This is a genomic window from Pseudomonas sp. B37(2017), assembly GCF_002112885.1.
In the GTDB taxonomy this organism is placed as follows: domain Bacteria; phylum Pseudomonadota; class Gammaproteobacteria; order Pseudomonadales; family Pseudomonadaceae; genus Aquipseudomonas; species Aquipseudomonas paraglycinae.
In genome coordinates this window covers 113,025-168,562 of the sequence record NZ_NEIX01000011.1, presented here as the reverse complement: position 1 = coordinate 168,562, position 55,538 = coordinate 113,025, and the positions used below count along the sequence as shown (strand labels likewise).

General features: G+C 61.2%; 55 protein-coding genes (2 of these 55 cut by a window edge). 32 read left to right on the top strand and 23 right to left on the bottom strand.

Annotated elements, in window-relative coordinates:
• Positions 1–881, top strand: partial view of a DUF6515 family protein gene (locus CAF90_RS24240; RefSeq protein WP_085608749.1) — the 3' portion only. Its footprint begins 169 nt before the window's first position; 881 of the gene's 1,050 nt are visible here — the last part of the coding sequence; its start codon lies off the left edge, out of view; the stop codon is at positions 879–881.
• Here CAF90_RS24240 and CAF90_RS24235 read toward each other — a convergent pair.
• Together CAF90_RS24235 and CAF90_RS24230 are read right to left on the bottom strand one after the other, a co-directional pair.
• A complete protein-coding gene (locus CAF90_RS24235) occupies positions 875–1,771 on the bottom strand; it encodes a cation diffusion facilitator family transporter (protein ID WP_085608748.1) in 897 nt (298 codons plus the stop codon). The genes CAF90_RS24240 and CAF90_RS24235 overlap by 7 nt on opposite strands.
• A gap of 15 nt (positions 1,772–1,786) precedes the next feature.
• Positions 1,787–2,206: a hypothetical protein gene (locus tag CAF90_RS24230; RefSeq protein WP_007958714.1), complete on the bottom strand. Its 420-nt coding sequence runs from the start codon at positions 2,204–2,206 to the stop codon at positions 1,787–1,789.
• Positions 2,207–2,314: 108 nt separating this feature from the next.
• On the opposite strand from CAF90_RS24230, the gene hrpB reads away from it, so the two are divergent.
• Entirely contained in the window at positions 2,315–4,834 is a 2,520-nt protein-coding gene (hrpB, locus tag CAF90_RS24225) for an ATP-dependent helicase HrpB (RefSeq protein WP_085608747.1), read from the top strand.
• Between the two features lie 362 nt (positions 4,835–5,196).
• Positions 5,197–6,075, top strand: a complete 879-nt coding sequence (locus tag CAF90_RS24220) for a hypothetical protein (protein WP_256578512.1) — start codon at positions 5,197–5,199, stop codon at positions 6,073–6,075.
• A gap of 91 nt (positions 6,076–6,166) precedes the next feature.
• On the opposite strand, the gene CAF90_RS24215 is transcribed toward CAF90_RS24220, so the two are convergent.
• Complete coding sequence (locus tag CAF90_RS24215) at positions 6,167–7,081, bottom strand: LysR family transcriptional regulator (protein ID WP_007958716.1); 915 nt, start codon at positions 7,079–7,081, stop codon at positions 6,167–6,169.
• Between the two features lie 238 nt (positions 7,082–7,319).
• On the opposite strand from CAF90_RS24215, the gene CAF90_RS24210 reads away from it, so the two are divergent.
• From CAF90_RS24210 to CAF90_RS24190, 5 genes are all read left to right on the top strand, one after another.
• Complete coding sequence (locus CAF90_RS24210; RefSeq protein WP_085608745.1) at positions 7,320–8,813, top strand: aldehyde dehydrogenase; 1,494 nt, start codon at positions 7,320–7,322, stop codon at positions 8,811–8,813.
• Positions 8,814–8,845: 32 nt separating this feature from the next.
• Complete coding sequence (locus CAF90_RS24205; RefSeq protein ID WP_085608744.1) at positions 8,846–10,216, top strand: aspartate aminotransferase family protein; 1,371 nt, start codon at positions 8,846–8,848, stop codon at positions 10,214–10,216.
• 389 nt (positions 10,217–10,605) lie between these two features.
• Entirely contained in the window at positions 10,606–11,583 is a 978-nt protein-coding gene (locus tag CAF90_RS24200; protein WP_085608743.1) for an ABC transporter substrate-binding protein, read from the top strand.
• A gap of 10 nt (positions 11,584–11,593) precedes the next feature.
• Positions 11,594–12,397, top strand: a complete 804-nt coding sequence (locus CAF90_RS24195; RefSeq protein ID WP_007958721.1) for an ABC transporter permease — start codon at positions 11,594–11,596, stop codon at positions 12,395–12,397.
• The gene (locus tag CAF90_RS24190; protein ID WP_085608742.1) at positions 12,385–13,221 is read left to right on the top strand and encodes an ABC transporter ATP-binding protein; all 837 of its coding nucleotides are present in this window, start codon (positions 12,385–12,387) and stop codon (positions 13,219–13,221) included. Before CAF90_RS24195 ends, CAF90_RS24190 begins: the two co-directional genes overlap by 13 nt.
• Before the next feature lie 2 nt (positions 13,222–13,223).
• Here CAF90_RS24190 and CAF90_RS24185 read toward each other — a convergent pair whose 3' ends face one another.
• Positions 13,224–14,300 carry an endonuclease/exonuclease/phosphatase family protein gene (locus CAF90_RS24185; protein WP_085608741.1) on the bottom strand — a complete coding sequence of 359 codons (1,077 nt, stop codon included), beginning with the start codon at positions 14,298–14,300 and terminating at the stop codon, positions 13,224–13,226.
• 74 nt (positions 14,301–14,374) lie between these two features.
• Entirely contained in the window at positions 14,375–15,049 is a 675-nt protein-coding gene (locus CAF90_RS24180) for a YciC family protein (protein WP_007958726.1), read from the bottom strand.
• A gap of 178 nt (positions 15,050–15,227) precedes the next feature.
• Between CAF90_RS24180 and CAF90_RS24175 the strand changes: the two genes are divergently transcribed.
• The 3 genes from CAF90_RS24175 to CAF90_RS24165 all read left to right on the top strand — a co-directional run bounded on the left by CAF90_RS24175 (position 15,228) and on the right by CAF90_RS24165 (position 17,249).
• The gene (locus CAF90_RS24175; RefSeq protein WP_085608740.1) at positions 15,228–15,986 is read left to right on the top strand and encodes a DUF2076 domain-containing protein; all 759 of its coding nucleotides are present in this window, start codon (positions 15,228–15,230) and stop codon (positions 15,984–15,986) included.
• Between the two features lie 137 nt (positions 15,987–16,123).
• Positions 16,124–16,603 (top strand): NYN domain-containing protein, encoded by a 480-nt coding sequence (locus CAF90_RS24170; RefSeq protein WP_007958730.1) that lies wholly within the window; start codon positions 16,124–16,126, stop codon positions 16,601–16,603.
• Positions 16,604–16,643: 40 nt separating this feature from the next.
• On the top strand, positions 16,644–17,249 hold the full coding sequence (locus tag CAF90_RS24165) for a PolC-type DNA polymerase III (protein WP_007958732.1): 606 nt from the start codon (positions 16,644–16,646) through the stop codon (positions 17,247–17,249).
• 88 nt (positions 17,250–17,337) lie between these two features.
• Here CAF90_RS24165 and CAF90_RS24160 read toward each other — a convergent pair whose 3' ends face one another.
• Entirely contained in the window at positions 17,338–18,342 is a 1,005-nt protein-coding gene (locus tag CAF90_RS24160) for a hypothetical protein (RefSeq protein WP_085608739.1), read from the bottom strand.
• A gap of 457 nt (positions 18,343–18,799) precedes the next feature.
• Between CAF90_RS24160 and CAF90_RS24155 the strand changes: the two genes are divergently transcribed.
• A complete protein-coding gene (locus CAF90_RS24155) occupies positions 18,800–19,318 on the top strand; it encodes a Bro-N domain-containing protein (RefSeq protein ID WP_007958735.1) in 519 nt (172 codons plus the stop codon).
• 56 nt (positions 19,319–19,374) lie between these two features.
• Here the strand turns inward: CAF90_RS24155 and CAF90_RS24150 are convergent, their stop codons facing one another.
• On the bottom strand, positions 19,375–19,827 hold the full coding sequence (locus CAF90_RS24150) for an Lrp/AsnC family transcriptional regulator (RefSeq protein WP_007958738.1): 453 nt from the start codon (positions 19,825–19,827) through the stop codon (positions 19,375–19,377).
• Positions 19,828–19,990: 163 nt separating this feature from the next.
• On the opposite strand from CAF90_RS24150, the gene yedA reads away from it, so the two are divergent.
• On the top strand, positions 19,991–20,929 hold the full coding sequence (gene yedA / locus CAF90_RS24145) for a drug/metabolite exporter YedA (protein WP_085608738.1): 939 nt from the start codon (positions 19,991–19,993) through the stop codon (positions 20,927–20,929).
• Positions 20,930–20,995: 66 nt separating this feature from the next.
• A complete protein-coding gene (locus CAF90_RS24140; RefSeq protein ID WP_085608737.1) occupies positions 20,996–22,348 on the top strand; it encodes a DEAD/DEAH box helicase in 1,353 nt (450 codons plus the stop codon).
• Between the two features lie 38 nt (positions 22,349–22,386).
• Here CAF90_RS24140 and CAF90_RS24135 read toward each other — a convergent pair whose 3' ends face one another.
• Together CAF90_RS24135 and CAF90_RS24130 are read right to left on the bottom strand one after the other, a co-directional pair.
• Complete coding sequence (locus CAF90_RS24135; RefSeq protein WP_085608736.1) at positions 22,387–23,628, bottom strand: TIGR03862 family flavoprotein; 1,242 nt, start codon at positions 23,626–23,628, stop codon at positions 22,387–22,389.
• A 294-nt stretch (positions 23,629–23,922) separates the two neighbouring features.
• Entirely contained in the window at positions 23,923–24,843 is a 921-nt protein-coding gene (locus CAF90_RS24130; protein WP_085608735.1) for a histone deacetylase, read from the bottom strand.
• Between the two features lie 82 nt (positions 24,844–24,925).
• Here CAF90_RS24130 and CAF90_RS24125 point away from each other — a divergent pair, with 82 nt between their 5' ends.
• From CAF90_RS24125 to CAF90_RS24115, 3 genes are all read left to right on the top strand, one after another.
• The gene (locus CAF90_RS24125; RefSeq protein ID WP_085608734.1) at positions 24,926–25,495 is read left to right on the top strand and encodes a GNAT family N-acetyltransferase; all 570 of its coding nucleotides are present in this window, start codon (positions 24,926–24,928) and stop codon (positions 25,493–25,495) included.
• Positions 25,496–25,604: 109 nt separating this feature from the next.
• Positions 25,605–26,474: an acyl-CoA thioesterase II gene (tesB, locus tag CAF90_RS24120; protein WP_085608733.1), complete on the top strand. Its 870-nt coding sequence runs from the start codon at positions 25,605–25,607 to the stop codon at positions 26,472–26,474.
• Entirely contained in the window at positions 26,471–27,064 is a 594-nt protein-coding gene (locus tag CAF90_RS24115; protein WP_085608732.1) for an HAD family hydrolase, read from the top strand. Before tesB ends, CAF90_RS24115 begins: the two co-directional genes overlap by 4 nt.
• Positions 27,065–27,194: 130 nt before the next feature.
• Here CAF90_RS24115 and CAF90_RS24110 read toward each other — a convergent pair whose 3' ends face one another.
• From CAF90_RS24110 to CAF90_RS24095, 4 genes are all read right to left on the bottom strand, one after another.
• Positions 27,195–28,148: an alpha/beta fold hydrolase gene (locus CAF90_RS24110; RefSeq protein ID WP_085608731.1), complete on the bottom strand. Its 954-nt coding sequence runs from the start codon at positions 28,146–28,148 to the stop codon at positions 27,195–27,197.
• A complete protein-coding gene (locus CAF90_RS24105) occupies positions 28,149–29,036 on the bottom strand; it encodes a neutral zinc metallopeptidase (protein ID WP_039771788.1) in 888 nt (295 codons plus the stop codon). It abuts the gene before it with no gap.
• Between the two features lie 190 nt (positions 29,037–29,226).
• Positions 29,227–30,060 (bottom strand): aldo/keto reductase, encoded by an 834-nt coding sequence (locus CAF90_RS24100; protein ID WP_085608730.1) that lies wholly within the window; start codon positions 30,058–30,060, stop codon positions 29,227–29,229.
• Entirely contained in the window at positions 30,044–31,780 is a 1,737-nt protein-coding gene (locus CAF90_RS24095) for an FAD-dependent oxidoreductase (protein ID WP_085608729.1), read from the bottom strand. Before CAF90_RS24095 ends, CAF90_RS24100 begins: the two co-directional genes overlap by 17 nt.
• A gap of 177 nt (positions 31,781–31,957) precedes the next feature.
• On the opposite strand from CAF90_RS24095, the gene CAF90_RS24090 reads away from it, so the two are divergent.
• The 4 genes from CAF90_RS24090 to CAF90_RS24075 all read left to right on the top strand — a co-directional run bounded on the left by CAF90_RS24090 (position 31,958) and on the right by CAF90_RS24075 (position 35,675).
• Positions 31,958–32,734, top strand: a complete 777-nt coding sequence (locus CAF90_RS24090; RefSeq protein ID WP_011336050.1) for an IclR family transcriptional regulator — start codon at positions 31,958–31,960, stop codon at positions 32,732–32,734.
• Between the two features lie 116 nt (positions 32,735–32,850).
• Positions 32,851–33,912, top strand: coding sequence for a Gfo/Idh/MocA family protein (locus CAF90_RS24085; RefSeq protein WP_085608728.1), 1,062 nt, complete (start codon positions 32,851–32,853; stop codon positions 33,910–33,912).
• A gap of 2 nt (positions 33,913–33,914) precedes the next feature.
• Entirely contained in the window at positions 33,915–34,730 is an 816-nt protein-coding gene (locus CAF90_RS24080) for a sugar phosphate isomerase/epimerase (RefSeq protein WP_085608727.1), read from the top strand.
• A gap of 66 nt (positions 34,731–34,796) precedes the next feature.
• The gene (locus CAF90_RS24075) at positions 34,797–35,675 is read left to right on the top strand and encodes a DMT family transporter (protein ID WP_085608726.1); all 879 of its coding nucleotides are present in this window, start codon (positions 34,797–34,799) and stop codon (positions 35,673–35,675) included.
• 109 nt (positions 35,676–35,784) lie between these two features.
• Here the strand turns inward: CAF90_RS24075 and CAF90_RS24070 are convergent, their stop codons facing one another.
• Positions 35,785–37,122 carry an MFS transporter gene (locus tag CAF90_RS24070; RefSeq protein WP_007958787.1) on the bottom strand — a complete coding sequence of 446 codons (1,338 nt, stop codon included), beginning with the start codon at positions 37,120–37,122 and terminating at the stop codon, positions 35,785–35,787.
• A gap of 273 nt (positions 37,123–37,395) precedes the next feature.
• Between CAF90_RS24070 and quiC the strand changes: the two genes are divergently transcribed.
• Together quiC and CAF90_RS24060 are read left to right on the top strand one after the other, a co-directional pair.
• Positions 37,396–39,297, top strand: coding sequence for a 3-dehydroshikimate dehydratase QuiC (gene quiC, locus CAF90_RS24065; protein ID WP_085608725.1), 1,902 nt, complete (start codon positions 37,396–37,398; stop codon positions 39,295–39,297).
• Positions 39,298–39,399: 102 nt separating this feature from the next.
• Entirely contained in the window at positions 39,400–40,077 is a 678-nt protein-coding gene (locus tag CAF90_RS24060) for a TetR/AcrR family transcriptional regulator (protein WP_085608724.1), read from the top strand.
• Positions 40,078–40,110: 33 nt separating this feature from the next.
• Here CAF90_RS24060 and CAF90_RS24055 read toward each other — a convergent pair whose 3' ends face one another.
• From CAF90_RS24055 to CAF90_RS24045, 3 genes are all read right to left on the bottom strand, one after another.
• Entirely contained in the window at positions 40,111–40,965 is an 855-nt protein-coding gene (locus CAF90_RS24055) for a shikimate dehydrogenase (protein ID WP_085608723.1), read from the bottom strand.
• A gap of 5 nt (positions 40,966–40,970) precedes the next feature.
• Positions 40,971–41,411, bottom strand: a complete 441-nt coding sequence (gene aroQ / locus CAF90_RS24050) for a type II 3-dehydroquinate dehydratase (RefSeq protein WP_011336043.1) — start codon at positions 41,409–41,411, stop codon at positions 40,971–40,973.
• 141 nt (positions 41,412–41,552) lie between these two features.
• A complete protein-coding gene (locus CAF90_RS24045) occupies positions 41,553–42,464 on the bottom strand; it encodes a LysR family transcriptional regulator (protein ID WP_085608722.1) in 912 nt (303 codons plus the stop codon).
• A 203-nt stretch (positions 42,465–42,667) separates the two neighbouring features.
• Here CAF90_RS24045 and CAF90_RS24040 point away from each other — a divergent pair, with 203 nt between their 5' ends.
• On the top strand, positions 42,668–43,096 hold the full coding sequence (locus CAF90_RS24040) for a DUF4160 domain-containing protein (protein ID WP_085608721.1): 429 nt from the start codon (positions 42,668–42,670) through the stop codon (positions 43,094–43,096).
• Complete coding sequence (locus CAF90_RS24035) at positions 43,093–43,539, top strand: hypothetical protein (RefSeq protein WP_007951001.1); 447 nt, start codon at positions 43,093–43,095, stop codon at positions 43,537–43,539. Before CAF90_RS24040 ends, CAF90_RS24035 begins: the two co-directional genes overlap by 4 nt.
• 55 nt (positions 43,540–43,594) lie before the next feature.
• Here CAF90_RS24035 and trmA read toward each other — a convergent pair whose 3' ends face one another.
• Together trmA and CAF90_RS24025 are read right to left on the bottom strand one after the other, a co-directional pair.
• A complete protein-coding gene (trmA, locus tag CAF90_RS24030; RefSeq protein WP_085608720.1) occupies positions 43,595–44,674 on the bottom strand; it encodes a tRNA (uridine(54)-C5)-methyltransferase TrmA in 1,080 nt (359 codons plus the stop codon).
• The gene (locus CAF90_RS24025; protein WP_085608719.1) at positions 44,671–45,966 is read right to left on the bottom strand and encodes an NCS2 family permease; all 1,296 of its coding nucleotides are present in this window, start codon (positions 45,964–45,966) and stop codon (positions 44,671–44,673) included. Before CAF90_RS24025 ends, trmA begins: the two co-directional genes overlap by 4 nt.
• Positions 45,967–46,186: 220 nt before the next feature.
• Between CAF90_RS24025 and CAF90_RS24020 the strand changes: the two genes are divergently transcribed.
• Both CAF90_RS24020 and CAF90_RS24015 read left to right on the top strand, forming a co-directional pair.
• On the top strand, positions 46,187–46,636 hold the full coding sequence (locus CAF90_RS24020; RefSeq protein WP_085608718.1) for a DUF4879 domain-containing protein: 450 nt from the start codon (positions 46,187–46,189) through the stop codon (positions 46,634–46,636).
• A gap of 67 nt (positions 46,637–46,703) precedes the next feature.
• On the top strand, positions 46,704–47,255 hold the full coding sequence (locus tag CAF90_RS24015; RefSeq protein WP_085608790.1) for a DJ-1 family glyoxalase III: 552 nt from the start codon (positions 46,704–46,706) through the stop codon (positions 47,253–47,255).
• A gap of 5 nt (positions 47,256–47,260) precedes the next feature.
• Here the strand turns inward: CAF90_RS24015 and CAF90_RS24010 are convergent, their stop codons facing one another.
• Positions 47,261–48,499, bottom strand: a complete 1,239-nt coding sequence (locus CAF90_RS24010) for an MFS transporter (protein ID WP_045121629.1) — start codon at positions 48,497–48,499, stop codon at positions 47,261–47,263.
• Between the two features lie 400 nt (positions 48,500–48,899).
• Here CAF90_RS24010 and CAF90_RS24005 point away from each other — a divergent pair, with 400 nt between their 5' ends.
• The 3 genes from CAF90_RS24005 to CAF90_RS23995 all read left to right on the top strand — a co-directional run bounded on the left by CAF90_RS24005 (position 48,900) and on the right by CAF90_RS23995 (position 51,592).
• Positions 48,900–50,336: a cytochrome ubiquinol oxidase subunit I gene (locus tag CAF90_RS24005; protein ID WP_085608717.1), complete on the top strand. Its 1,437-nt coding sequence runs from the start codon at positions 48,900–48,902 to the stop codon at positions 50,334–50,336.
• Positions 50,337–50,339: 3 nt separating this feature from the next.
• A complete protein-coding gene (gene cydB, locus CAF90_RS24000) occupies positions 50,340–51,347 on the top strand; it encodes a cytochrome d ubiquinol oxidase subunit II (protein WP_085608716.1) in 1,008 nt (335 codons plus the stop codon).
• Between the two features lie 77 nt (positions 51,348–51,424).
• Positions 51,425–51,592, top strand: a complete 168-nt coding sequence (locus tag CAF90_RS23995; RefSeq protein WP_007950992.1) for a DUF2474 domain-containing protein — start codon at positions 51,425–51,427, stop codon at positions 51,590–51,592.
• A 69-nt stretch (positions 51,593–51,661) separates the two neighbouring features.
• Here CAF90_RS23995 and CAF90_RS23990 read toward each other — a convergent pair whose 3' ends face one another.
• Together CAF90_RS23990 and CAF90_RS23985 are read right to left on the bottom strand one after the other, a co-directional pair.
• On the bottom strand, positions 51,662–52,786 hold the full coding sequence (locus CAF90_RS23990; RefSeq protein ID WP_085608715.1) for a class I SAM-dependent methyltransferase: 1,125 nt from the start codon (positions 52,784–52,786) through the stop codon (positions 51,662–51,664).
• A gap of 175 nt (positions 52,787–52,961) precedes the next feature.
• Positions 52,962–53,669 carry an autoinducer binding domain-containing protein gene (locus CAF90_RS23985; RefSeq protein ID WP_085608714.1) on the bottom strand — a complete coding sequence of 236 codons (708 nt, stop codon included), beginning with the start codon at positions 53,667–53,669 and terminating at the stop codon, positions 52,962–52,964.
• 296 nt (positions 53,670–53,965) lie between these two features.
• Here CAF90_RS23985 and CAF90_RS23980 point away from each other — a divergent pair, with 296 nt between their 5' ends.
• Positions 53,966–54,742 (top strand): ferredoxin--NADP reductase, encoded by a 777-nt coding sequence (locus CAF90_RS23980; RefSeq protein ID WP_085608713.1) that lies wholly within the window; start codon positions 53,966–53,968, stop codon positions 54,740–54,742.
• Positions 54,743–54,774: 32 nt separating this feature from the next.
• On the opposite strand, the gene mscL is transcribed toward CAF90_RS23980, so the two are convergent.
• The gene (gene mscL / locus CAF90_RS23975; protein WP_085608712.1) at positions 54,775–55,188 is read right to left on the bottom strand and encodes a large-conductance mechanosensitive channel protein MscL; all 414 of its coding nucleotides are present in this window, start codon (positions 55,186–55,188) and stop codon (positions 54,775–54,777) included.
• Between the two features lie 285 nt (positions 55,189–55,473).
• Here mscL and katB point away from each other — a divergent pair, with 285 nt between their 5' ends.
• Positions 55,474–55,538, top strand: the 5' end (the start) of a protein-coding gene (katB, locus tag CAF90_RS23970; protein ID WP_085608711.1) for a catalase KatB. The gene runs 1,474 nt beyond the window's last position; 65 of the gene's 1,539 nt are visible here — the first part of the coding sequence; its start codon is at positions 55,474–55,476; its stop codon lies beyond the right edge, outside the window.

Below are 55,538 nucleotides of genomic sequence, written 5' to 3'. Positions count from 1 at the left end.
AAGACAATCCGCAGCGGCAGAACAACGACATCATCCGTGGCGACAACAGCCGCCAGTTCGAGCACAACGGCCAGCAGAACCACGGCCAACCGAACAATGGCCAGTGGCAGAACCAGAACCAGCCACGTCCGGCGTACAACCCCAACCCGGTGCGCCAGCCGCCACCGCCGCCGCAACTGCCGGCCAATGATCTGCCGATCCAGCCGCGTCCCGACACCGTTCGCCAGACCCAGGAACCCCGTCAGGGATACTACCGCGACGAACGCCCGCAAAACGGCTACCACCAGAACTGGCAGACCGGTAACCGTCCCAACGATAACCGCTGGCCGGGTCGTCCGGACGGGCATGGCAACGGCTGGGGCCCTGGCCCGCAATACCGGCCGGGTCATGTGATCGACCGTTTCCCGGATCGTGATTACCGTGTGCCGTATCGCGGCCAGGATTATTTCTACTCCGGCGGCTACTGGTATCGCCCGCAAGGTCCGCGCTACATCGTGGTTCAGCCGCCGCGCGGGATCCGCATCCAGTACCTGCCGGATTACGCTCGGGAAGTGTGGATCGGCGGTTCGTTGCTGTTCCTCGCTGCTGGCTCGTACTACGCGTATCAGGAAGCGACCCAGGATTACGTGGTGGTCGAGCCGCCGGCGCAGCAGCCACCGCAGCCGACCGGCAATGGCTATGACGTGGAAGCCTATCCGGCCAACGGTCAGTCACCGGAGCAGGTTCAGCGCGACGGCTACGAGTGCTATCAGTACGCGGTGCAGCAAAGCGGCTTCAATCCGCGCACCGCGACTTATCAACCGGCGCCCGAAGTGGTGCAGGCCTACCGCCAGGCCCAGGGCAATTGCCTGAGCAGTCGCGGTTATCAGGTCAACTATTGAGCCCGAGCGGCTTTGACCACTTCCTGCGGGTCGGCGTGCACCAGCACTTCGGCCCGTGGGTAGGCTTTGTGAATCGCATCCGCCGCCTGATCGCTGATGCCGTGAGCGACTGACAGCGTCAGCTCCCCCGGCAATTCCAGGTGCAATTGCACGAACCAGTGATTGCCGGAAATCCGCGTGCGCAAATCATGCGCGCCCAACACGCCCGGCACGCCGCACGCCAGTTCGAGCATGTGCTGACTGACATCCGTCGGCAGCTCTTCATCCATCAGCACCGAAAAACTTTCCCGGGCGATCTGGATTGCGCTCCACAGAATGTACGCCGCGATCCCCAGACCAAACCACGCATCCAGCTGATCGAAACCCAATCCGGCCAATACCAGCGCAATCAGAATGCTGCCGTTTAACAACAGGTCCGAACGGTAATGCAGCGAATCCGCCCGCACCGCGTTGGAGCCGGTCTGCTTGATCACCCGATGCTGCAGCATCAACAGCGCCGCCGTCAGCAACAGGGAAAACACGATCACCCCGATGCTCAGCCAAGGCGCGCCGAGCGGTTCAGGATTGTTCATACGCTCATAAGCCTGAAACGCGATCAGCACCGCACTGCCACCAATGAACAGCGCCTGCGCCATGCCCGCCAGGGATTCGGCCTTGCCGTGGCCATAACGATGATCGTCATCCGCCGGGCGCAGCGCGTAATGCACCGCCAGCAGATTGAGCAACGAAGTGACGCCATCTAGGGCCGAGTCGGTGAGGCCGGCGAGCATACTCACCGAACCGCTCAGCCACCAGGCGATGGCTTTGGCGATGATCAGCGTACAGGCCACCGCCACCGAGGCGCGGGTCGCCAGCCGCAGCAGGCGGGCGTGTTCGGGGCTGGAGGTCATGGGTGCATGGATTCCTTATGCGGCAGGTTGCAGGCCGAACATCGCCAGTTGCTGGGTGCTGCCTTTGTGCTGGATCAGGCGCGGGTCATCCAGAGGCAGGTTGCGGCCCAGCTCCGTTTCGAGAATAGCCTGCAACTTCAAGTTATCGACCTGGCCGTCCGGGCCGATGGCTTGCTTGAGTTTGGCCGGATCGACCTGCGCCGTGTGGCCCGGTTCGAAGTAGATCGCGCCGGTGGCGAAGTCCACGGCAAACGCGATCAGGCCGGGCACGATGTAGAACAGCAGGCCCACGGCATCGAGTACGGCAATCGCCGGGTCGATCTTGCCGTCGATCTGGCCGCGCCGGTCGGGATAGAAAATCGAACCGCACGCAGTGATCTGAGTGAGCAGGGTGGCAACCAGTACACCGCCGATCAGGCGAAAAGGTAAGCGCATGGGAATCTCCTGAGTCATCTGTTAACGAAGCGTCATCGTGTGAAGTTAAGACCCTGACGAACGCTCAGCAGTTCGCCGTTATACTCGCCGCTCTGTTTGGGAGCCAGCATGATTTCTTTGCCGATCGATGACGTTTTACCCGCCCTGCGTGAAGCCCTCGCGACACGCCACGAAGCCGTGCTCGAAGCACCGCCCGGCGCCGGTAAAACCACCCGCGTGCCCTTGGCCCTGCTCAATGAAGCGTGGCTGAACGGTCAGACCATTCTCATGCTCGAACCGCGTCGACTGGCCGCGCGCGCAGCGGCGGAACGGCTGGCCAGCGAGCTGGGCGAGAAGGTCGGTGAAACCGTCGGTTATCGCATTCGCCTCGACAGCAAGGTCGGTCCCAATACCCGCATCGAAGTGGTCACCGAAGGCATCCTCACCCGGCGTCTGCAGGACGACCCGGCGCTGGACGGCGTGGGTCTGCTGATCTTCGACGAATTTCACGAACGCAGTCTCGACGCCGATCTGGCGCTGGCCCTCAGTCTGAACGGTCGCGAGCTGTTTCGAGCTGAACAACCGCTGAAGATTCTGCTGATGTCCGCCACCCTTGAAGGCGAACGTCTGGCCGGCTTGCTCGACGACGCACCGATCCTGCGCAGCGAGGGCCGGATGTTCCCGGTGACGATGCGCTGGGGCCGGCCATTCCAGCCCGGCGAATACATCGATCAACGCGTCACGCAAACGGTGCTCGAAGCGCTGCACGATGAAACCGGCAGCCTGTTGGTGTTTCTGCCGGGGCAGGCGGAAATCCGGCGTGTCCATCAGCAATTGGCGGACGCCATCGGCGAGCGCAGCGACGTCTTGCTCTGCCCGCTGCACGGCGAACTCGACCTGAATGCCCAACGCGCCGCCATCGACCCGGCTCCGGCCGGCCAGCGCAAAGTGGTGCTGGCCACCAACATCGCCGAGACCAGCCTGACCATCAACGGTGTGCACGTGGTAATCGACGCCGGGCTGGCGCGTGTGCCGCGTTTCGACCCGGGCAGCGGCATGACTCGCCTCGACACTCAACGTATCTCCAAAGCCAGTGCCACCCAGCGAGCGGGCCGGGCAGGGCGTCTGGAACCGGGCGTGTGTTATCGCCTTTGGTCGCAGGATCAGCACGAACAACTCGCGGCTTATGGCAGTGCGGAAATTCTCTCGGCTGATCTCGCCGGGTTGGCCTTGCAGCTCGGACGCTGGGGCGTGGCGCCGAGTGATCTGATCTGGCTGGATGTGCCGCCGGTAGCCGCTTATGCACAGGCTCAGGATCTGTTGCAGCGCCTCGGTGCGCTGGACGGTGAAACCCTCAATCGCCACGGTCAAGCCATGGCCGAATTGCCGGCCCATCCGCGCATCGCTCATTTGCTGTTGCGCGGTCAGGCGCTGGGGCTGGCGAGCATGGCGTGCGACGTCGCCGCGTTGCTCGGTGAGCGCGATATTTTGCGCGGCGCCGGGGCGGATCTGCACAGCCGTCTGGTGCTGCTGTCCGGCGAAGAACGCGCGGCGCGGGGTGCCCAGGGCGGCGTGCAGCGCGCCCGGCAACTGGCGCGGCAATATCGCGGTTACCTGCGCGGCAAGGCGAGCGAGCCGGTCGCCGACCCGGATCACCCGCGCTGGCTCGGCGCCTTGCTGGCACTGGCCTACCCGGATCGCGTGGCCCAGCAGCGGCGGGCTGGTGGTGCCGAATATCGATTGGCCAACGGCCGTGCGGCGCTGTTCGCCGAAGCCGACAGCCTGATGAAGGAACCGTGGATCGTCATCGCCGACCTCGGCAGCCGTCAGGGGCAACGCGAAGAGCGGATTTATCTGGCGGCGGATTTCGATCCGGCGCTGTTCGATTCGGTGCTGGCCGAACAAGTGCACAACGTCGATCAACTGGACTGGGATGAACGCGAAGGCGTGCTGCGCGCCGAGCGTCAACGCAAGGTCGGCGAACTGATCCTCAGCCGCGAGCCGCTGACCGGTCTCGACGAAAACGCCCGCAGTCAGGCACTGGTCAATCTGGTGCGGCGCAAAGGTCTGGAGCTACTGCCGTGGACTCCGGAGCTGCGCCAGTGGCAGGCGCGAGTCGCCTTGCTGCGCCAGCTCGACCTGGACGCCAAGGGCGACAGCCAATGGCCGGACGTCAGCGACGCCACGCTGCTGAAAACCCTCGAAGACTGGCTGATGCCGTATCTGGGCAAAGTCTCGCGGCTCAGCCATTTCGCCAACCTCGACCTGTCGAGCATCGTGCGCAACCTGCTGCCATGGCCACTGCCGCAACAGCTCGATGAACAGGCACCGCATCACCTGAGCGTGCCGTCAGGCTCGTCGATTCGCCTCGACTACAGCGAGCAACCACCGATTCTCGCCGTGCGCTTGCAGGAGCTGTTCGGCCTCGCCGACACACCACGCATCGCCGGCGGCCGGCAAGTGGTCAAGCTGCACCTGCTCTCGCCCGCACGGCGGCCGGTGCAGGTGACGCAGGATCTGGCCAACTTCTGGCGCAGCACGTATGCCGAAGTGAAGAAAGATCTGAAGGGACGGTATCCGAAGCATTATTGGCCGGATGACCCGCTGGTGGCTGAAGCTACCGCACGAGCCAAACCGCGCGGTACGTGACAGACGGCATTCAGGTACGAATCCCATCTTTCTCGATTATGCGTAATTATTTTTTTATTCATAAATTATGAATTTTGACATAAAGGCTCATAAAGTCCCCGGAAACCAAGGACTCGCTGCTCTTCCCTCGCACCCATCTGGCTGGGGGAATCCTGGTCACTTTCGAGTCACGCCTGCAAAACGCCGCGACGATATTCGCGCCTCGGCGCAAGGGCAAAACCACCTTTCTGATCAACGACCTGATCCCGATTGCCAAGGCACACGGCTTTATTGTTGCAACAGCAGACCTGTGGTTTGACAAGGCTCATCCTGAGCGGGTGATCGCGGGTGCGTTGTATGAGGCCATCCACGGCGCAGGGCTCTTGCGACGCAACTGGCTGAAGCTCATGCGACCGGGTTCTCTGGTTCAGTCGGTGGAGGCCGGCGCCAGTACCGACGGCGTAACAGTGAAGGCCGAGCTGGCGAAGGAAGGCGGACTGAACCTGATCGAGCTCTTCGAGCGCTTCCGGATACTCGGTAACGGCAAGGCGCTGCTGATCATCGACGAGGTCCAGCATCTGGCGAGCCGGAAGGAATTCGAAGACTTGACTGCTACGCTCCGTTCGCTACTGCAGCATGCGCACGGTGAAGTCTTTGCAGTGTTTACAGGGTCCTCCAAGGATGGCCTGCATCGAATGTTTCGTCGTACCAAAGCACCGTTCTATCAGTTCAGCCACGAGATCCAGTTTCCTAATCTTGGCCTGGAATTTGTCCAGCATCTGGGTCAGCGGTTTCAGGAAATCACCGGAAGGGAGTGGGAGGTAAACGCCGCTTTCGAGCGTTTTGCTGCCCGGGGATACATGCCCAAGTACATTCGCGATGTATTTCTGCTGTGTCTGACTGAGGGGCTCAGCGTGCGAGATGCAGACCATCGAGCCTGGAGCACCAGGACGGACGAAGGCAACTTCGAGAACCTGATTCTGGAGATGGCTCCTCTGGATTTCACCGTACTTATCGGGCTGGTGAGGGGCCTTCCCATTTTTTCTACCGAAGGACGCGAGTGGATTGGCAGCGAGATGCCCGGTGGCCACGTGCCCAGCGCGGCGACGGTTCAGACTGCCTTGAAGCGCCTGCAACGCCGGGACCTGGTCGGCAACCTCGGGCATGGTGAGTGGGCGATTGAAGACATTGCCATGGAAGGTTACTTGCGTCGGAACTTCGTTGAAATTGACCCTCAACTCGGCACGGATAACGATCAATAGGTTTTTTGGGGACTGGCATCGGCTTTCCGGCGAAAGCCTGAGGTTTATAAATCTGGGTATCAAAAGATCGCAGCCTGCGATCTTTTGATTTTCATCGGCTGGCCTTGGCCGTCAACTGCTCCCGGCAATAATCGGCAAACAACTGCGCCGGTTTGGTCAGTTGTCCGCGTTTGAGCCACGCGGCCACCAGGCCTGAGCCGGTGACGTCTTCGACGATGTCCACGCACACGACTTTCTTGCCGTCGTAGGTGCATTCCGAATGCGGGCGGGTGACCAGGATCGAGAAGCCGAAACCCTGGCCGACCATGCCGCGCACCATTTCGATCGACGGCGAGCTGAACTCGATGCGTGGCGACAGGCCGAGTTCTTCGAACAGGCTGACGAAGTAGGTGCGGCTCGGTTGTACGTCGAGCAGGATCATCGGTTCCAGGCACAAGTCTCGAAGCGAAACCTGCTTGAGCTGGGCGAAGCGGTGATCCGCCGGCAGCAGGGCGTAAGGCCGTTGGGCCGGCATCAGCGGTTCGGTTTCGATGGTGGCGTCGAGGTCGTGCTTGTAAAGGATCGCCAGGTCGAAGGTGCCCGAAGTCAGGCCTTGCACCAGTTCCTGTTGTTCGCCGTCGCGGATGCGGATCTTCACCCCGGGATACAGCGCCGAGAAGCCGGCAATCAACTGCGGCAGGTACAGCGGTGCCACCGTTTCAAAACAGCCGATATCGATCTGCCCGGCCACCACGTCGTTGTCGGCGAGGGCGTTCTGTTCGAACTCCTTGGCCATGCGCAGCAGTTCCTGGGCCTTGCGGAAGAACCGCGCGCCACTCGGTGTCAGGGACACGCCCTGAGCGTGATGGCGGATCAGCAGTTGCACGCCGAAGCTGTCTTCCAGCCCCTTGATCGCCGTGGAAATTGCCGGTTGCGCGATGTACAGCTTGCGCGACGCTTCGGCGACGCTGCCGCATTCGACGGTGGTGATGAAGTATTTCAACTGACGCAGGTTGTAAGCGGCCACGGTGAACCTCAAAGCGAACGGATTTCACATCCAAGCAATTTGTAAGCCGCCGGCCTCCGTTCTGTCGGCGGTTTTTTTGTCCCTGAACAATAGCCCCATACGCGCGCGAAGGGGCCATCGGCTGGTTACCTTTTTTATTGTCTGCGAAGACATTTTTACTGGTTTTAGCCCGCACGGGCCTGAGCGACTATCTCTGCGCACTGTTCTCAAAAGAATAAAAGTCCAAGGAGCAACCACCGTGTTCGAGCTTGCAGACTGGCAGCGCAAGGCCGCTGAATTGAGCTATCCGTACCAGGCCGTGATCGACGGCAAACTGCGTGCGGCGCAGTCGGGGCAGACCTTTGCCGCGATCAACCCGGCCACCGGCCAGTTGCTGGCAAACGTCGCTGCGTGTGGTGAAGAAGACGTCGATGCGGCGGTGAAAAATTCGCGGCAAGTGTTCGAGGCCGGCACCTGGGCCGGGCGTTCACCGACCGAACGCAAGCAAGTGCTGCTGCGGCTGGCGGATCTGATTCTGGCCAATCGCGAAGAACTGGCGCTGCTCGATTCGCTGAACATGGGCAAACCGGTGATGGACGCTTACAACATCGACGTGCCGGGCGCCGCCGGGGTGTTCCGCTGGTACGCCGAAAGCCTCGACAAGCTCTACGATCAGGTCGCGCCAAGCGCCTCGAACGTGCTGGCGACCATCACCCGCGAAGCGCTGGGCGTGGTCGCTGCGGTGGTGCCTTGGAATTTCCCGTTGGACATGGCCGCGTGGAAACTCGCGCCGGCGCTGGCGGCGGGCAACTCGGTCATTCTCAAACCCGCCGAACAATCGCCGTTCTCCGCGTTGCGTCTGGCTGAGCTGGCGCTGGAAGCCGGGCTGCCGGCCGGTGTGCTGAACGTGCTGCCGGGGCTCGGCGAACAGGCCGGCAAAGCCTTGGGCTTGCACCCGGATGTCGATTGCCTGGTGTTCACCGGCTCGACCCAGGTCGGCAAATATTTCATGCAGTATTCCGCGCAGTCGAACCTCAAGCAGGTGTGGCTGGAGTGTGGCGGCAAGAGCGCCAACCTGGTGTTCGCCGACTGCAAGGATCTGGATCTGGCGGCGCAGAAAGCCGCGTTCGGGATCTTCTTCAATCAGGGCGAAGTCTGCTCGGCCAATTCGCGATTGCTGGTGGAGCGCTCGATTCACGATGAGTTCGTCGAGCGGCTGAAGGCTCAAGCCGAACACTGGCAGCCGGGCGATCCGCTGGATCCGGTAAGCGCCGCCGGGGCGATTGTAGACACCCGTCAGACCGAAAGCATTCTGCGCTTCATCAACCAGGCCGAACGCGAAGGCGCGACCCGCGTCTGTGGCGGCCATCAATTGAGTTTCAACGGCTCGGACAACTTCATTCAGCCAACGATTTTCACCGACGTGCAGCCGCACATGACCCTGTTTCGCGAAGAAGTCTTCGGCCCGGTGCTGGCGGTGATTCCGTTCGATGACGAGGCCCACGCCTTGCAACTGGCCAACGACAGCGTCTACGGTCTGGCGGCCTCGCTGTGGACCGATGATCTGCACCGCGCGCATCGGGTGGCGCGGCAATTGCGAGCCGGTACGGTGTCGGTCAACAGCGTCGATGCGCTGGACGTGACCGTGCCGTTCGGCGGTGGCAAGCAATCCGGTTTCGGCCGCGATCTGTCGCTGCACTCGTTCGACAAATACACCCAGTTGAAAACCACCTGGTTTCAACTGCGCTCATGACAGCCGCTCACAACAAGAAAGGAGATCCGGCGATGACCACCTCACGTGAAACCCGCGACTACCAGGCCGCCGATGCAGCGCACCACATTCATGCGTTCGTCGACCAGAAGGCCCTCAACGACGAAGGCCCACGGGTGATGGTGCGCGGTGACCGCCTGCACCTGTGGGACAACGACGGTCGACGCTACCTCGACGGCATGTCCGGGCTGTGGTGCACCAACCTCGGTTACGGGCGCAAGGATCTGAACGCCGCGGCGAGCCGGCAACTGGAGCAGTTGCCGTACTACAACATGTTTTTCCACACCACCCACCCGCAGGTGATCGAGCTCTCCGAGCTGCTGTTCAACCTGCTGCCGGGGCACTACAGCCACGCGATCTACACCAACTCCGGTTCCGAGGCCAACGAGGTGCTGATCCGTACCGTGCGCCGTTACTGGCAGGTGCTGGGCAAACCCGAGAAGAAAATCATGATCGGCCGCTGGAACGGTTATCACGGTTCGACCCTCGCGGCGACGGCCCTCGGCGGCATGAAATTCATGCACGAAATGGGCGGGATGATTCCCGACATCGCGCACATCGACGAGCCGTACTTCTTCGCCCACGAAGGCAACCTGACCCCGGCTGAATTCGGCCTGCGGGCGGCGCAGCAACTGGAAGCGAAGATCCTCGAACTGGGCGCCGACAAGGTCGCCGGGTTCATCGCCGAACCTTTCCAGGGCGCGGGCGGGATGATCTTTCCGCCGGAAAGCTACTGGCCGGAAATCCAGCGCATCTGCCGCAAATACGACGTGCTGTTGTGTGCCGATGAAGTGATCGGCGGCTTCGGTCGCACCGGCGAATGGTTCGCTCACGAATACTTCGGTTTCGAGCCGGACACCCTGTCCATCGCCAAAGGCCTGACCTCTGGATACATCCCGATGGGCGGCCTGATCCTGTCGAAGAAAATGGCCGACGTGCTAGTGGAGCAGGGCGGTGTGTTCGCCCACGGCCTGACCTATTCCGGGCACCCGGTGGCGGCAGCGGTGGCGATTGCCAACCTCAAGGCATTGCGCGATGAAGGCGTGGTGACGCGGGTCAAGGATGACATCGGCCCGTACCTGCAACAGTGCCTGCGCGAGGTGTTTGGCAATCACCCGCTGGTGGGCGATATCCAGGGCACGGGCATGGTTGCGGCGTTGCAACTGGCCGAGGACAAGGCTACGCGCAAGCGCTTTGCCAATGAGAACGACATTGCCTGGCGCTGCCGTACGATTGGTTTTGAAGAGGGGGTGATCATTCGCTCGACACTAGGGCGAATGATCATGGCGCCGGCGTTGATTGCCAGTCGTGAAGAGATTGACGAGCTGGTGGGCAAGACGTTGAAAGCGCTGGATCGTACGGCGCAGGAGTACGGCCGGCTCTGAGATATTCGTAAGGCTCAAGGGCCCCTTCGCGAGCAGGCTCGCTCCCACAGTGGACCAGCGTCGTACACAAAATTTGTGAGCGATACCGTCCCCGTGGGAGCGAGCCTGCTCGCGATTGCGTCAGTCGATTCACCACTGTTTTTGCTGTCTTGCACCCACCTCGGGCACCCCCGCCCGACACGCTCTTTCGCGGTGCGCACTACCCAGTTTTTTCATCGTTCGCGTCTAACTATTTCCTCGTTTTCCTGACGCCAAGCCTGGGTCAACATCGATTTCGCCAGCCAAGGCATTGCCCGCCAGAGTCCAGCAGAGACCGCAGCGTGCAATCGCGTCACCACGGTTGGCCGTACTGCCCATGACAACTAAATCAACAGCGTTGGGAGTGCTCCATGAACAAGTCCTTGTTTTCCCGTCTTGCATGTCCTCTGGCGATTTCCGCCCTTTCCGTCACCGCCGCTCAGGCCGGCACCTTGTCGATCGGCCACACCACGTGGGTCGGTTACGGCACCCTGTATCTGGCCCAGGATCTGGGCTACTTCAAGGAAAACGGCCTGACCGTCGAATTGCCGGTGGTCGAAGAAGCGTCGATGTACATGGCCGCCCAGGCGTCCGGGCAATTGTCGGGCTCGGCCTCGACCATCGACGAAGTGCTGAAGTACCGCCCGCAGTTCTGCTTCAAGGCCGTGGCCGCGCTGGATGACAGCCATGGCGGCGACGGCGTGCTGGTCGGTAAAAACGTGAAGAGCCTGCAAGAACTCAAGGGCCAGGCCGTGGCCGTCAACGAAGGGTCGACCTCGCAGTTCTGGCTGTCGTACCTGCTGAAAAAGAACGGCATGAGCATGAGCGACATCACCGTGCAGAACATGACTGCCGACGACGCCGCCACCGCGTTCATCGCCGGTCGCGTGCCGGCCGCCGTGACCTGGGAGCCGCATCTGTCGATGGTGCGCGACAAGCAGCAGGGCAAGGTGCTGATCGATAGCAGCAGTACGCCGGGGGTGATCGTCGATGTGGTGGCGCTCAACTGCACGGTGATCGAGAAGCAGCCGGAGGACGTCAAGGCGCTGGTCGCCGGTCTCTACAAAGCCGTGCAGTTCACCAAGGACCATCCACAGAAAGCCTACGAAATCATGGCCAAGGGTGTCGGCGGTTACCTGTCCGATCCGAAGGAACTGGCCGCCGCCGCGCAAGGCGTGCGCTTCTACGATCAGGCCATGAGCGAAAAACTCCTTGGCTCGCCGGGCAAGCCGGGTGACAGCGCACCGCTGATCAAACTGGCCAACGAAACCGCCAGCGAATTGCAGGGCAAGCCCTACAACGTCAGCAACGACGATCTGGTGGATAACCGTTTCGTCAGCCCGCTCTAGGAGACTGGTCATGTTCAAGCGCAATTCATGGCTGAGCCGCTGTATCACGCCGAAGACCGGGTTGCCGGTGCCGGTGGTGTGGAGCGCCAGCGGTCTGGCCTGGGTGTTGCTGGTCGGCCTGTGGGCCGGGTTGTCCTACGGCGGCATCGTGCCGGGGATGTTCCTGCCGACGCCCGGCGCGGTGGTCGAAGCCGCCGTGCGCCTGAGCCGCGACGGCACCCTCGGCCAGCATGTCTGGGCCAGTGTTGAAGTGGTGATGGTCGGTTTCATTGTGTCGTCGCTGGTGGCGGTGCCGCTGGGCTTGCTGATGGGCAGCTTCCGCATCGTCCAGGCGTTCCTCGAACCGCTGGTGAATTTCATCCGCTACCTGCCGGTGACCTCGTTCGTGCCGCTGTTCATCCTGTGGATCGGTATCGGTCTGGAGCAACGTGTCTCGGTGATCATTTTCGGCGTGTTCTTCCAGCAACTGGTGATGATCGCCGACGTTTCCAAAGGCATTTCCAAGGACCTAATCAACGCCTCCTACACCCTCGGCTCCAACCGGCGTGACGCGGTGCTGCATGTGATCGCCCCGGCGTCGTTGCCCGGCGTGCTCGACACCTTGCGGGTGACCATGGGCTGGGCCTGGACCTATCTGGTGGTCGCCGAACTGGTCGCCGCTTCGAGTGGCCTCGGTTACTTGAGCCTCAAGGCCATGCGCGGCTTTCAGGTCGATGTGATTTTTCTCGCCATCGCGATCATCGGCCTGCTCGGCCTGGTCACCGATCAACTGTTCCGCTTCTTGCGTTTGAGGATTGCCGCATGGGCTCAGTAACCGCTGCCAACTGTCGTTTCATCGAGCCGGTCGCCGCACCGGTACACGCCGCGCCTAGGTTGCAGGTGGACAAGGTCAGCCTGCGTTACAGCAAACCCGGCGGCGGAACATTCACTGCGCTTGAAGAAGTGTCGTTCGAAGTGCCGGATCAGCAATTCGCGGTGCTGGTCGGGCCGTCGGGCTGCGGCAAGTCGAGCCTGCTGTACCTCACCGCCGGCCTGGCCGAGCCGACCTCCGGCGAAATCTACGTCGGTGGCCAGCAAGTGCAGGGCCCCGGCGCGGATCGCGGAATGGTGTTCCAGAGCTACACGCTGTTTCCGTGGCTGACCGTGCGGCAAAACGTTGAATTCGGCCTCAAGCGTCGGGGCATGCCGGCGGCGCGGCGCAAGGAAATCGTCGATCACTATGTCCACGAAGTCGGCCTGTCCGGGTTTGCCGACAACTACGCCAAACAGTTGTCCGGCGGGATGATGCAGCGGGTGGCGATTGCCCGGGCATTGGCCAACGACCCGCAGATCCTGCTGATGGACGAACCTTTCGGCGCCCTCGACAGCCAGACCCGCCTGCAAATGCAGCAGCTGTTGTTACGGGTGTGGGGCAACAGCAAGAAGACCGTGTTGTTCGTCACCCACGATATCGACGAAGCGATCCTGCTCGGCGACCGGGTGTATGTGATGGGCGCCAGGCCTGGGCGGATCAAGCAGATTCTCGACGTGCCGATCGAGCGCCCACGCACGCTGGACATGGTGATGGAGCGCTCGTTCATCGACATGAAGCGGCAGATCTTCGGGCTGCTGCACGACGATCTCGAAGAAGCTCATTGAGGTCAGTTGGGCGGCAGGAGGAACCGCGCAATCACCGGCAGATGATCGGAGATGCGCAACGTATCGTCCTGTCGCACCGTGGCGTCGACCCGTTTGATCTTCGGGCTGTAGAACAGGTAATCGACCGTGCGGTCCGGGCCGTTGAGGCCGGGATCGTTGGGGTAGTGGGTAAGCCACTTGGCGCGGTCGATGCCACTGGCTTCGTTGTTGGTCGGGATCATCGGGTACTTGTCCCACAGCACATGCAGCGCACTGTCGGCGGAGTACGGCGTGCGCTGCTCGGTGGGCAGGCGCCGGTACTGGCCGAGCGGCAACAGGTTGAAGTCACCACCGATCAGCCACGGCGTGCCGTGGCTTTCGTGTTTGTCGAGGACCTTGGCCACCGCTGTCACCTGTGCCTGCAAGGTGTCGTCCGGCTGGGTGGCGCGATCCAGATGGGTGTTGAGCACCACCAGTTGCCCGCCATCGCTGAGCGGAAGGGTGGTGGCGAGCAGGGCGTTTTTCGGCTGGAACTGACGGCTGATGATGTTCGACGGCTGCACCGGCAATTGCAGGCGCTCGGCGTGTTCGATGCGGTAGCGGCTGAGGGTGGCGAGTTGCCGGCCGACGCTGCCGAAGATGTGCGGATCCGGGACGAAATCGGCCTTCCAGTCAAAGGCGTGGGCGCTGCACGGGTAGAGGTCGGTCAGGCGTTCCTGCAACAGCTTGAGCTGGTTCTGATAGTCGCTGGCCTTGGCGCCGTCATCCAGTTCCTGCAACAGCACCACGTCGGGCTGTTCGTCGCGAATCACCCGCGCCACTTCATCGAGGCTGAACGCCATGTCTTCCGGGGTCGGGGCTTCGTCATCGCCTTGCGCCAGGTCATTCCAGAACACGTAGCGCTTGCCGGCCAGGTATTGCACGTTCCAGGTCATGACCTTCAAGGCCTGGCCGGGGACCAGCGTCGGCGGTTGCCCGGTGCAACTGACGGGCAGGGTTTCCCGGGCGTCGGGGCGCCAGGTCAGGCTGTAGATCAGCGTGCCGATCAGGGCGAGGGCGAGCAGCACGGGCAACAGGATGTAGCGCAGTAGACGGGTCATGGCTCGGCTTATAGCGATACGGAAGTGGTCCCGAGCATACCCGAGACCCATCCATCAGCCCAAGCGCGGCGCAGTCAGACTATTCCGTCACGTTTGTCGGGCAATTCGCTGATCAGCATGAACAAGCGGAACAGCACCACGCTGGTGAACAGTTGCAGGAAGCTGTGGCCACTGTCGATCAGCACTGCGATCAGCGGATTCTGCGGATCGGGATAGACCTGCAGGGTCAGGCCCTTGAGCAGCCACAACGGCCCCATCACACACAGGATGCACACCAGAATCCGCAAAAAATGCCCACGGCTCAGGCGCAGGCTTTCCTTCATCGCCTGCAACGGGCCGTAACCGCGCAGCACCAGCAGGTATTCACCGAAGGCCAGAGTGACCATCAGCCACAGGCCCGGCAGGAAATACAGCGAAAGCCCGAGCAGAATCAGCAACGTGTTCAGCGCAGTCAGAAGGGCAAACCGCGGCCACAGGCGAGCGGCCATCGCCAGCAGATCGCGGGTTTGCGGAGATTCGCCGCGGGTGCGGGCATCGAGAAACAGAATCAGCGCGGCGGTGTACAGCGGATAGACCAGCAAACCGACGATGACGCTGATGGCCGAGTAACCGTCCGGGTCGCTGGCATGGTCGACCACCTGTTGCAGCACGGCTTCGAAAATCACCAGCGGCAGGCACAACTGGACGATCCGGCCCAGATTGCGTTTGAAGAAATACAGGGAGTCGCGCAGCACATCGAAGGCATTCATCAGTCGGTATCGCAGGTCAAAAACAGTGGCCCACTTTAACCGATGATCCGTTTCGCTGCGCAAACGTAAACGTTCGGTAAAGGTCATTGAAACATTCTGTTGCTGCCTCCATTACAGAGGTGCGCCTCATCCGACGTGGAGGAGGGCAACGTTATCCCCGGCAATCTACGAGGTCGCCATGAACAGCGAAGAACAAACCCTGATCGATGGACTGTTTTCCCGGCTGCAACAGGCCGAAACGGAGGCAGCCCCGCGCGACGCACTGGCTGAAGCGCGGATCAAGGAACACCTGACGCGCCAGCCGGCCGCAGGTTATTTCATGACCCAGGCGATTCTGGTGCAGGAGGCTGCCCTCAAGAGCCTCGACGAACAGAACAAACAACTGACTCAACAGGTCAAGCAATTGCAGGCCGAACTGCAATCGGCCAAGGCCCAGAGCGCGCCGCCGGCCTCCAGCGGTGGTGGCTTCCTGTCGAGCATCTTCGGTGGCAGCAGCTCGCGCCCGGCACCGACCCAGAGCGCCCCGGCCTCCACCGGCGGCTGGCGTGAGCCGGCACCGCAGCAGAACTTCGGTGCGCCTGCGCCGCAACAGAACTTCGGCGCGCCACCACCGGGTTATGGCCAGCAACAAGCGGCCCCGGCGGCGGGCAGCAGCTTCCTCGGCGGCGCCCTGAAAACCGCGGCCGGTGTGGCCGGTGGCGTGATGCTGGCGCAAGGCATCAGCAGCCTGTTCCATCACAACCAGCAGCCGGAAGAAATCGTCGAAGTCATCAAGGAAGAGCCGGCCCAGGTCAACGACCAGAGCAACAACGGCTGGGGCGATGACCAGCGCATGGCCAACAACGACTCCTACGGTAATGATCAGGGTGGCTTCACCGACACCGACTACAGCGATGACAACTCGTCGTTCTTCGATGACGACGATTCCTTCGTCTGACTCACCATTCGTCCGGGGCGCCTGATCGCCCCGGGCCGATTATTCGCGGAACCTTCCTTCGGGCTGGCATACTGAGCGCCTTTTTCGGGCCTGGTGCCTGATCCGGCTCATGCGCGTCAGCGCTCACAGGAACTCCGGTGAAAAAAATCGCAGTGTTCGCCGATGTGCAGAACCTCTACTACACCGTGCGTCAGGCCTATGGTTGCCACTTCAACTACGCGGCGCTGTGGGCGGATGTCAGCCAGCACGGGCAGATCGTCGAGGCCTACGCCTATGCGATCGACCGGGGCGACAGCAAACAGCAGCAGTTCCAGCAGATCCTGCGCAACCTCGGTTTCACCGTGAAACTCAAACCCTACATCCAGCGCAGCGACGGCTCGGCCAAGGGCGACTGGGACGTGGGCATCACCCTCGACATCATGGACGCCGCCGACCACGTCGACGAAATCGTCCTGGCCTCCGGTGATGGTGATTTCGACATGCTGCTCGAACGCATCATCAACAAACACGGCGTGCAAGCGGTGGCCTACGGCGTTCCCGGCCTGACCGCCAACTCGCTGATCCGCGCCGCCAGCCGTTATGTGCCGATCGAAGGCGCACTGCTGTTGAAAAACTGAGCGTTGCTCAAGAATTGATTTGTACGGAGTTGAACCCGGTTTGGAACGCATTGCAGTCATCGACTTTGAAACCACCGGCATTTCGCCGAGCAGCAGTTGCCGGGCCACGGAAATCGCCGTGGTCATGCTGGAAAACGGCCGCATCGTCGAGCGTTACCAGAGCCTGATGAACGCCGGCGTCCGCGTCCCGGCCTTCATCGAACAACTCACCGGCATCAGCAACGCCATGCTGCGCGCCGCGCCTTCGGCCGAACAGGTGATGAACGAAGTCAACGAATTCGTCGGCTGCACGCCGCTGCTGGCGCACAACGCCGCGTTCGACCAGAAGTTCTGGGACTTCGAACTGGGCCGGATCAAACGCACCCGTTTGCAGAACTTCGCCTGTTCACTGCTATTGGCCCGCCGCCTGATGCCGGCGGCGCCGAACCACAAGCTCGGCACGCTCACCACGTTTGCCCAGTTGCCGCATACCGGCCAGGCGCACAGGGCGATGGCGGATGCGGAGATGGCGGCCAACCTGATGGCGCATCTGGCGGATGAGCTGCGGCACAAGCATGGGGTGCGGGAGCTATCGCATGACCTGCTGTGCAAGTTGCAGAAAGTCCCGGCCGCTAAAGTCGGCGAGCACCTTCAGCGCTATCGCTGACTTCAGGTTTCAGGGACCGCAGCCTGAGACGGCTCCTGCTTTGACGACTATCAAGTAAGAGCTGTCGAAAGGCTGCGAATTTTCTGCGTCAGGCCAGACTGGCAAAATGTTGACTGTCGACTTTGCTCACCGGCATGAACCCCGTTGTTTTCTTGAAGTTCATGGTGTGCACAAAGTTCTTCATCGAGTCTGAGGGGTCGATGCTTTGCATGTTGAGTTTGAACAGCATGTCGCGAGAAATAGCGACACTGAGGATAGGTTGATCCTCCAGATGGCCAGTTGCGGAGTTAAGAAGTGAGTCAACGGCAGTCACGATCACCATGCGCTCTGGAAGGATACTGAGCAACTCTTGGCCTACTCGCAGAACGCAGCTACACACATAGTCCTGCAGCAGCTCGTTGAACTTGCTGATCGGCATCTTTTTAACGGAGAGTTTCCCACTCTGCAGCAGTGACTTGATCTCCTGGGGAATCACTTTCTCACCGTGAACCGAAAGCGTGCATTCAAATATGCCGGTTTCTCCAACCGAGAAAGTGATGGAGGTGCCGAGATGTGAGATATCTGTGAAAGGGTTCACTTGCATGACGGCATCAATCTTGGATTGGCCGTTACCGGCGAGCACTCCCGTCGCAAGATCGTAGTCTTCCTGCCATTCGCGATGCTGCGCTTCCCACTCTTTCAATTCTTCAGCCAGTTTCTGCGTGTCTTTGGCCACTGCTGCGGGAATGGCTTCCTCAAGCTTTCTGCGCTTTCTGGCTTCCAGTTTCAAAGTGCGAACAATGAAGCCCGGTTTGTAGCTGGAATGTTTCTCTCTGGCATGGATTTCATGCGTATTGAGCTCTACGGGTTTGATCGGTGCCGGTTGGCTAACGAACTCACCCCAGTTGATCTGTTCACCACAGTCCTTGTGCACTGAAAGCAACAGTTCAATGTGGTTTTCGTAGACTTCAACTTCATGCGCAGCCTGCTCGCGAGCCTCCATTTTCGCGAACTCTTTCTGTCGTACTTCCAGTTCACGCTGGCGTCGTTTCGAATTTCGTTCGGCTCTTCGCGCTGACGCTTGCATCGAGCGTAGGGTTCCCTTCCAAGTCATCGCTGAGTTCCTCTCTTTTTTATTGAATTCTTGTTTTTTCGAGCGCCGAAGATCGACCTTTTGAAGGACATTATCGGTCGCATCTGGCGGTGTCCATAGGCCACAGAAATCTCGTGTAAATAGGCTGTTTAGCCGTGTGTAGCGTTTGTCGAAGTGTCCTACCGAAAGTTAGGGATAATCTGTCTTGAGCTCCAACAAGCCCACCGATAACCTCTGTTTGTCGCTGCCAATTCAGCGACCGGGACTGCAAGCCCGCCGATAATTTGTTAGGCACTGACCGGTGCACCTATAATCGCGTCGCTCTTTTGGCGACCAACGATTTTATGGTGGCTGTGTGCGGGAGACCCTCGGGTCTGCCGAGGTTGCCTAACGACTCGGTCTTGCAGACCCGCGCACAGCTGCCACCCATCATCTGCAAGTGATGCTGGCGGCTCCAACTTTCGTTAGGTGATTTGCCATGATCAAAGTAATTCCCAACGCTCCAAAAAACGCCGGCTCGTCATTCAGCCGTGAGTCGCTCGTAAAACCCCAAACCTTCATCCGCCATCACATCCAGCTGCAAGCCGCTCTGGTACATGGCGAAGCCTGGTTCTGCGCCCGAGGTATTGGTCGTCTGATGGGGTTGGAAATCAATGACCGACAGGTGCTCAAGCTTGATTCGGATCAGCGACGTACGATTTGCCTCTCGGGACCTGATGGCACTCAGGAAACCCTGATGCTCAGCGAGTCAGGTGTCTATGCAATGCTGGTTTATCACTACTCTCCGGAAAACCGCCATCTACGCCGTTGGCTGACTCATGAGGTAGTGCCGTTACTGCACGAGGATGTGTTGTCTTCTTTCAGTCCGCGCCCACATCTGCAGTTGATGCTATGTGCGGGGCAGACCTTGAAGCTGTTGCATTGGCGCAATGAGCCGTGGATTCGCTTGCGGGACATGCCAAGCCTCTTGAGCCAAGAAGGCTACAGCTACGGCTGATGACCCTCGCGATGAACGTTCCCACGCAAAGCGTGGGAACGAGCGGGACGGGAAGGTTACTTTCCGTTGCCTTCGATGTGGCCGAGCGGCACCCGCTTCTCTATCGCGCTCGACAACACGATCGACGTCTTGCTGAACCCGAATTTTGCCACCCGGTTGATCAGCTCTTCCAGCTCGGTCATCGAACCCACCGCGGCCTTCATGATCACGCATGGATCGCCCGTCACTCGAAAGCACTCGGTCAGTTGCGGAATTTTCACCAGTTCGTCGTAGACCTTTTGACTGCCGTTCTGGTGGAGGCGCAATTCGATCACGCACTGGATCGGCAAGCCGATTTTCGACAGGTCGATGTTCGCCTGATACCCGGTGATGACTCCGGCCGCCTCCAGTTTGGCCACGCGCTCGGCGACGGCGGGGGCGGAGAGGTTCACTTTGCGGGCGAGGTCGGCGTAGGACGCGCGACCGTTTTCGAGCAGGGCGCTGAGCAGCATGCGGTCGTATTTGTCCAAGGTCGGACTCCTGAAAATGCCAGACTTTCGAAATCGCGGTTTTGGCCGTCGATCTCCGTGTTTTCAAAAGTGTACCGGCGCTATAAACAGGTTTTGTAACTTATTTTTAGCGGTTGGCCTTTCTAGAATAACCCATCCCCTGAGTCTGACTTTCGAGCTGCCCATGTCTGCCTTGCGCCGTTTTTCCTTGCCCTTGATCGCAGCGTTTTTTGCGTTGTACGTGATTTGGGGGTCGACCTATCTGGTGATCCGCATCGGCGTCGAATACTGGCCGCCGCTGATGCTCGGCGGTGTGCGCTTCGTGATTGCCGGCACTCTGATGTACGCCTTCCTGCGCTGGCGCGGGGCACCGGCGCCGACCTGGGCGCAGTGGAAAGCGGCGGGGATCATCGGAATTCTGCTGCTCAGTTTCGGCAACGGCGCGGTGACCCTGGCCGAGCACAGCGGCGTGGCCTCGGGTGTCGCTGCGCTGGCGGTGGCGACGGTGCCGCTGTTCACTTTGCTCTGCGGCTATTTCTGGGGCGCACGCAACACCCGTCTGGAGTGGGCCGGGGTGGCGATGGGGATTATCGGCATCGCCATGCTCAACATGGGCTCCAACCTGCAATCGAGTCCGCTGGGCGCGGCGCTGCTGATTTTCGCGGCGGCGAGTTGGGCATTCGGTTCGGTGTGGAGCAAGCACCTGCCGCTGCCTCAAGGCGCAATGGCCAGCGCCGTGGAAATGCTGGTGGGCGGCGTGGTGCTGTTGATCGGCAGCGCGGCCAGCGGCGAACACCTGCAAGCCATGCCGCCGCTGGAAGGCTGGCTGGCGCTGGCGTACCTGATCTTCTTCGGCTCGATCATCGCTTTCAACGCTTACATGTACCTGTTGAAAAACGTTCGTCCGGCGGCGGCTACCAGTTATGCCTATGTCAACCCGGCGGTGGCGGTGTTGCTGGGGATCGTGTTTGTCGGCGAGACCATCGGGATCGAAGAGGCGCTGGCGATGCTGGTGATCATCGGTGCGGTGGTGCTGATCGGTCTGCCGCAGTGGCGCCGCCCACGGCAGCTGCCGGTGGTCAGCGAGCCGGCTGCCATAGCGACGGAGCAGCGTGCGAATTAGGGTAAACTGCGCGCCATCGCATACTCGTTTTGCACAATCTGCTCTGATTTTTCCTACGGTACTCCCATGACTTTCGCCACCCTTGGCCTGATCGAACCCTTGCTGCGCTCCCTCGAGAAGCTCGGCTACCAGACCCCGACGCCGGTGCAGGCGCAAGCCATTCCGGCCGTGCTGGCCGGTCGCGACCTGATGGCTGCGGCCCAGACCGGCACCGGCAAGACCGCCGGTTTTGCCTTGCCGCTGCTGCAACTGCTGGCGATGGAAGGGCCGAAAGTCACCGCCAACTCGGTGCGTGCGCTGATTCTGGTGCCGACCCGCGAGTTGGCCGAACAAGTCCACGAAGCCGTGCGCCAGTACGCTGAAAACCTGCCGCTGCGCACGTATGCGGTGTACGGCGGCGTCAGCATCAACCCGCAGATGATGAAGCTGCGTGGCGGCGTCGATCTGCTGGTCGCGACCCCGGGCCGTCTGCTCGACCTGTTCCGCCAGAACGCGCTGAAGTTCAATCAGCTGCAAACCCTGGTGCTGGACGAAGCCGACCGCATGCTCGACCTGGGCTTTTCCGAAGAGCTGGCGAACATTTACCGCGCGCTGCCGAAGAAACGTCAGACGCTGCTGTTCTCCGCAACCTTCTCCGATGACATCCGCCTGCTGGCCGGGCAGATGCTCAACGATCCGCAGAGCATCGAAGTCAGCCCGCGCAACGTGGCCGCCAACACCGTCAAGCAATGGGTGGTGACGGTGGACAAGAAGCGCAAGCCGGAACTGTTCGTGCACCTGATGCGCAAGAACAAGTGGAAGCAAGTGCTGGTGTTCGCCAAGACCCGTAACGGTGTGGACGCGCTGGTCGAGAAACTTCAGGGCCTGGGCGTGAACGCCGACGGCATCCACGGCGACAAGCCGCAAGCGACCCGGCAGCGGGCGTTGGACCGTTTCAAACTGAGCGAAGTGCAGATTCTGGTGGCCACCGATGTGGCTGCCCGTGGTCTGGATATCGAAGACCTGCCATTGGTGGTCAACTTTGATCTGCCGATCGTGGCCGAGGATTACATTCATCGTATCGGCCGGACTGGCCGTGCGGGTTCGACCGGTGAGGCGATTTCGCTGGTGTGCGCTGATGAAGTGAACATGTTGTCGGCGATTGAAATGCTGACCCGCAGCACGTTGAAGCGTGAGGTTGAGCCGGACTTCGTGCCGGAGCACCGTGTGCCAGACACCGATGCCAGTGGCCAGGTGATCAAGAAGCCGAAGAAACCGAAAAAGCCCAAGGCTTCCGGTGGTGGTGGTGGTGGTGGTGGTGGCAAACGCAATCTGGGCAAGTGGGTGGACAGCGGCGAGACTCAGGCGCCGGAGCCTTCGATCAAGCCTGTGCGCAAGGTGCCGGTGTTTAATACCGGGCCGCGCAAGCGTAAGCCTTAAGCGTCAGACAGGGTCGTTCCCGCGCAATGCGGGAACGATCAGTTACGCTGTTTCAACCAGTCCAGCATTCCAGCTCCGGCCGCCCGGCCACTGGCAAAACACGCTGTCAGCAAATACCCGCCCGTCGGCGCTTCCCAATCCAGCATCTCCCCCGCACAAAACACCCCCGGCAACGCCTTGAGCATCATCCGCTCATCCATCGCCTCGAATGTCACACCGCCCGCGCTGCTGATCGCCTCGTCCAGCGGTCGGGTTTTCACCAGCGTCAGCGGCAAAGCCTTGATCGCCCTGGCCAACAACGCCGGATCAGCAAATGTCGCAGCATTAGTGAGTTCTCGCAGAAGCGCCGCTTTCACCCCATCAATCCCGACCTGACTGTGCAAATGCTTGGCCATCGAGCGCGAACCCCGTGGTTTGCTCAACGCCGCCTGCAATTTATCCACAGGCCGGCCGGGCAGCAGGTCGATGTGAATGGTCGCGGCACCGTGCACATTGATCGCCTCACGAATCGGCGCTGACAGCGCATAAATCAGACTGCCCTCGATGCCGGTCGCGGTAATCACGCATTCACCCAGACGAGGGACGTCGTCGTTCAAACCGATGGCGATATTTTTCAGCGGCGCGCCGGCGAATTTGCTGACCATCACTTCGCTCCAGGCCTGCACCTCGAAGCCGCAATTGCTTGGCTGCAAGGGCGCCAGTCCTACGCCGCGTTGCTCCAGCGGCAGCATCCACGCGCCGTCGGAACCCAGTCTCGACCAGCTGCCGCCGCCGAGGGCGAGCAGGGTGGCGTCGGGGGTAAGGGTTTGCTCGCCGTCCGGGCTGTCGATGCGCAGCGCGCCTCTTTCGTCCCAGCCGAGCCAGCGGTGGCGGGTGTGGATAACCACGCCGCTGTCGCGCAGGCGCTTGAGCCAGGCGCGCAGCAAGGGCGCGGCTTTCATGTCGGTGGGGAACACCCGGCCGGAGCTGCCGATGAAGGTTTCGATGCCCAGTTCGTGAATCCACCGGCACAGCGCATCGGCGTCGAACGCGCGCAGCAGCGGGGCGATGTTCGGGGCGCGTTCGGCGTAGCGCGAGAGGAAGGCCGGGTAGGCTTCGGAATGAGTGATGTTCATGCCGCCGACCCCGGCCAGCAGGAACTTGCGGCCCACCGAAGGCATGCCGTCGTATAGATCGACGCGGACTCCGGCCTGGCTCAGCACTTCGGCGGCCATCAGGCCGGCGGGGCCACCGCCGATGATGGCGACGTGAGCGGGAGAGGTGGCGTGAATCTGGGTCATGGCGTGCGCTGCGGTCTGACGAAATATGGCGCGCATTCTAACAGCGCAGAAACCGGGTGGGAGCGAGCTTGCTCGCGAAAGCGGTGAGTCATTCAGTTAAATGTTGAATGTACTGACGCCATCGTCGGATCACCGCCCGGACCAAGCTCGCTCCCACAGGGATTTGTGATGATCGAAAGGTCTGATCAAAAAACAACCAGCGCGCTGCAAGCCATGTTCAGCTTGGGCTGTAGTCCCTTTCGCTCAGGTTATCCACAGGCCGTTCCACAGCCATTGTGGGTAACGCAGCACAACTCAATGACAACCCGATGACTGCCAGACGCGCTGCGCACTGTGATGCAGGATGCCGTGGCGGCGCGCCAGGGCCTGGCGATCCTTGCTGTAACCGCCGCCGATCACCCCGACCACCGGGATGTCGCGGCCCAGGCAGTGGCGCATCACGCTTTCATCGCGGGCGGCGACGCCTTCGTCAGTCAGTTGCAGATAACCGAGGGCGTCGTCCTTGTGCACGTCGACGCCGGCGTCGTACAGCACCAGATCCGGCTGATACAGCGGCAGCAGATAGTTGAGCGCGTCATCGACAACTTTCAGGTAATCGGCGTCGCCCATGCCGTTGGGCAGCGGAATGTCCCAGTCGCTTTCGGCCTTGCGTGCAGGAAAGTTCTTTTCGCAGTGCAGGGAAACGGTGATCGCTTCCGGGGTGTTGTGCAGAATCCGTGCAGTGCCGTCGCCCTGATGCACGTCGCAGTCGAAGATCAGCACCCGGTTCACCCGGCCGCTTTGCAGCAGGTAGTGGCTGATGATCGCCAGGTCATTGAAGATGCAGAAGCCGGCGGGGTAGTCGTAATGGGCGTGATGGGTGCCACCGGCGAGGTGGCAGGCCAGGCCATGTTCCAGCGCTTTCTCCGCTGCCAGAATCGATCCGCCGACCGCCCGCACGGTGCGTCTAGCCAGGGCTTCATTCCACGGCAGACCGAGGCGCCGCTGGTCTTCGCGGGACAACTCGCCGCTCATGTAGCGTTCGATATAACCGCGGTCATGGGCAAGGGCGAGAATGTCGGCAGGGCACAGTTCAGGGCGCAACAGGTCTTCGTCGCGGGTCAGGCCGCTGTCCACCAGGTGATCGCGCAGCAGGCGGAACTTGTCCATGGGGAAGCGGTGATCCGCCGGAAATTCCGGGCTGTAGTCTTCGTGGTAGATCAGCGGCAACGGCATGGTGGACTATTCATAAAGGCTGCAGGAAAGAGTGCAAAGCCTAACAGCGATGTAGACTGACGGCATCAAGCGGAGGGGCGGGATGGAACCGATACTGGAGCTGGAAAGCGCAAGGCTGCTGATGCGCCAATGGCAGGACGAGGATTTGCCGGCGTTCGCGGCCATGTGCGCCGACCCGCAGGTGATGCGCTACTTCCCCGCGCCCTTGAGCCGGCTGGAAAGCGCCGCGCTGATCGGCCGGGTGCGCGGGCACTTTGCCGAGCACGGTTACGGCCTGTGGGCGCTGGAGCGCAAGGACAGCGGCGAGTTCATCGGTTTTACCGGGCTCGGCGTGGTCGGCTTCGATGCGCCGTTCACCCCAGCGGTGGAAATCGGCTGGCGGCTGGCCAAGGAACATTGGGGCCTTGGTTATGCCAGCGAAGCGGCGTGGACCGCTCTGCGTTGCGGCTTTGACCGGGTGGCGCTGAATGAAGTGGTGTCGTTCACCAGCGAGACCAATCTGCCGTCGCAGAAAGTCATGCAGGCGATCGGCATGCACCACGCCCCGCAGGATGATTTCGACCACCCGCGTCTCGCGGACGGTCACCCGTTACGGCGACATGTGTTGTACCGCATCACGAGGGAGCAGTGGCTGGAAACCTTGCATGGATAAGCAGGCGCGGACGTTTACAATGGCCGGCACCCTGGGGGCGCCGGCCAGAACCTGAATCCCCCGCCGCAGCCAAGACTGCGCGGCATAGCTTTGTGTGAGGAGAGTCTGAATGAGCCAAGTGTTGGAAGATCTGGTGGATCTGCTGACCCTCGAACCGATCGAGGAAAACCTGTTCCGTGGTCGCAGCCAGGATCTGGGCTTTCGCCAGTTGTTCGGCGGCCAGGTGCTCGGCCAGTCGCTGTCGGCGGCCAGTCAGACCGTTGAAGAAACGCGTCATGTGCATTCGATGCACGGTTATTTCCTGCGTCCGGGCGATGCCAAGTTGCCGGTGGTCTACTCGGTGGACCGCGTGCGGGACGGCGGCAGTTTCAGCACCCGCCGCGTGACCGCGATCCAGAAGGGCCACCCGATTTTCACTTGCAGCGCTTCGTTCCAGTACGACGAAGAAGGCTTCGAACACCAGAGCCAGATGCCCCAGGTTGTCGGCCCGGAAAACCTGCCGTCGGAGCTGGAACTGACCCAGCAACGCGCGCACCTGATCCCGGAACATATGCGCGAAAAGCTGCTGTGCCCGAAGCCGATCGAAGTGCGCCCGGTCACTGAAAAAGACCCGTACAACCCGCAACCGGCGGATCCGGTCAAGTACGTGTGGTTCCGTGCCGACGGCGCTTTGGCCGATATCCCGGCGCTGCACAAATACCTGCTGGCCTACGCCTCGGACTTCGGCCTGCTGACCACCTCGATGCTGCCGCACGGCAAATCGGTCTGGCAGAAAGACATGCAGGTCGCCAGCCTCGACCACGCGTTGTGGTTCCACAATGACCTGCGCGCCGATGACTGGTTGCTCTACGCCATGGACAGTCCGTGGGCCGGCAACTCGCGCGGGTTCTCCCGGGGCAGCGTGTTCAACCGCGCCGGGCAACTGGTGGCGTCGGTGACCCAGGAAGGCCTGATCCGTCATCGCAAGGACTGGGCATGAGTCTGGCGGATGTGCGGCACTGGGTGTTCGACATGGACGGCACCCTGACCGTCGCCGTGCACGACTTCGCGGCGATCCGCGTGGCGTTGTCGATCCCGCCGGAGGACGACATCCTCACTCACCTCGCGGCGTTGCCCGCCGAGGAAGCAGCGGCGAAACATGCGTGGCTGCTGGAACATGAGCGCGATCTGGCGCTCGGCTCGACCCCGGCGGTCGGCGCGGTGGAGCTGGTGCGCGACCTGCACGCCCGGGGTTATCGCCTGGGCATCCTGACCCGCAATGCGCGGGAGCTGGCTCATGTGACGCTGGAGGCCATCGGCCTGGCCGACTGTTTTGCGGTGGAGGATGTGCTGGGTCGCGATGAAGCACAGCCAAAACCGCATCCCGGTGGCCTGCTGAAACTGGCCGAGGCCTGGCAAGTGCCGGCGAGCGAGATGGTGATGGTCGGAGATTACCGGTTTGATCTTGATTGCGGCCGGGCGGCGGGCACGCACACGGTGCTGGTGAACCTGCCGGATAATCCGTGGCCGGAGCTGACCGACTGGCATGCGAAGGATTGTGTGGAGTTGCGGCGAATGTTGTTCGCCTGAGGCCTGCATTGTCTGCACGGATGCCTTCGCGAGCAAGCCCGCTCCCACAGGGAAACGCATTCCAAATGTGGGAGCGGCGGTGCGACGACTCGACTTGCTCGCGAAGAGGCCAGACCATCCACCCAACAACTTATTGCTCGAATAGTGCTTTCTGGCCTTCCGGCGAGGTCAGCATGCCGTCGCCGTTATGCCCGACGCCGGGCACTTCGATCAGGCGCTGATTGACCCCTTCAGGGTGACGACGCAGCAAGTAACTGAAAAACAGCTTCCCGCGTTCCAGTCGATAAGCCCCCTGGGCTTTGGCGGCGCAGCTCTTGTCCAGCGCCGGGTGTTGCGGGTCGGTGTCCTGCTGGCCCAGCAGATAAATCACCTCGCGTTTGACGTAACGGCCTTCAAGCTGCGCGGGCGTTTGCCCACCCGAGTAGATCGGCGGGTCCACCAGACCGTACTTCCAGCGATTGAAACCGGGGCACTTGGCATGATCGAAGGCCACCGGACGTTGCTCATTGAAGTACGCGTAGGACGACGGGTTGGCGACTACATAACGCAAGCGAATGCCTTCGGTCTTGAGCGCCGGTTGTTCCTGAGCCAGCAGCGCATAACGCTGCACCACCTGGGCGCCGCCGGAGTGGCCAAAGATCACGATCTGCTTCACGTCCGGAAACTGCTTGCGATCGCTCAGCCGCGCGACGATTTCGTCCAGTGCGGCGTAGGAACTCAGCGGATTCGGCCCTGTGGATAACCCGCCGCCCATCCAGTCGTTGCCTTGCCAGCGCAGCACGCTGGCGGGTAACGAGTAGAGCGACACGTCGCTTTCGTTGAGAAACTGCGGGGCGATCACCAAGGTGTTGGCGGTTTGCCCGGCCAGTTCCGCCGCGACTTCGCCGCTTTTGCGATAGGTCTCGGCGTTGCGCAGACGGCCATGAATGACGATCAGCACGCGCTCGATTTTCGCCGGCGCCGGGCCGATGCCCACCGCCATTTCGCCGGCCTGCAATTGCAGGCGCCCGGGACTGATTGCGTCGACGCCGGCCGCTTGGGCGGTGCCGCCGATGAACAGAAAAGCCAACAGCCATTTATGCATTTACAGGTTTTTCGCCGCAAAGGTATCGCACTGGCCGACCTGGCCCTGGGCGAATCCGGTTTTGAACCAGCGCACCCTTTGCGCCGACGTACCGTGAGTAAACGAGTCCGGCACCACACGGCCCTGACCCTGTTGTTGCAGGCGATCATCACCGATGGCGTTCGCTGCGTTCAAGGCTTCTTCGATGTCACCCGGTTCCAGCCAGTTCAGGCGTTTCTGCGCGTTGTAGGCCCAGACCCCGGCCAGACAATCGGCTTGCAGTTCCTGACGCACCAGCAGACCACCGTCGCCTTCCATCTGCCGGCCTTGCTGGCGGGCTGTCTGAATTTTCGCCGAGACGCCGAGAAGCGTCTGCACATGGTGTCCGACTTCGTGAGCGATCACGTAGGCCTGGGCGAAGTCGCCGGCGGCCTTGAAGCGCTGGGCCATTTCCTGGAAGAACGCCATGTCCAGATAGACTTTCTGGTCCGCCGGGCAATAGAACGGGCCGGTGGCCGAGGTCGCCAGACCGCAGGCGGAATTGACCCGGTTGCTGAACAGTACCAGGGTCGGATCCTTATATTGCCGGCCGGCCTGCTGGAAGATTGCGCCCCAGGTGTCTTCGGTGTCGCCGAGGATCGAGCGCACGAATTCGGCCTGTTCATCGTTGGCCGGCGGTGCCTGACGGGTTTGCGAAGTAGGAGCCGATTGTTCGGTCATCTGCCCGGTGAGCTGGCCGAGGATCTGCAGCGGGTCCTGCCCGGTGATCCAGCCGATGCCGACGATCAGCAGGATCGCCCCGAGGCTCAGGCCCTTGCCTCCGCCGAAGCGCATGCCCCCACCACCGCCCATGTCATCGCCACGGGCGTCGACGACGTTGTCACTGCGTCGGCCTTTTTTCCATAGCATGTGGGAATCCTCTGTCTGATCGTGGTGATGAGTGTTGCTGGTGTGTGAGTGTGGCGCCAGTCCGGTCGTCCGTCTATTCGTACACACGCACAAAGGCCCGGCCTCGGGGTGACGAGGTCGGGCCTGTTATTGACGAGCGCGAGCGCCGGGAATTCAATCCGCCGGCGGTTTTCTTTCGCCGGGTCAGATTTTAGCGGTCGAAGGCATCCCATACCGGCGCGAAGTCCGGGCTGACCTGACGTTCGCGCTTGGACAACGCAGCGATCAGCGCCCGGTCGTCGTCATCCAGTTCGACATTCAGCGAGGCCAGGTTGGCCAGTTGATTGGTCTTGCTGCTGGCCTTGGGAATCGCCGCGACGTTGTCCTGATCCAGCAGCCATTTCAGCGCCACTTGAGTGGGCAGCACGCCGTGTTTTTCGGCGATCTGCTGAATCTGCGGAATTTCCGAGACCTTGTTACGTGCCAGTGGCGTGTAGGCCGTCAGCGCCAGATCGTGTTGACGGGCGTAGTCGAGCAGGGCGTTTTGTCCGAGCAGGACGTGGTACTCGACCTGAATCGCTGACAGAGGAATTCCGTATTCCTCGACGACTTTGCGCAGCAGCGGCAGCGGAAAATTCGCCACGCCGATGTTGCGAGCCAGCCCCTGTTCCTTGAACGACGCGAGGGTTTCGAGGGTGCGCGGCAAATCCCAGTCGGTGGTCGGCCAATGGATCATGAACAGGTCGACGTACTCGCTGCGCAACGCCTTGAGGCTGCGCTCCAGCGAGTGACGCATGGCATCCGGTTGCAACTGGTCCCACCAGACCTTGGTGGTGACGTGGATCTGCTCGCGGGGTGTCGGCGTATTCGCCAGCGCCTGTCCGACTGCGTCTTCGTTGTTGTAGGCCGCCGCCGTGTCGATGTGTCGGTAACCGAGTTCCAGGGCTTGCTCCACGGCGCGGGTGCACTCGTCGCCGAGCATCGGCCAGGTGCCGAGGCCGAGTTTTGGCAGGTTCAGTCCTTGTCTGTTAACGATGTGCTGCATGGTCGATCTCCTGTTCGAAAGCCGTGACGCCCGCCATGTGCCGGGCTGCGATGTAACCGAAAGTCAGGGCCGGGCCGAGGTTGATCCCGCCCGCCGGATAATGCCCGCCCATGATGCTGGCCATGTCGCCACCGGCGGCGTAGAGCCCGGTGATGGGCCGGTCTTCGGCGTCGAGCACTTGCGCGTGCGGATTGACCTTGAGCCCGGCGAAGGTGCCGAAACAGCCCGGCTGCACCTTCACCGCGTAGAACGGGCCTTGTTCGATGGGCGCCACGCACGGATTGGGCTGTTGCGCCGGATCGCCCTGTTTGCGGTTGTACGGGGTCGAGCCGCGACCGAACAGCGGATCTTCGCCGTGCCGCGCATGGTGGTTGTAGTCATGGAGAGTGGCGCGTAATCCGTTCGGATCGATGCCGCATGCGGTGGCCAATTCCTCAAGGGTATTGCCGGTTTTCAGATAGCCGCTGCGGATAAAACCTGACACCGGCACCGGAAACGGCCGAGACATGCCGAGCCCGTAACGACGCTGGAACGCGCGGGTGCAGATCAGCCAGGACGCGACCTCTTCACCTTCGGGGGCCGCGGCGACCATGGCGCTGACATAGTCGTAATAGCCGTTGGCTTCGTTGACGAAGCGCTGGCCGTTGCGCAGCACGCCGATGACGCCCGGTTTGCCACGTTCGATGATGTGTGGGAAATGGCCGATGCTGCCGTCGGAATGTGGCACCTGCGAGACCGGCGCCCACGCCACGGGCGAGGCCACTTCGGTGTTGACCCGGGCTCCGACGGTTTCTCCCAATCGCAGGCCGTCGCCATCCACTCCCAAGGGTGGCAGCGCCCAATGTTCATGACCGGTGGGCGTGCGAGGGAACAACGCTTTGCGCCGCTCGATGTCGTTGGCAAATCCGCCAGCGGCGAGCACCACGGCTTTGCGGGCATGGACATTGACCGGGCCTTTTGTGGTGTTCACGCGAGCGCCGGTGATGCGTGAATCGTCGCGCAGCAGTTCGGTCAATGGCGCCGATTCCCACAGCAGTACGCCGAGGTCTTCGGCGGACTTCGCCAGCCGTGCCACCAGCGCCACGCCGTTGACCAGTTGCATCGCCCGGCCGTGCAGCGCCAGGTCCAGCAGGTGGCGGGTGAAACGCCGGGTCACGTGCCAGGCCGCCGACAACGAGCGGGTCAGATTGAGAAACGCCGACAGGTCCGCACCCGCCATGATCGGCATGCCCATGAACGATGTTTCGCGCATGGTTGTGCGAAGACGCTTGAGCAGGCGCCCGACCTTTCGTCCGTCATAGGGGGCGGCAATCACCGAGCGTCCGCCGGTGCCGGCGCCCGGTGTTTCGCCGTGGATGTCGGCGATGGCGTTGCCGTCGGCAAATTGCAGGGCGGTGTGTTGTTCGAAGAACGCCACCATGCGCGGACCGGCCTCAAGGAAGGCGTCGATCATGGCCGGGTCGTAATGCTCGCCGAGTTCGTGGCGCAGATAGGTGCGCGGCAGTTCCACGTCTTCCACGATCCCGGCGCGCCGGGCCAGCGGATTGCATGGCACCCAAGCCCAGCCGCCGGACCATGCGGTGGCGCCGCCGAACACCGGATCCTTTTCCACCACGATGACCTTCAAGCCATGCCAGGCAGCGGTGACGGCGGCCGACAAACCGGCGGCGCCGGAGCCGACCACCAGAACGTCGCAGTCGATATCGGAAAGGGCAGGCATCAGAAAGGGCTCCAGCAATCAATTGTTTTTAGAATCATGTTCCAGAAAATAACCAGTGCAGGCGAAGCAGATCAACCGACTGGCGCGCAAAGTGGGCGGTTATCGGACGCCGGGTTCCAGATTTCGCATTCCTCGGGATGTCTTCTAGAATCGGCGAAATTTCACCGAGAGCGCACCATGGCCGGCAGTCAAATCGAACGGGTTTTCAGCGTGCTGGAAAGCCTCACCAGTGATCCGCGCGGGCTGCCGATGCAGACCCTGGCCGAGCAACTGGACATTCCGAAGAGCGCGACGCACCGCCTGCTCGCCGAGCTGATCCGCCTGGGGTACGTGCGGCAGAATCCGGAAACGTTGCGTTATCACCTGTCGACCAAACTGGTTGCGATGGGCTTTCAGTACTTGTCCAGCAGCGGGGCCGACATCGTGCAGCCGGTGCTCGATCGGCTGGCCCAGGAAACCGGTGAGCTGGTGCGCCTTGGGGTGATCGACGGCGAACGCCAGACCTGGATCGCCAAGGCTCAGGGCGCCCGCACCGGCCTGCGTTACGACCCGGACATGGGCCGCGATGCGCCGCTGTTCTACACAGCGTCGGGCCATGCGTGGCTGGCGTGCATGAGCGACGCCGAGGCGTTATCGCTGGTCGAGCGCCAGGGCGCGGAGGTACCGGCGGATATCGGGCCCAATGCGCCGCGCTCCAATATTGAACTGCTCGAACGCCTGCGCGTGGCCCGGGAACAGGGTTATGCCTGTGTGGAAGAAAGTTCGGCGGTCGGCACTTCGGCGATTGCTGCCGTGGTGAAACATCCTGCCGATGGCCGGGTGATCGGCGTGCTCAGCATCGCCGGGCCAAGCGCACGGATGCCGGGGGCGCGATTGCATGAACTGGCGCCGTTGCTGCTGACGTTCACCGAGGAATTGTCGGCGGCCAGCCTGGCCTCGGAGTTGTTCGTTTAAGCAAAGCTGTGCGCTGTTCGCCCACTTTTCAGTCGGGTGGGTGTGAGAATCTGGAACCGGATTCTAAATTGTTGAAGGAGTGAGTTTTCCCACAACAATCACAAGAGGATCGCACCTTGAACCCGCCCCTTCGAATCGCCCTGATCGGCGCCGGTAACATGGGCCAGCAACATTACCGGCAGCTGAAACATCTCACTGAGACCACGTTATGCGCCTTGGCCGATCCCGGCCTTCAGGCACCGGCCCTGGCGGCGGAGTGGGGTGTGGCGTATTTCGTCGATCACCGTCAGATGCTGGAGCAGAACCGGCCAGACGCAGTGATCGTCGCCAGTCCGAATAATCAGCACGTCAGCACCGCGCTGGATTGCCTGGCCGCTGGTGTTCCGGTGTTGCTGGAAAAACCGGTGGGCGTAAACCTGGATGAAGCGCGGGAACTGGTGGCAGCGGTGAAGCGCAGCGGCGTGCCGGTGTTGGTCGGTCATCATCGGCGGCACAATCCGTTGATCGTGCGGGCCCATGAACTGGTCAAGGAGGGAGCGCTGGGACGGCTGACTCTGGTGACTGCGTTGTTCCAGCTGCGCAAGCCTGACCAGTATTTCGAAACCGCGTGGCGGCGCGAAGAGGGCGCGGGCATGCTGTTGACCAATCTGATCCACGACCTCGATCTACTGCGTCATCTGTGCGGTGAAGTGCGTTCGGTGCAGGCAATCACCGACCGTTCGGTGCGCGGTTTTGCCAATGAAGACAGCGCGGCGATCCTGCTGCAATTCGATGGCGGAGCGCTTGGCTCCCTGACTGGTTCCGATGCGGTGGCGGCGCCGTGGAGCTGGGAGTTGAACTCCGGGGAGAACCCGGCCTATCCGCGCCAAGCCGATCAGCCTTGCTACTTGCTGGCGGGCACGGCCGGCGCCTTGAGCATTCCGCAACTCAAGCGCTGGCATTACCGCGCCGATCAGGTGGACGCCGGTTGGCATGACCCGTTGATGTCGGTCGACGAACCGTTCACGCCTGACGAAGCCTTGCGATTGCAGTTGCAGCATTTCGTCCGCGTGGCGCGACGGGAGGTTGAACCGCTGGTGAGTGCCGCCGATGCCGCCCGCACGCTGGCGCTGGTCGAGGCCATCCGTGAAGCAGCGGCCAGCGGTCGCGCCACCGAACCTGCGCAGATCGAGGCCTGAACATGAGCGAACGAATTCTGTCCCTGGCCAGCCTGACCGTGCTGGAGTTGTCGCCACCCGAGATGGTCGAGGTCGCGGCCCGTGCCGGTTACAGTCATGTCGGCCTGCGTCTGGAGCCGGCGACGCCCGAGGAATATCACTTCCCGTTGGTAGCCGATGGCGGTTTGCGGCGTCAGACACTGGCGCGTTTGCGTGACACCGGCATCGGCGTGCTCGACGTGGAAATCCTGCGTTTGAAGCCGCAGACAGTGGTCGCGGATTTCGAGCAGCTGCTCAGCGTCGGCGCGGAGTTCGGTGCCAGTGAATTGCTGGTCGCCGGTAACGATCCTGACGAGCTGCGGCTCACCGATAATTTTGCGGCCCTCTGCGATCTGGCGGCGCCCTATGGTTTGCATCCGCATCTGGAGTTCATGCCGTGGACCGATGCGCGCAATCTCGAGCAGGCGTTGCGCATCGTCGACAACGCCGGGCGCGAAAACGGGGCGGTGCTGGTCGATGCGTTTCACTTCGACCGTTCCGGATCGCGGCTGGGAGATCTGGCCGGTGTGCCAGCCTCGCGGCTGCGCTATGCACAGTTGTGCGATGTTGCCGGGCCGAGGCCGACGGACATGGCCGAGATCTTGCGTCAGGCCCGCAATGAACGACGGTTTCCCGGCGAGGGTGATTGTGACTTGAGCGGTTTGTTGCGCAGTCTTCCGGCTAACCTTCCCCTGAGTCTGGAAATTCCCACGGTCAAATTGCTGGAGCAAGGCGTGAGTGGTTTGCAGCGGGCGCAAATGGCAATCGACCGGACGCGGGAATTGTTGGCCCGGCTTTAAGTCTGCTTCAAGGGGCGAGGGCGCCTGCGTCCTTGTCACCGTTTATTTTTCATTCAGAGAGAGCCAATGACCGTCAGCACTCCGCTTTCCGGCGTCAACCAACCCTTCAAGGGGATCTTGCTGATTGTCGTGGCAACCTTCCTGTTCTCCAGCCACGACGCGCTGTCGAAATACCTTTCGGGTTTTTATCCGATCGTCATGGTGGTGTGGGCGCGGTATCTGGTGCACACGCTGCTGATGGCGGGGATTTTCCTGCCGCAGTCCGGGCTGCGCGTGCTGCGCACCAAGCGCCCGTTGTGGCAGTTGGCGCGGGCGCTTTGTCTGCTGGGCACCAGCCTGTTTTTCACCACAGCGTTGCTGTACATCCCGCTGGCCGAGGCCACGGCGGTCAACTTTCTTGCGCCGGTGCTGGTGACGGCGCTGTCGGTGCCGTTGCTCAAGGAACGGGTGACGCGCGGTCAGTGGATCGCGGTGGTGTGCGGGTTTATCGGTGTGCTGATCATCGTCCATCCGGGCGGTGACTTGTTCACCCCAGCGATTCTGTTGCCGTTCTGCTCGGCGCTGTTTTTCTGCTTCTATCAGTTGCTCACCCGCAAGCTCGCGGAAATCGACAGCCCGACCACCAGCAACTTTTTCGCCGGGTTGTGCAACACGCTGGTGATGAGTGCGCTGGTGCCGTTCTTCTGGCAGGTGCCGAGCCTGGGGCATGCGCTGTTGATGCTGGCGCTGGGCAGTTGCGGAATGACCGCGCACCTGTTTCTGACCCAGGCGTTCCGCCATGCTGCGCCGGCGTTGCTGGCGCCGTTCGGTTATTGCCAGATCGTGTTTGCGGGGCTGTTGGGCTGGTTACTGTTTGCTCACACGCCGACCCTGATGACCGTGATCGGGATCGCGGCGATCTGTTGCAGCGGGCTGGCGGCAGCGTGGCAGCAGAGCCGGCGCTGAAAACCACTGTGGGAGTGAGCTTGCTCACGAAGGCGGTGTGTCATTCAACGTCAGTGCTGAATGTCAGTCCGCATTCGCGAGCAAGCTCGCTCCCACAAGGAAGGGCAGGTTATTCGGTAACGGTAGGAATCTTGCGCGGTGCCATGAAGTACATCCAGGTCAGGGCAATGAAGTACATCGCCGGGATCAGGGTGAACAACACGGTGTAGTTGTTGTTGGTGACGGTAAGGATATGGCCGACGATCTGGGTCATGAACATCCCGCCGATCGCCGCGCACATGCCACCGAAACCGAACACCGTGCTCATCATGTGCTTGGGCGTGTAGTCCATCACCAGGCTCCAGATGTTCGCCGTCCAGGCCTGATGCGCGCCGATGGCCAGGGAAATGGCGGCGACTGCGATCCACAGGTTGGCTGAGCCGGCGGCCATGACCACACCGATGATGCAGCAGGCGAACAGGAACATCGACAGCAGGCGCGCCTTGATCGAGTTCATACCGCGACCGATCAGGAACGAAGACAGAATCCCGCCGCCCACGCTGCCGAAGTCGGCGGTGACGTAGATGATGATCAGCGGAATGCCCATCTGGGTGACGTTGATGCCCAGGTTGTATTGCTGATTGAGAAACGGCGGCAGCCAGTACAGGTAGAACCAGAACACCGGCGCGGTCAGCGAGTAGGCGAGGGCGAAGGCCCAGGTGCCGCGCATCCGCAGGATTTTCGAGAACGGCACGCGGGCCTGTTCCGGTTCGACTTCTTTCTGGATGTATTCCAGCTCCGACTGTTTAACGCTCGGGTGATCTTCCGGGTTGAAATACTTCAGGCCCCAAAACAGCAGCCAGATCCCGCCCAGTGCCGACATGCACAGGAACGCAGCCTGCCAGCCCCACACGTGAAGGATCAGCGGCAGCAGCATCGGGGTGAACATCGCGCCGACGTTGGTGCCGGCGTTGAAGATGCCGGTGGCCACGGCGCGTTCACCGGCCGGGAACCACAGCCGCGTGGTCTTCACGCAGGCCGGGTAGTTGGCCGCTTCGGTCAGGCCGAGGATGAACCGGCAGACCATGAAGCCCACCGCCGAGGTCGCCAGACCGTGGGCGCCGGTGGCCAGGCTCCAGAGCAGCACCGCGCAGAAGAACACGCGCTTGACGCCGACCCGGTCGATCAGCCGTCCTTGCAGCACGAAGCCGATCGCGTAGCCGACCTGAAACCAGAAGTTGATGTTGGCGTAGTCCATCGCCGTCCAGCTCATTTCCTTGGCGAGGATCGGCTGCATGACGCCGAGGGCGGCGCGGTCGATGTAGTTCAGGGTGGTGGCGAAAAACACCAGCGCCAGCATGCCCCAACGGGTCTTGCCGACGGCCATGGCGCCGCGGATCTTGTCGCCGATGCCACCCGTGGCAGTGCTCATGGCCGGAGCCATGCGGGAAGTCTGTGAAGGAATCATGTGTTCCACCCGTTTTTGGATTTGTTATTTGGTGTGCTTTTTTTGTGCACGCTGCGACCGGTGGTTCAGTTCCGGACTCAAGGTGAGATGGATGTTGGGCAGTGGACGAAAAATCGTCAATTCGCCAAACCGGCATTGTGTTCGATAATCGCACGCAAAACTAACCGGGTAGTACACTTTAAATTGCTCAATGATAAACCGGGACCAATAATTCGCTCACCCTATAAAAGCGGCGCAATTTTCGTAGCCGACGTCTCCACCGGGAGTTGAAACATGCAGCGATCCATTGCCACCGTCTCCTTGAGCGGAACCCTGCCGGAAAAACTCGAAGCCATTGCCGCCGCCGGGTTCGACGGGGTGGAGATTTTCGAGAACGATCTTCTGTATTACGACGGCAGCCCCCGGGAAATCCGGCAGATGTGCGCCGACCTCGGAATCGCCATCACGCTGTTTCAGCCGTTCCGCGATTTCGAAGGCTGCCGCCGTGATCGTCTGGACCGCAACCTGGAGCGGGCCGAGCGCAAATTCGACCTGATGCAGGAACTGGGCACCGACCTGGTGCTGGTCTGCAGCAATGCCTCCCCCGACAGTATCGGCGAGCAACAGATCCTCATCGACGACCTGCGCCTGCTGGCCGAGCGCGCTGGCGCCCGTGGCTTGCGTATCGGTTATGAAGCGCTGGCCTGGGGCCGTCACGTCAATACTTATCAACAGGTCTGGGACATCGTGCGTCAGGCCGATCACCCGGCCCTCGGCGTGTTGCTCGACAGCTTCCATACCTTGTCGCTGAAGGGCGATCCACGGGCGATTGCCGAGATTCCCGGCGACAAGATTTTCTTCGTGCAGATGGCCGATGCGCCGATCCTGGCGATGGACGTGCTGGAGTGGAGCCGGCATTTCCGCTGCTTCCCGGGGCAGGGCGAATTCGATCTGCCGGGTTTCCTCGCGCCAATCATCCAGAGTGGCTACACCGGGCCACTGTCGCTGGAAATCTTCAACGACGGCTTCCGCGCCGCACCGCCTCGCGCCAATGCCGCCGATGGTCTGCGTTCGCTCCTTTATCTGGAGGAGAAAACCCGCCAGCGTCTGGAGCAGGAAATCCGCCCTGTGGATAACCGCGACATCCTCTTCGAAACGCCGAAGGCCAGCGAATACAACGGCATCGAGTTTCTTGAGTTCGCCGTGGATGAAAGCCTCGGCGCCAAGTTGTCGAACTGGCTGGAGCGGCTGGGGTTCGTCAAGGCTGGGCAGCATCGTTCCAAGAGCGTCAGCCTGTTGCGGCAGGGCGATATCAACCTGATCCTCAACTCCGAACCCTATTCGTTCGGCCACAGCTTTTTCGAGGCCCATGGCCCGTCGCTGTGCGCTACTGCCGTGCGGGTCAAGGACAGCGCCAGCGCGCTGGCCCGGGCCGTCGCTTATAAAGGTCAGCCGTATCGCGGACTGGTCGGCCCCAACGAGCTGGAACTGGCAGCGGTGCGGGCGCCGGACGGCAGCCTGATTTATCTGGTGGATCAGGAGGCGGATGTCTACGGCACCGACTTCAATCTGCTGCCGGATGCTGTGGCGCGCGGCGGGCTCAAGCGCATCGATCACATGGCCATGGCGCTGCCGGCGGACAGCCTCGACAGCTGGGTGCTGTTCTACAAGAGCCTGCTGGATTTCGAGGCCGACGATGAAGTGGTCCTACCCGATCCTTACGGTCTGGTGAAGAGTCGCGCGCTGCGTAGCCGTGACAGTTCGATTCGTCTGCCGCTGAACATTTCCGAGAACCGCAACACCGCGATCTCACACGCGCTGTCGAGTTATCGCGGCTCCGGGGTGCATCACATCGCTTTCGATTGCGACGATATCTTCGCCGAAGTCAGCCGCGCGAAGGAGGCGGGTGTGCCGCTGCTGGATATCCCGCTGAACTATTACGACGACCTGGCGGCGCGCTTCGATTTCGATGACGAGTTCCTCAGCGAGCTGGCGTACTACAACGTGCTGTACGACCGCGATGCACAAGGCGGCGAGTTGTTCCACGTTTACACCGAGCCGTTCGAAGGGCGTTTCTTCTTCGAGATCATCCAGCGCAAGAACGGTTACGCGGGTTATGGCGCGGCCAACGTCGCGGTGCGGCTGGCGGCGATGGCCAAATCACGCAGTGGCGCGGTTCGCCAGGCCAAGTTGTAGGAAATTCGTAAACGCGGGATTAAACACGGGTCGCGCGGCTTCCTTCACTGGGGCGCGCGGCCCATAATCGCCAGCCTGTGCAGTGATGGCCGTGAGCCCGCAATGACGATGACTTCAGAACTTTCCGCAGCCCCCGATCTACCAGCGGTAGAGCCGCGCAAAAGTCGCAAGAACAACCCGGAAAAGACCCGCGAGAATATCCTGCAGGAGGCGATCGTCGAGTTCGTCCAGCAGGGTCTGTCCGGTGCTCGCGTCGACGCGATCGCCGAGCGCATCCACACCTCCAAGCGCATGATCTATTACTACTTCGGCAGCAAGGAGCAGTTGTACGTCGAGGTGCTGGAGAAGCTCTACGGTGATATCCGCAGCACCGAAAACCGCCTGCACCTGGCCGAATTGCCGCCGGTGGAAGCGATCCGGCGTCTGGTGGAGTTCACCTTCGATCACCACGATCGCAACGTCGATTTCGTGCGGATCGTCAGCATTGAAAACATCCACAACGCCGAGTACGTGAAGCGTTCCGACGCGATCAAGGCGATGAACAACACCATCCTCGATTCCCTGGGCGAGATTCTGCGTCGTGGTGCCGATGAAGGGGTTTTCCGCGCCGGGCTCGACGCGCTGGACGTGCATCTGCTGATCAGTTCGTTCTGCTTCTATCGCGTATCGAACCGCCACACGTTCGGTGAGATCTTTCAGATCGACCTGCCGGACGAAAGCATCAAGCAGCGTCATCGCGAGATGATTTGCGAGTCGGTGCTGCGCTACTTGCAGGCGTGACCGGAGACGAGGGGGCGTCGCCCCCTCACGGTTTTATCCATTCATGCTTTGAAAATGCGCGAGCATTCGCTGCGCATCCGGCACTTTGCCGCTGAACAGCTCAAACGCCTTTACTGCCTGAAACACCGCCATGTTGCCGCCATCCAGGGTTCGGCAACCCAGGGCGCGGGCATTGCGCAGCAGTTCGGTTTCCAGCGGGAAATACACGATCTCCGCTACCCACAACTCGGGCCGCAGCAATGCCACCGGCACAGGCATGCCTGGCAGTTTGGCCATGCCCATCGGCGTGGTGTTTACCAAGCCATCGGCCTGACTCAGTGTGCTCGCCAGATCATGCCCGGCAACCGCGCGGCCAGCGCCGAAATGCTGGTTGAGGTTGTTGGCCAGACTTTCGGCGCGCTCCATGTCCACATCAAAAATGCTCAGTTGCTGTACGCCTTCGCTCAATAAGGCGTGGGCCACCGCCGCGCCTGCACCACCGGCGCCCATCTGGACCACACGTTCGCGGGCAACGTCTGGCAGGCCGCGACGAAAACCTTCGGCAAAACCCAGGCAATCGGTGTTGTGGCCGACGCGTTTGCCGTCCTTCAGCACCACCGTGTTCACGGCGCCGATGCCTCGGGCTTCCGGAGACAATTCATCGAGCAGCGGGATGATCGCCTGCTTGCACGGGAAGGTGATGTTCAGCCCGGTGTAATTCATGCGTTCGGCGGCCAGCAGCAGGTCGGGCAGGGCGTTGCTGTCGAGTTGCAGTTGATCGAGATCGATCAGTCGGTACAGATAGCGCAGGCCCTGTTCGTCACCTTCGTGTTCATGCAGCGCCGGGGTGCGGGAGGCCTGGATGCCGGCGCCGATCAGCCCGGCGAGTATCACGTTGTTGCGGTTCATGCGGATCACCCCTTCAGCCGCTGGCTGAAATGTTCCAGGGCCAGGCGATAGCCGTGGCTGCCAAAGCCGCACATCACGGCAGTGGCGATGGCCGAGACGAACGAATGATGACGGAACGGTTCGCGGGCATGGACGTTGGACAGGTGCACTTCGATCACCGGCAATTCGCTGGCGACCAGTGCGTCGCGGATCGCTACCGAGGTGTGTGTCCAGGCGGCCGGGTTGATCACGATGCCGGCGCAGCGCTGGCGGGCGCCGTGAATCCAGTCGAGCAGTTCGCCTTCGTGGTTGGTCTGGCGAAACTCCACGGCCAAGCCGAACTCTTCGGCGGCACGCCCGCACAGGGCAGAAATGTCGGCCAGGGTTTCGTGACCGTAGGTCGCCGGTTCACGGGTGCCGAGCAGGTTCAGGTTCGGGCCGTTGAGCACCAGAACGATAGGGGGCATGGGGGCAAACTCCACTTATTGTTTTTGGCTTGGGCCGAGGGTTTCGACCTGTGGAGTTAAATTGTACTAGATGGTTACTTTAATCAATTGCTCTGCATCGACAGCTTGGTTTTGTGTGCGGTGATCGCACACAGGTGAGAATCAGTGCGGCAATTGCTCCACCAGAAAATCGATGAAAGCCCTGACGCGCAGCGGCATGTGGCGATTCTGCGGGTACAGCAGAGTGAACGGCCGCGAGCGTCCGCTGTAGGGTTTGAGCACTTCTATCAGCGAGCCATCGGCCAGTTCTTTTTCGACAATGAAGCGATAGGTCTGGAACAACCCGGCACCGTGCCTGGCCAGGGTCACGCCACCGAGCACATCGTCCGAGCAGCAGAAATTGCCCTCGGCGAGGATTTCCCGTGGCGCGTCTTCGTCGTAAAACAGCCAGGTGATCCGCCGCCCACTGCTGGGCAGTTCGTACTGAATGCATTCGTGTTGTTCGAGGTCTTCGAGGGTCTGCGGCGTGCCGGCGCGTTTGAGGTAATCGGGGCTGGCGACCATCACCAGCGCCGCATCCTCCAGATGGCGGGCGATCAGGCCCGAATCGGGAATCGCCCGCACGCGGATCGCCATGTCGTAGCCTTCGCCGACGAAGTCGATGTTGCGGTTGCTGATGTGCATGTCGACCTTCACCTGCGGGAAGCGCGCGCGAAAGGCCGGCAGCAGCGGCAGGATCCGATGATGGGCGTAGGTCGTAGGAATACTGATACGCAGGGTGCCGGACGGTTCCTGCTGCTGGCCCATGACTTCCCGTTGCGCCTCGACCAGTTGCGCCAGCGCCTGGCTGCATTCTTCGTAGTAGCGCCGACCGCTGTCGGTCAGTTTTACGCTGCGGGTGGTGCGCGCGAACAGCCGCACGCCCAAGCGTTCTTCCATGCGTGATACCGAGCGGCTCACCGCTGCCGGTGTCACCGAAGCCGCCTGCGCCGCGCCGGTGAAACTGCCGCACTCGGCGGCCAGGCAAAACAACTCGATGCTGCCCAGCTGAAGATCGTCGAAGTGTCGCTGCATGATTGATTACACCGGGGAATGAGTCTTCGTATGTAGCAAATGCGCGGCCGCTGCGAAAGAACTGCTTACCATTTTGCCCGCGGCTTTTTCGGCTCCCGCACTAGGCTCGAAAGGTAACGGCCACAGCAGGCGTTGGCGCCGATGGTCGGATTTGCCAGGGAATGGCAAGTGTTGAAACGTTTAAACCTAACGGATGGGTTAGCATGAAGGTATGCAGTTACAAAGGACTGTCAGTGGTGATCATGTTGCGTGACGAACATTGCCCGCCCCACGCACATGTGGATGCAGGCGCCTGGAGCGCCCGCTTCAAATTCAGTTTCTGGCACAACGGCGTCGAACTGTGGGATGTGGTGCCGTTGTCGCATCGACCGCCGGTTGCCCTGCTTGAAGGACTGCGCCAGTCGTTGCGTGAAACCGATCATCTGCGGCGGGCGCGCTGGATCTGGTGGACTCGATTGCGCACCGCCTGTCTCGACAATCAGTGGTGGGACGGGCAGTCGAATCAGGTGGCGGTGCTGCGGGAGGTTACCAGCACGAGTTTCAGGATCGGATCGGCGTATTACGAGCCTGAGGTCAACAAAACCCTGTTGGCCCTGGTCGGCGCTCACGAAGGAGTGGAAATAGAATTATGAAAACAGTCAAAGCCGCGTTGCACGCGGATCGGCCCGTCACGGAAAAGCGTCTGGACGAAGCCGTCGACCGTGGCGGCGTGCGCCGTCGCAGCAGCCTGCAAGCTGTGTCAGTGGCTTTTCAGAAACCCTGCCTGGTGATTCACTTCGAGGACGACAGCGGCGTATTGCTGCCAGTGAATCTCTACCGGGAATTCGATGATTTCGAACCGCAAGACTTCAGCGGATTGCACGTCGGCTTTGCCGGCACCGCGCTGTGCCACGACGGCAAGGATCTGCAGGTTTCCATCGCCGGCATGATCTCGGCCAGTCAACCATTGATGGCCATGGCCGCCTCGGTGATCGCTTCGCGCAATGGTCGCCAGAGCAGCACCGCGAAAGCTGAAGCTGCGCGGGCCAACGGCAGGAAGGGCGGGCGCCCGCGCAAGATTGATCCGGTGTTATGAACAGGCACAAAAAAGCCGTCGGTCAGGACGGCTTTCTTGTATCTGGCACCTGCGATCAACGTCGGGTCAACAGCACGCCGGATTCCATGTGGTGAGTCCACGGGAACTGATCGAACAGCGCGCAGCGGGTGATACGGTGCGTGTCGTGCAGTTGGGCGATGTTGGCCGCCAGTGTCTCCGGGTTGCAGGAGATGTACAGGATGTTATCGAAGCGACGGGTCAGTTCGCAGGTGTCCGGGTCCATGCCGGCCCGTGGCGGGTCGACGAACACGCTGCCGAACTCGTAGCTTTTCAGGTCGATGCCGTGCAGGCGACGGAACGGGCGAACTTCGTTCAGGGCTTCGGTCAGCTCTTCGGCGGACAGGCGCACCAGAGTCACGTTATCCACAGCGTTTTCGACGAGGTTGCTCAACGCGGCATTGACCGAGGTCTTGCTGATTTCGGTGGCCAGCACTTTGCGCACGCGGGTTGCCAGCGGCAGGGTGAAGTTACCGTTGCCGCAGTACAGCTCCAGCAGATCGTCGCTGCGATCGCCCAGCGCTTCGTATGCCCAGTTGAGCATCTTCTGGTTCACGGTGCCATTGGGTTGGGTGAACGCGCCTTCCGGTTGGCGATAGCTGAATGTGCGACCGCCAACTTCGAGTTTCTCGACCACGTAATCGAGGCCGAGCACTTCGCGCTTGCCCTTGGAGCGACCGATGATGCTGACGCCCAGATCCGCCGCCAGTTTGGTGGCTGCCGCGTGCCAGTGCTCGTCCAGCGGACGGTGATAGCACAGGGTGATCATCGCGTCGCCGGCCAGGGTGGTCAGAAACTCCACCTGGAACAACTTGTGGCTCAGCGCCGCGCTGGCCTGCCAGGCAGCCTTCAATTGCGGCATCAGCTGGTTGATGCGCAGGCTGGCGATCGGGAATTCCTCGATCAGGATCGGCGTGCGTTTGTCGTCCTGGGAAAACATCGCGTAATGACGTTCACCGCCCTCGCGCCACAGGCGGAATTCGGCGCGCAGACGGAAGTTCTGCAAAGGCGAGTCGAAAACTGTCGGCTCCGGTGCATCGAACGGGGCCAGCAGGTCACGCAGGCGCGTGACCTTGTCTTCGAGTTGTGCGGCGTAGGCCTGGGAATCAAAAGTCATGCGTTGAACCAACCCAGCTTGATCACGAACAGAATCGACAGGATCACCAGCGCCGGGTTCAGCTCACGGGCGCGGCCGGACAGCAGTTTGATCGCAGTCCAGGCGATGAAGCCGAAGGCGATGCCGTTGGCGATGGAATAGGTGAAAGGCATCGCCAGAGCGGTGACCACAACCGGCGCGGCGACGGTGATGTCTTCCCAGTCTATTTCCGCCAGGCCCGAAGTCATCAGCACGGCGACGAACAGCAGCGCCGGCGCGGTGGCGAACGCCGGTACGCTGGAGGCCAGCGGCGAGAAGAACAACGCCAGCAGGAACAGGATCGCGACGACGATGGCGGTCAGGCCGGTGCGGCCCCCGGCGCTCACGCCCGCAGCGGATTCGATGTAGCTGGTGGTGGTCGAGGTACCCAGCAGCGAACCGGCCATTGCAGCGGTACTGTCGGCGATCAGCGCACGGCCCATTTTCGGCATGTGGCCGTCCTTGCCCATCAGGCCGGCGCGCTTGGCGACGCCGATCAGGGTGCCGGAGTTGTCGAACAGGTCAACGAACAGGAAGGCGAAAATCACGCTGACCAGACCAATGTCCAGTGCGCCCTTGATGTCCAGTTGCAGGAAGGTCGGGGCCAGCGAAGGTGGCATCGAGGTCACGCCGCCGAACGGGGTGAAGCCCATCACGATGGAAACGATGGTCACCGCGAGAATGCCGATCAGCACTGCGCCGCGCACTTTCAGGGCTTCAAGGGCAACGATCAGGGCGAAACCGAGAGTGGCGAGGATCGGGGCCGGTTGTTTCAGGTCGCCGAGGCCAACCATGGTCGCCTGGTTACTGACCACGATACCGGCGTTGTGCAGGGCGATCAGCGCCAGGAACAGGCCGATACCGGCAGCAATTGCCGAACGCAGCGGCAGCGGGATGCTGTTGATGATCCACTCACGGATGCGGAAGATCGACAGCAGGAAGAAGCACACGGCCGAAATGAACACCGCGCCCAGCGCTACCTGCCAGGTGTGGCCCATGTGCAGCACGACGGTGTAGGTAAAGAAGGCGTTCAGACCCATGCCCGGTGCGAGAGCGATCGGGTAGTTGGCGATCAGGCCCATGACCGTGGAGCCGATGGCGGCTGCCAGGCACGTGGCGACGAACACCGCGCCTTTGTCCATGCCGGTCTCGCCGAGGATGCTCGGGTTGACGAACAGAATGTAGGCCATGGCCAGGAAGGTCGTGACGCCCGCGAGAATCTCGGTCCGCACGTTGGTGTTGTGTGCCTTGAGTTGAAACAGCCTTTCCAGCATGTCTGCTCCCCGTGGCGCGCGTGGCGCCGTGAATGTATCGACCTCAACAGCAAAGCACAGACCGTCGCAAGCGCCTGGAAAATTGTGGTGGGCCGGAAAAAGCCGCGCATCATACCAGCAGCGTGAGGAAGATGGCGGATGTTGGTGTCGATCGTCGGCGAAGTTTTGCACCACGACTAACTACGCCATACTGCGCGCTGTTTTTTCGGGGATGGATCGCATGAACAAGGGTTGGATGAAGACCGCTGGACTGATGGCCTTGCTGCTGGCCGGTGTACCGGCGGCACTCGCAGCGTCGGCACCGCCATTGAGCGAGGTGAAAGTCATCAAGGTTCAGTCGTCGTCCTGCGGGCTCGAAGACATTACCGATGGCCAGGTGCAGACCCGTTGCGATCACAGCGCGCCGGGCATCAAGGTGTACGTGCTGGAAATCGGTTATGGCCAGAGTCAGCCTCAGGCAGCGCTGGACGGTTTCGAAGTGAACGGCACCCGGAGTCCGGTCTGTGCCTTCGATAATGGCAACCTGACCGAATGCACGCCAGGCGCGAAGACCGTCGGTTCGCTGTACACCTTCGATCTGACGACTCGTCAGGAAGGCACCTTTACCTTCAGCAACACCTCGATCAACGCCCCGCGCAACACGATGTCGACCCAGCTTTACATCAAGTAACGGCTGTCGCCGAACAGGGCAGGGTAAAGCTGACTACGCTTTAAAGATCACCCAGCGGATGGCGCCCATGACCTTTAGAGCCCTGATTACCCTCGCCGAGGGCATCGATGATCTGCAATGCGTGACCCTGATCGACGTGCTGCGCCGCGCCGGCATCGAAGTGGTGGCGGCCAGCATCGAAGGCCGGCGCATGCTGACCTGCGCCCGAGGCACGCGCCTGACTGCCGACGGCATGCTCATTGATGTTCTGGCCCAGACTTTCGACCTGATCGTCCTGCCGGGCGGAGCGGTCGGCGCACAACACCTGGCCGCGCACCAGCCTCTGCAACAACTGCTCAAGGACCAGGCCAGTGCCGGACGACTTTTCGCCGCCATCGCCGAAGCCCCGGCGGTCGCCCTGCAAAGCTTCGGTGTATTACGTCAACGCCGGATGACCTGCCTGCCCGCCACTAGCCATAACCTCTCCGGTTGCACGTTTGTTGATCAACCGGTAGTGGTGGACGGCAATTGCATCACCGCCCAAGGTTCCGGCGCCGTGCTCGCGTTTGCGCTGACGCTGGTCGAGCAACTGGCGGGCAAGGCCGTCAGAGCGAAAGTGGCGGGGGAGTTGCTGGCCTGAGAGCGTCAGGCCTTCACCTCTTCCACCGGCACATGCATCCGGTCGCGGTTGGCCAGGGTCGGGAACAGTTTGATCCAGGTTCCGGTCACCACCAGCGTGCCGATGCCGCCCATCACCACTGCCGGCACGGTGCCGAACCAGTGCGCGGTGAGGCCGGATTCGAATTCGCCCAACTGGTTCGAAGCGCCGATGAACAGGCCGTTCACCGCGCTGACCCGGCCGCGCATTTCGTCCGGGGTTTCCAGTTGCACGAACGAGGCTCGGATCACCATGCTGATCATGTCCGCCGCGCCGAGCACCACCAGCACCGCCAGCGAGAACCAGAACGACGTCGACAGACCGAAGGCGATGGTGGCCACGCCGAATACACCGACGGCAGTGAACATCACCCGGCCGACGTTTCGCTCAACGGCAAATCGCGCCAGGAACAGCGACATCATCAACGCCCCGACCGCCGGCGCCGAACGCAGCAGTCCCAGCCCCCACGGCCCTGTCAGCAGAATGTCCTTGGCGAACACCGGCAACAGCGCCGTAGCGCCGCCGAGCAGCACGGCGAACAGATCCAGCGAAATCGCCCCGAGAATGTCCGGGCGGCTGCGAATGAAACGAATCCCCGCCAGCAACGAATCCAGCGTCGCCTTGCCTTTGTTCAGCGGTGTTTGTCGCGCGGGCAGGTTGAGCATCAGGGTGCAGGCGATCACATACAGAATGACCGTCGGGCCATAGACCCACACGCTGCCGAAGGCATAAAGAAGACCGCCGAGCGCCGGGGCGACGATGGTGGCCGATTGCTGTGCAGATTGCGCGGCGGCGACCGCCCGTGGGAACAATGCGCTGGGCACGATGCTCGGCAGCAGCGCCTGAGTGGTCGGCATTTCGAACGAGCGCGCGGCGCCCAGCAAGAACGCCAGAATAAAGATCATTTCCCGGGTGACATGGTCGGTGGCGCTGCCGATGGCCAGTGCCAGGGCAATCAGTGCCTGCAACGACTGGCAGATCGCCGCGACCTTGCGCCGGTCGTAGCGATCGGCAACGTGGCCGGTGTGCAGCATGAACAATACGCGTGGCGCGAATTCCACCAGTCCGACCAGACCCAGGTCGAGCACGTTGCCGGTCAGTTGATAGAGATTCCAGCCGATCGCCACGGTGAGCATCTGAAAACCGCTGGCGGTGAAGATCCGGGCAAACCAGAACGCAAGAAAGGGACGGTGGTGACGTAACAGCAAGGGCTCTTGGCTGGGCATTTGCGGGCCGGTCTTGATCGAGGGGAACCGCGAGATTATCACCAGTCTGTAACAGGAAGTTGCTATGACAAAAAATTTAGTTAGCCAGACATCGATTTTTCCGCGCCCGGACACCGAACCCGGCCACCGATGTATTTCAGGGCGTTGCCAGGACTGTGAGGCAACTTGTCACGCGGCAAAAGACCACGCGGTTCCCCGTCGGAAATGGGACTACTCTTTCAACGTTGATTGATCCAGATCAAGACCCTTCGCGGAACTGATCCGGGACCCGTCGGCAGACTCCCTGCGTCGCGATGCCTGTAAAAAGAAGAACGAATCCGAGTTCGCCGCACTCCATACCCGTGGGGGCAGTGGTCCAAGGCCGCCAGTCTTGGAACCGTTATCTGATAGAGGAAAGCTTATGTTCGGTTTAGAGGCCCTGGATCTCGCCCGAATTCAGTTCGCGTTCACCATCTCGTTCCACATCCTGTTCCCGGCGATCACCATCGGTCTTGCGAGCTATCTCGCGGTGCTGGAAGGCCTGTGGCTGAAAACCGGCAACGACACCTACCGTGACCTCTACCATTTCTGGTCGAAGATCTTTGCCGTCAACTTCGGCATGGGCGTGGTCTCGGGACTGGTCATGGCCTACCAGTTCGGCACCAACTGGAGTCGCTTCTCGGACTTCGCCGGTTCCGTCACCGGCCCGTTGCTGACGTATGAAGTGCTCACGGCGTTCTTCCTCGAAGCCGGTTTCCTGGGCGTCATGCTGTTCGGCTGGAACAAGGTCGGACGCAAGCTGCACTTTTTCTCCACGGTCATGGTGGCCATCGGCACGCTGATTTCGACGTTCTGGATTCTCGCCTCCAACAGCTGGATGCAGACGCCACAGGGCTTCGAGATCGTCAACGGCCAAGTGATCCCGACCGACTGGCTGGCAATCATCTTCAACCCGTCGTTCCCGTATCGCCTGATGCACATGGCGACGGCGGCGTTCGTCGCGACAGCATTCTTCGTCGGCTCGTCGGCGGCCTGGCACTTGCTGCGCGGCAAGGACAACCCGGCGATTCGCACCATGCTGTCGATGGCAATGTGGATGGCGCTGATCGTTGCGCCGATTCAGGCGGTCATCGGTGACTTCCACGGCCTCAACACCCTCAAGCATCAGCCGGCAAAAATTGCCGCGATCGAAGGCCACTGGGAAAACCATGGCGACGAAGCGACGCCGCTGATCCTGTTCGGCTGGCCGGACATGAAGGAAGAGAAAACCAAGTACGCGGTGGAGATCCCTTACCTCGGCAGCCTGATCCTGACCCACTCGCTGGACAAGCAAGTCCCGGCGCTCAAGGAATTCCCGCCGGAAGACCGGCCGAATTCGACCATCGTGTTCTGGTCGTTCCGGATCATGGTCGGCCTCGGCTTCCTGATGATCTTCACCGGCCTCTGGAGCCTGTGGCTGCGCAAGCGCGACACGCTCTACACGTCGCGGCCGTTCCTGTACCTGGCGTTGTGGATGGGGCCGTCCGGTCTGATCGCGATCCTGGCGGGCTGGTTCACCACTGAAATCGGTCGTCAGCCGTGGGTGGTCTACGGGCTGATGCGCACGGCGGACGCGTCTTCCAACCACAGTTTCATGCAGATGAGCATCACGCTGATCATGTTCGTGGTGGTGTACTTCGCGCTGTTCGGTGCGGGTCTGGGCTACATGATGCGCCTGGTGCGCAAAGGACCGAAGACCGACGAAGGCAAGGAAACCAACGAAGGTGGTCCTGGCCAGAAACGTACGCCGGCCCGTCCGTTGTCCGCTGCCGACGACGATGGTGCCGAACACGACCGCAGCCTGACCAAGGAGATTTGAGTCATGGGTATTGATCTTCCGCTGATCTGGGCCGTGATCATCATCTTCGGCATCATGATGTACGTGGTCATGGACGGTTTCGACCTGGGGATCGGGATTCTCTTTCCGTTCATCCCCGGCAAGACCGACCGCGACGTGATGATGAACACCGTCGCCCCGGTATGGGACGGCAATGAAACCTGGCTGGTACTGGGCGGCGCGGCTTTGTTTGGTGCGTTCCCGCTGGCCTATTCGGTGGTGCTGTCGGCGCTGTACCTGCCACTGATCTTCATGCTGATCGGGCTGATTTTCCGCGGCGTGGCGTTCGAGTTCCGCTTCAAGGCCAAGGACGACAAGCGTCACCTGTGGGACAAGGCGTTCATCGGTGGTTCGGTGGCGGCGACGTTCTTCCAGGGCGTGGCGCTTGGCGCGTTCATCGACGGCTTGCCCGTGGTCAACCGGCAATACGCCGGTGGTTCACTGGACTGGCTGACGCCGTTCACGCTGTTCTGCGGTGCCGCGCTGGTGGTGGCGTATGCCTTGCTCGGCTGCACTTGGCTGATCATGAAGACCGAAGGCAAGTTGCAGGAACAGATGCATAACCTGGCGCGTCCTCTGGCCTTCGTGCTGCTGGCGGTGATTGGCGTCGTCAGCCTCTGGACGCCGCTGGCCCATCCGGAAATTGCGACGCGCTGGTTCAGCATGCCGAATCTGTTCTGGTTCATGCCGGTGCCGATTCTGGTGCTGGTGACGATGTACGGTCTGATCCGCGCGGTGGCGCGCAATGCCAACTACATGCCGTTCCTGTTGACCCTGGTGCTGATCTTCCTCGGCTACAGCGGTCTGGGCATCAGCCTGTGGCCGAACATCGTGCCGCCGTCGATCTCGATCTGGGACGCCGCTGCACCGCCGCAAAGCCAGGGCTTCATGCTGGTGGGCACGCTGTTCATCATCCCGTTCATCCTGGGTTACACCTTCTGGAGCTACTACGTGTTCCGCGGCAAGGTCACCCACGAAGACGGTTATCACTAAGCAAAACCCTGTGGGAGCGAGCTTGCTCGCGATGGCGTCGGTAGCGGCGCCATCCATCTTGAAGAGGTTTAAAGAAAATGACCGGCAAACATTCCCTGCACGACATTGAAGAAGCCGAAAAAAAGCCGCTGTGGCAGCGGCTCGGCTGGTTGGCCATGATCTGGGTCGGCAGCGTCGGTGCACTGTTCATCGTCGCCAGCCTGATGCGCATGTTCATGAATGCAGCAGGCCTGACCACGCACTGAGACTTCCCATCCCGCTGCCTTGCGGCACGGATTTTTGACCCTCCGACCGGAGGGTTTTTTTTGCCCGGATTATTTGCGCGCCTTGAGGATCACGAACTTCGGCGTAGCCGCGACTTGCTCGACACCCCGGAACAGCCGCGCCAGTTTGCTGTGATAACCCAGGTGACGGTTGCCGACGATGTACAGCGCACCGCCGACGACCAGCGCTTCGCGGGCCTGCTGGAACATGCGCCAGGCGAGGAAGTCGCCGACCACCTGTTGCTGGTGGAACGGCGGGTTGCACAGCACCACGTCCAGCGACTGTGCCTCCTGGCCGGCCAGACCGTCGCCGGCGCGCACGATCACTTCACGCTCACCCAGCGCCGCGCGCCAGTTTTCGGCTGCTGATTGCACGGCCATGAACGATTCATCCACCAGCGTGTAATGCGCATCGGGGTTTTGCAGGGCGCTGGCGATGGCCAGTACGCCGTTGCCGCAGCCGAGGTCTGCGACTTGTGCCGAGCCAAGGTTTTTCGGCAGGTGCGGAAGGAAGGCGCGGGTGCCGATGTCCAGGCCTTCACGGCAGAACACGTTGGCGTGGTTGAGCAGTTCGATGGCCGGCTCGTCGAGGCGATAACGGGTCGGGTAGGGCGAGACGGCGGGTGCCTTGGCCTCGGGCGTGGCGATCAGCAAACGTGCCTTTTTCACCGCCAGTGAAGCCTGAACCGGGCCGATGTAGCGTTCCAGCAGGTCACCTGCGGCACGAGGCAAATGCTTGACCATCGCCGCTGCTACCACCTGAGCGCCGGGTGCCAATTGACCCTGCAAGCGAATCAGTTGCTCTTCCAGCAGCGCCAGGGTTTTCGGGACGCGGATCAGCACCCGGTCGAACGGCCCGACCAAGGGCTCGCTGGCGGGAATACCGCGCAGCGCATCGAATGCCTGACCGTTACGCAGCAGGTTCTTTTCCAGCCCCTGAAACGCCAGGAACGAATCACCGCTGGTGCTGACCTGCACCTTGCCCGAGAGGCTGATGGCCAGTGCGCCGAAACTGTCGTTGAGCACCAATACTCGGGTATCCGCCGGCAGATTCTGTTCGGCCAGATGATTGAGCAGGTATTCGTCGGCTGCGTCGAAGGCTTGCAGCGGTTCGTTCTGCTGTTCGGGCTGGCGGATCAGATCGAGCTGGGCGAAGGGCGTATCGAGCAAAGGCATGGGGCGGGGACTCTGGGTAATCGACGGATGTCCCGCAGCCCAGGGTGTCGTGCGGCGGAACCGACCGAGTGGACAACGGCGTGAACGGTCACGACATCACTCAGGAAGGCTGCAAATGGTACGTTTTTTTTGTTGGCAATACTCGTCTGATTTCAGTGCAGTGGAAGAGGGCGGCCTAGAGATATCCGGCCTTGGAGGCGGCGATGACGGCTGACATCTTGTTGCAGGCGTTGAATTTGGTGATCAGGTTTTTGATGTGATAGTTCACGGTCCGTTCCGCGACATTCAGGATCTGACCGATTTCCCAGGCTGTCTTGCCCAAGGCGCACAGCTTCACGATTTCGAGTTCCCGTATAGACAATCGTACGGGCGGTGGTTTGGCCAGCATTGGCGGGAACGCGATGAGGAACAACGCGCACAAGTGTTGCAAGACGTATTGCAACACACCGTATTGATCGTACAGTTCCAATGCGAAAACTTCGCAATAGGGCCGCGCCAGGCTGATTGTGCAGCACAAGTCATTTTTTTCGTCGTGAAACGACTGCGACCAGCCGTGTTCCATCCTGTGATTTTGAAGCGCACTCCACATGCGCGGTGTCTTCGAGAAGGCTTTCCTGCTCCAGAGAAATGGCAGCATGGACCTCTGGCAATAAGTTGTTATCGGGTCATCTGCGCTGTAGTTATTTTGATACTCCTCATTCCAAGCAGGTGTGAAGTTGTTGATAAAAAAGGGTTTGAATGACGGTAGTCGCGGCCGCGAGACTTGAATGCCGCAATACTGGAAACCTATATTGTTGGCAAAATTTCTTAAAATCGGGAAGGCGTTATCGATTTCCTTCGCGCGAGTGATCTGTTCTATCTGGGACTCCTTCCACCTTTCCATTTCGGAATGTTCTCCATAAACAAGTTCACGAGGGTGTCTATTGGATCCAAAGGGACGGACACGCAGACGAGTGTAGGACGCTTCTTACGAGTCGCTTGGATTTTTTTGTTCTTGGAGAGTGAATCTGTTTGGAATATCTACACCAGTCGTTTATATGGGGTTGTTCATATAAATGTTTGACCTTCAAGTCAGTAAGGTCTCTGTAATAGTGGCACTTTGAAATGCCATTACAAACTGTCGGTGTTCCATTACGTAATTATGAGTAACAATCGGTTCATTGTTGATGGAGTGAATCGATGACCGCCAGCAGCGAAAAATTCAGCCGCCAGACATTGCTCGATGTACAACCGCTGACCCCGAACCTGTTTACCCTGCGTACTACGCGGGATACCGGTTTCCGCTTTCGCGCCGGGCAATTCGCCCGGATTGGCGTGACCCGTGAGGACGGCAGTACGGTGTGGCGCGCCTATTCGATGGTGTCTTCGCCGTTCGACGAGTTTCTGGAATTCTTTTCCATCGTGGTGCCGGGTGGTGAGTTCACCAGCGAACTGAGCCGGCTGAAGGCAGGGGATAGCTTGCTGATCGAGCGCCAGGCCTTTGGTTATCTGACGCTGGATCGCTTCATTGATGGTCGCGATCTGTGGCTGTTATCCACAGGCACGGGGGTGGCACCGTTTCTGTCGATCCTTCAGGACTTCGAAGTCTGGGAAAAGTTTGAACGAATCATTCTGGTCTACAGCGTGCGAGAGGCTCGAGAGCTGGCTTATCAAACACTGATTGCCGAGCTGACGCAGCGTGACTACCTGACCGAATATGCACACAAATTCCAGTTCATTCCGGTGGTCACCCGTGAACCGTATGCGGGCGCCCTCAACGGACGCATCACCACGCTGATCGAAAATGGCGAGCTGGAGAGGGTGGCAGGCGTCGAGCTGACCCCTGCGCATTCGCGGGTCATGCTCTGCGGTAATCCCCAGATGATCGATGACACCCGGGCCTTGCTCAAGCAACGCGGCATGGCCTTGAGTCTGACGCGGCGACCGGGACAGGTGGCGGTGGAAAACTACTGGTAAGAAAACGGCGCCCTCAGGCGCCGTTTAAGTGTTCAAGGCCGGTTGTTCTGAGCCTTGAGCAGATCGCGGATCTCGCCCAGCAGTTCTTCTTCCTTGGTCGGTACCGGCGGCAGGGTAGGCGCCACGGCTTCTTCGCGCTTCAGGCGGTTGATGGCTTTGACGCCCATGAAGATCGCGAAGGCTACGATCACGAAGTCAAGAACGCTCTGGATGAATTTGCCGTAGGCCAGCACCACCGCAGGGGCAGTGCCCTCGGCAGCTTTCAGCGTAATGGCCAAGTCACTGAAATCCACCCCGCCAATCAGCAGGCCGATGGGCGGCATGATCACGTCGCCGACAAACGACGAAACGATCTTGCCGAAGGCCGCACCGATAATGATACCGACGGCCATGTCGACCACATTGCCTTTGACCGCGAAGGCCTTGAACTCGCTGAGCACGCCCATAGTTATTTCCTTGTTACAGATGAGTTTGGTGTACGCAGTGTAAATCAGCATAACGCGTCCTGCGCGTAACACCTTCTTACAAAGCCTGTTTTTATCGACACACCATTTCGCAATTAGTTTGCAAAGTGCCACTAATCGCGCGCGGAATACGCCTCAAACCGCTGATTCCGAAGAAAAAATATTCAATCACGGCGTTGTGATCTTTCTATTTAGGTTTGGCGAATCGAGCTTCTAGCCTCTGTCTGGCGCACCTGGATGCGCCTCAAAAAAACAGAGGAACCTGAAATGAATTCCACGCTTGGTTCAGGGGTTATTCCCCGTCGCACCGTTGGTGTATTGGCCGCCAGCCT

Excerpts from the sequence above, each read along its gene's own strand:
- CAF90_RS24235 (WP_085608748.1), bottom strand. The coding sequence starts at position 1,771 with ATGACCTCCAGCCCCGAACACGCCCGCCTGCTGCGGCTGGCGACCCGC.
- CAF90_RS24230 (WP_007958714.1), bottom strand. The coding sequence starts at position 2,206 with ATGCGCTTACCTTTTCGCCTGATCGGCGGTGTACTGGTTGCCACCCTG.
- hrpB (WP_085608747.1), top strand. The coding sequence starts at position 2,315 with ATGATTTCTTTGCCGATCGATGACGTTTTACCCGCCCTGCGTGAAGCC.
- CAF90_RS24205 (WP_085608744.1), top strand. The coding sequence starts at position 8,846 with ATGACCACCTCACGTGAAACCCGCGACTACCAGGCCGCCGATGCAGCG.
- CAF90_RS24200 (WP_085608743.1), top strand. The coding sequence starts at position 10,606 with ATGAACAAGTCCTTGTTTTCCCGTCTTGCATGTCCTCTGGCGATTTCC.
- CAF90_RS24195 (WP_007958721.1), top strand. The coding sequence starts at position 11,594 with ATGTTCAAGCGCAATTCATGGCTGAGCCGCTGTATCACGCCGAAGACC.
- CAF90_RS24190 (WP_085608742.1), top strand. The coding sequence starts at position 12,385 with ATGGGCTCAGTAACCGCTGCCAACTGTCGTTTCATCGAGCCGGTCGCC.
- CAF90_RS24185 (WP_085608741.1), bottom strand. The coding sequence starts at position 14,300 with ATGACCCGTCTACTGCGCTACATCCTGTTGCCCGTGCTGCTCGCCCTC.
- CAF90_RS24180 (WP_007958726.1), bottom strand. The coding sequence starts at position 15,049 with ATGAATGCCTTCGATGTGCTGCGCGACTCCCTGTATTTCTTCAAACGC.
- CAF90_RS24175 (WP_085608740.1), top strand. The coding sequence starts at position 15,228 with ATGAACAGCGAAGAACAAACCCTGATCGATGGACTGTTTTCCCGGCTG.
- CAF90_RS24160 (WP_085608739.1), bottom strand. The coding sequence starts at position 18,342 with ATGACTTGGAAGGGAACCCTACGCTCGATGCAAGCGTCAGCGCGAAGA.
- CAF90_RS24155 (WP_007958735.1), top strand. The coding sequence starts at position 18,800 with ATGATCAAAGTAATTCCCAACGCTCCAAAAAACGCCGGCTCGTCATTC.
- yedA (WP_085608738.1), top strand. The coding sequence starts at position 19,991 with ATGTCTGCCTTGCGCCGTTTTTCCTTGCCCTTGATCGCAGCGTTTTTT.
- CAF90_RS24140 (WP_085608737.1), top strand. The coding sequence starts at position 20,996 with ATGACTTTCGCCACCCTTGGCCTGATCGAACCCTTGCTGCGCTCCCTC.
- CAF90_RS24135 (WP_085608736.1), bottom strand. The coding sequence starts at position 23,628 with ATGACCCAGATTCACGCCACCTCTCCCGCTCACGTCGCCATCATCGGC.
- CAF90_RS24130 (WP_085608735.1), bottom strand. The coding sequence starts at position 24,843 with ATGCCGTTGCCGCTGATCTACCACGAAGACTACAGCCCGGAATTTCCG.
- CAF90_RS24125 (WP_085608734.1), top strand. The coding sequence starts at position 24,926 with ATGGAACCGATACTGGAGCTGGAAAGCGCAAGGCTGCTGATGCGCCAA.
- tesB (WP_085608733.1), top strand. The coding sequence starts at position 25,605 with ATGAGCCAAGTGTTGGAAGATCTGGTGGATCTGCTGACCCTCGAACCG.
- CAF90_RS24115 (WP_085608732.1), top strand. The coding sequence starts at position 26,471 with ATGAGTCTGGCGGATGTGCGGCACTGGGTGTTCGACATGGACGGCACC.
- CAF90_RS24110 (WP_085608731.1), bottom strand. The coding sequence starts at position 28,148 with ATGCATAAATGGCTGTTGGCTTTTCTGTTCATCGGCGGCACCGCCCAA.
- CAF90_RS24105 (WP_039771788.1), bottom strand. The coding sequence starts at position 29,036 with ATGCTATGGAAAAAAGGCCGACGCAGTGACAACGTCGTCGACGCCCGT.
- CAF90_RS24100 (WP_085608730.1), bottom strand. The coding sequence starts at position 30,060 with ATGCAGCACATCGTTAACAGACAAGGACTGAACCTGCCAAAACTCGGC.
- CAF90_RS24095 (WP_085608729.1), bottom strand. The coding sequence starts at position 31,780 with ATGCCTGCCCTTTCCGATATCGACTGCGACGTTCTGGTGGTCGGCTCC.
- CAF90_RS24090 (WP_011336050.1), top strand. The coding sequence starts at position 31,958 with ATGGCCGGCAGTCAAATCGAACGGGTTTTCAGCGTGCTGGAAAGCCTC.
- CAF90_RS24080 (WP_085608727.1), top strand. The coding sequence starts at position 33,915 with ATGAGCGAACGAATTCTGTCCCTGGCCAGCCTGACCGTGCTGGAGTTG.
- CAF90_RS24075 (WP_085608726.1), top strand. The coding sequence starts at position 34,797 with ATGACCGTCAGCACTCCGCTTTCCGGCGTCAACCAACCCTTCAAGGGG.
- CAF90_RS24070 (WP_007958787.1), bottom strand. The coding sequence starts at position 37,122 with ATGATTCCTTCACAGACTTCCCGCATGGCTCCGGCCATGAGCACTGCC.
- quiC (WP_085608725.1), top strand. The coding sequence starts at position 37,396 with ATGCAGCGATCCATTGCCACCGTCTCCTTGAGCGGAACCCTGCCGGAA.
- CAF90_RS24060 (WP_085608724.1), top strand. The coding sequence starts at position 39,400 with ATGACGATGACTTCAGAACTTTCCGCAGCCCCCGATCTACCAGCGGTA.
- CAF90_RS24055 (WP_085608723.1), bottom strand. The coding sequence starts at position 40,965 with ATGAACCGCAACAACGTGATACTCGCCGGGCTGATCGGCGCCGGCATC.
- aroQ (WP_011336043.1), bottom strand. The coding sequence starts at position 41,411 with ATGCCCCCTATCGTTCTGGTGCTCAACGGCCCGAACCTGAACCTGCTC.
- CAF90_RS24045 (WP_085608722.1), bottom strand. The coding sequence starts at position 42,464 with ATGCAGCGACACTTCGACGATCTTCAGCTGGGCAGCATCGAGTTGTTT.
- CAF90_RS24040 (WP_085608721.1), top strand. The coding sequence starts at position 42,668 with ATGAAGGTATGCAGTTACAAAGGACTGTCAGTGGTGATCATGTTGCGT.
- CAF90_RS24035 (WP_007951001.1), top strand. The coding sequence starts at position 43,093 with ATGAAAACAGTCAAAGCCGCGTTGCACGCGGATCGGCCCGTCACGGAA.
- trmA (WP_085608720.1), bottom strand. The coding sequence starts at position 44,674 with ATGACTTTTGATTCCCAGGCCTACGCCGCACAACTCGAAGACAAGGTC.
- CAF90_RS24025 (WP_085608719.1), bottom strand. The coding sequence starts at position 45,966 with ATGCTGGAAAGGCTGTTTCAACTCAAGGCACACAACACCAACGTGCGG.
- CAF90_RS24020 (WP_085608718.1), top strand. The coding sequence starts at position 46,187 with ATGAACAAGGGTTGGATGAAGACCGCTGGACTGATGGCCTTGCTGCTG.
- CAF90_RS24015 (WP_085608790.1), top strand. The coding sequence starts at position 46,704 with ATGACCTTTAGAGCCCTGATTACCCTCGCCGAGGGCATCGATGATCTG.
- CAF90_RS24010 (WP_045121629.1), bottom strand. The coding sequence starts at position 48,499 with ATGCCCAGCCAAGAGCCCTTGCTGTTACGTCACCACCGTCCCTTTCTT.
- CAF90_RS24005 (WP_085608717.1), top strand. The coding sequence starts at position 48,900 with ATGTTCGGTTTAGAGGCCCTGGATCTCGCCCGAATTCAGTTCGCGTTC.
- cydB (WP_085608716.1), top strand. The coding sequence starts at position 50,340 with ATGGGTATTGATCTTCCGCTGATCTGGGCCGTGATCATCATCTTCGGC.
- CAF90_RS23995 (WP_007950992.1), top strand. The coding sequence starts at position 51,425 with ATGACCGGCAAACATTCCCTGCACGACATTGAAGAAGCCGAAAAAAAG.
- CAF90_RS23990 (WP_085608715.1), bottom strand. The coding sequence starts at position 52,786 with ATGCCTTTGCTCGATACGCCCTTCGCCCAGCTCGATCTGATCCGCCAG.
- CAF90_RS23985 (WP_085608714.1), bottom strand. The coding sequence starts at position 53,669 with ATGGAAAGGTGGAAGGAGTCCCAGATAGAACAGATCACTCGCGCGAAG.
- CAF90_RS23980 (WP_085608713.1), top strand. The coding sequence starts at position 53,966 with ATGACCGCCAGCAGCGAAAAATTCAGCCGCCAGACATTGCTCGATGTA.
- mscL (WP_085608712.1), bottom strand. The coding sequence starts at position 55,188 with ATGGGCGTGCTCAGCGAGTTCAAGGCCTTCGCGGTCAAAGGCAATGTG.